Annotated in this window: 55 protein-coding genes, 1 tRNA gene and 1 riboswitch (1 of these 57 only partly in view); of the genes, 29 read left to right on the plus strand and 27 right to left on the minus strand. The window is 63.1% G+C overall.

All coding sequences use genetic code 11. From position 1 onward, the window contains the following. A partial coding sequence (locus ACELLULO517_RS24875; protein WP_227310151.1) for an FAD-dependent oxidoreductase occupies positions 1-532 on the minus strand: 532 nt, incomplete at its 3' end. A gap of 175 nt (positions 533-707) precedes the next feature. Beyond that, entirely contained in the window at positions 708-1,610 is a 903-nt protein-coding gene (locus ACELLULO517_RS24880; RefSeq protein ID WP_227310152.1) for a hypothetical protein, read from the minus strand. Positions 1,611-1,790: 180 nt separating this feature from the next. On the opposite strand from ACELLULO517_RS24880, the gene ACELLULO517_RS24885 reads away from it, so the two are divergent. Further along, a complete protein-coding gene (locus ACELLULO517_RS24885) occupies positions 1,791-3,416 on the plus strand; it encodes a glycosyltransferase family 39 protein (RefSeq protein ID WP_227310153.1) in 1,626 nt (541 codons plus the stop codon). A gap of 123 nt (positions 3,417-3,539) precedes the next feature. On the opposite strand, the gene ACELLULO517_RS24890 is transcribed toward ACELLULO517_RS24885, so the two are convergent. Continuing rightward, positions 3,540-3,613, minus strand: a tRNA-Gly gene (locus ACELLULO517_RS24890). A 111-nt stretch (positions 3,614-3,724) separates the two neighbouring features. Further along, positions 3,725-3,804, plus strand: a riboswitch (SAM riboswitch). Between the two features lie 47 nt (positions 3,805-3,851). Here ACELLULO517_RS24890 and metZ point away from each other — a divergent pair. After that, the gene (gene metZ, locus ACELLULO517_RS24895; protein WP_227310154.1) at positions 3,852-5,042 is read left to right on the plus strand and encodes an O-succinylhomoserine sulfhydrylase; all 1,191 of its coding nucleotides are present in this window, start codon (positions 3,852-3,854) and stop codon (positions 5,040-5,042) included. Further along, complete coding sequence (locus tag ACELLULO517_RS24900) at positions 5,042-5,536, plus strand: GNAT family N-acetyltransferase (protein WP_227310155.1); 495 nt, start codon at positions 5,042-5,044, stop codon at positions 5,534-5,536. Before metZ ends, ACELLULO517_RS24900 begins: the two co-directional genes overlap by 1 nt. Before the next feature lie 15 nt (positions 5,537-5,551). Here ACELLULO517_RS24900 and ACELLULO517_RS24905 read toward each other — a convergent pair whose 3' ends face one another. Continuing rightward, the gene (locus ACELLULO517_RS24905; RefSeq protein WP_227310156.1) at positions 5,552-6,187 is read right to left on the minus strand and encodes an HD domain-containing protein; all 636 of its coding nucleotides are present in this window, start codon (positions 6,185-6,187) and stop codon (positions 5,552-5,554) included. A gap of 142 nt (positions 6,188-6,329) precedes the next feature. Here ACELLULO517_RS24905 and ACELLULO517_RS24910 point away from each other — a divergent pair, with 142 nt between their 5' ends. Further along, positions 6,330-7,112: a Stf0 family sulfotransferase gene (locus ACELLULO517_RS24910; RefSeq protein WP_227310157.1), complete on the plus strand. Its 783-nt coding sequence runs from the start codon at positions 6,330-6,332 to the stop codon at positions 7,110-7,112. A gap of 9 nt (positions 7,113-7,121) precedes the next feature. Here ACELLULO517_RS24910 and rodA read toward each other — a convergent pair whose 3' ends face one another. The 5 genes from rodA to ACELLULO517_RS24935 form a co-directional block, all read right to left on the minus strand. Then, complete coding sequence (gene rodA, locus ACELLULO517_RS24915; RefSeq protein ID WP_227310158.1) at positions 7,122-8,261, minus strand: rod shape-determining protein RodA; 1,140 nt, start codon at positions 8,259-8,261, stop codon at positions 7,122-7,124. 24 nt (positions 8,262-8,285) lie between these two features. Further along, a complete protein-coding gene (mrdA, locus tag ACELLULO517_RS24920; protein ID WP_227310159.1) occupies positions 8,286-10,154 on the minus strand; it encodes a penicillin-binding protein 2 in 1,869 nt (622 codons plus the stop codon). Positions 10,155-10,209: 55 nt separating this feature from the next. After that, entirely contained in the window at positions 10,210-10,755 is a 546-nt protein-coding gene (mreD, locus tag ACELLULO517_RS24925) for a rod shape-determining protein MreD (RefSeq protein ID WP_227310160.1), read from the minus strand. Between the two features lie 3 nt (positions 10,756-10,758). Continuing rightward, positions 10,759-11,664: a rod shape-determining protein MreC gene (mreC, locus tag ACELLULO517_RS24930; RefSeq protein WP_227310161.1), complete on the minus strand. Its 906-nt coding sequence runs from the start codon at positions 11,662-11,664 to the stop codon at positions 10,759-10,761. A 153-nt stretch (positions 11,665-11,817) separates the two neighbouring features. After that, on the minus strand, positions 11,818-12,861 hold the full coding sequence (locus tag ACELLULO517_RS24935; protein ID WP_227310162.1) for a rod shape-determining protein: 1,044 nt from the start codon (positions 12,859-12,861) through the stop codon (positions 11,818-11,820). Positions 12,862-13,059: 198 nt separating this feature from the next. Between ACELLULO517_RS24935 and scpB the strand changes: the two genes are divergently transcribed. From scpB to serS, 4 genes are all read left to right on the plus strand, one after another. Then, a complete protein-coding gene (gene scpB / locus ACELLULO517_RS24940) occupies positions 13,060-13,752 on the plus strand; it encodes an SMC-Scp complex subunit ScpB (RefSeq protein WP_227310163.1) in 693 nt (230 codons plus the stop codon). A gap of 60 nt (positions 13,753-13,812) precedes the next feature. Further along, positions 13,813-14,322, plus strand: coding sequence for a Sec-independent protein translocase family protein (locus ACELLULO517_RS24945; RefSeq protein ID WP_227310164.1), 510 nt, complete (start codon positions 13,813-13,815; stop codon positions 14,320-14,322). A 71-nt stretch (positions 14,323-14,393) separates the two neighbouring features. Then, complete coding sequence (gene tatC, locus ACELLULO517_RS24950) at positions 14,394-15,143, plus strand: twin-arginine translocase subunit TatC (RefSeq protein WP_227310275.1); 750 nt, start codon at positions 14,394-14,396, stop codon at positions 15,141-15,143. Between the two features lie 47 nt (positions 15,144-15,190). Continuing rightward, positions 15,191-16,474, plus strand: coding sequence for a serine--tRNA ligase (gene serS, locus ACELLULO517_RS24955; protein WP_227310165.1), 1,284 nt, complete (start codon positions 15,191-15,193; stop codon positions 16,472-16,474). 209 nt (positions 16,475-16,683) lie between these two features. Here the strand turns inward: serS and ACELLULO517_RS24960 are convergent, their stop codons facing one another. Continuing rightward, positions 16,684-17,982, minus strand: coding sequence for an autotransporter strand-loop-strand O-heptosyltransferase (locus ACELLULO517_RS24960; RefSeq protein ID WP_227310166.1), 1,299 nt, complete (start codon positions 17,980-17,982; stop codon positions 16,684-16,686). A 73-nt stretch (positions 17,983-18,055) separates the two neighbouring features. Further along, positions 18,056-18,853 carry a sulfite exporter TauE/SafE family protein gene (locus tag ACELLULO517_RS24965; RefSeq protein ID WP_227310167.1) on the minus strand — a complete coding sequence of 266 codons (798 nt, stop codon included), beginning with the start codon at positions 18,851-18,853 and terminating at the stop codon, positions 18,056-18,058. A gap of 172 nt (positions 18,854-19,025) precedes the next feature. Between ACELLULO517_RS24965 and ACELLULO517_RS24970 the strand changes: the two genes are divergently transcribed. After that, positions 19,026-20,720: a SulP family inorganic anion transporter gene (locus tag ACELLULO517_RS24970; RefSeq protein WP_227310168.1), complete on the plus strand. Its 1,695-nt coding sequence runs from the start codon at positions 19,026-19,028 to the stop codon at positions 20,718-20,720. A 278-nt stretch (positions 20,721-20,998) separates the two neighbouring features. Next, positions 20,999-21,406 carry a hypothetical protein gene (locus tag ACELLULO517_RS24975; protein ID WP_227310169.1) on the plus strand — a complete coding sequence of 136 codons (408 nt, stop codon included), beginning with the start codon at positions 20,999-21,001 and terminating at the stop codon, positions 21,404-21,406. Between the two features lie 10 nt (positions 21,407-21,416). Here ACELLULO517_RS24975 and ACELLULO517_RS24980 read toward each other — a convergent pair whose 3' ends face one another. From ACELLULO517_RS24980 to ACELLULO517_RS25025, 10 genes are all read right to left on the minus strand, one after another. Continuing rightward, positions 21,417-22,289, minus strand: a complete 873-nt coding sequence (locus ACELLULO517_RS24980) for a ribokinase (protein WP_227310170.1) — start codon at positions 22,287-22,289, stop codon at positions 21,417-21,419. Beyond that, positions 22,286-23,131 (minus strand): BtpA/SgcQ family protein, encoded by an 846-nt coding sequence (locus ACELLULO517_RS24985; protein WP_227310171.1) that lies wholly within the window; start codon positions 23,129-23,131, stop codon positions 22,286-22,288. The genes ACELLULO517_RS24980 and ACELLULO517_RS24985 overlap by 4 nt, the downstream gene beginning before the upstream one ends. Further along, on the minus strand, positions 23,131-23,820 hold the full coding sequence (locus ACELLULO517_RS24990) for a TenA family protein (protein ID WP_227310172.1): 690 nt from the start codon (positions 23,818-23,820) through the stop codon (positions 23,131-23,133). Before ACELLULO517_RS24990 ends, ACELLULO517_RS24985 begins: the two co-directional genes overlap by 1 nt. After that, positions 23,817-24,587, minus strand: coding sequence for a glutamine amidotransferase (locus ACELLULO517_RS24995; protein WP_227310173.1), 771 nt, complete (start codon positions 24,585-24,587; stop codon positions 23,817-23,819). The genes ACELLULO517_RS24990 and ACELLULO517_RS24995 overlap by 4 nt, the downstream gene beginning before the upstream one ends. A 12-nt stretch (positions 24,588-24,599) precedes the next feature. After that, positions 24,600-25,670: a phosphotriesterase family protein gene (locus ACELLULO517_RS25000; protein WP_227310174.1), complete on the minus strand. Its 1,071-nt coding sequence runs from the start codon at positions 25,668-25,670 to the stop codon at positions 24,600-24,602. After that, positions 25,667-26,671 carry an ABC transporter permease gene (locus tag ACELLULO517_RS25005; RefSeq protein WP_227310175.1) on the minus strand — a complete coding sequence of 335 codons (1,005 nt, stop codon included), beginning with the start codon at positions 26,669-26,671 and terminating at the stop codon, positions 25,667-25,669. Before ACELLULO517_RS25005 ends, ACELLULO517_RS25000 begins: the two co-directional genes overlap by 4 nt. Continuing rightward, a complete protein-coding gene (locus tag ACELLULO517_RS25010; protein ID WP_227310176.1) occupies positions 26,668-27,447 on the minus strand; it encodes an ATP-binding cassette domain-containing protein in 780 nt (259 codons plus the stop codon). Before ACELLULO517_RS25010 ends, ACELLULO517_RS25005 begins: the two co-directional genes overlap by 4 nt. Then, entirely contained in the window at positions 27,444-28,397 is a 954-nt protein-coding gene (locus ACELLULO517_RS25015) for a substrate-binding domain-containing protein (protein WP_227310177.1), read from the minus strand. The genes ACELLULO517_RS25010 and ACELLULO517_RS25015 overlap by 4 nt, the downstream gene beginning before the upstream one ends. 199 nt (positions 28,398-28,596) lie before the next feature. Continuing rightward, positions 28,597-29,625, minus strand: coding sequence for a LacI family DNA-binding transcriptional regulator (locus ACELLULO517_RS25020; RefSeq protein WP_227310178.1), 1,029 nt, complete (start codon positions 29,623-29,625; stop codon positions 28,597-28,599). 59 nt (positions 29,626-29,684) lie between these two features. Beyond that, positions 29,685-30,617 carry a carbohydrate kinase family protein gene (locus ACELLULO517_RS25025; RefSeq protein WP_227310179.1) on the minus strand — a complete coding sequence of 311 codons (933 nt, stop codon included), beginning with the start codon at positions 30,615-30,617 and terminating at the stop codon, positions 29,685-29,687. A 235-nt stretch (positions 30,618-30,852) separates the two neighbouring features. Here ACELLULO517_RS25025 and ACELLULO517_RS25030 point away from each other — a divergent pair, with 235 nt between their 5' ends. The 3 genes from ACELLULO517_RS25030 to ACELLULO517_RS25040 are packed head-to-tail and all read left to right on the plus strand — an operon-like array spanning position 30,853 to position 32,731. Beyond that, positions 30,853-31,704 (plus strand): BtpA/SgcQ family protein, encoded by an 852-nt coding sequence (locus tag ACELLULO517_RS25030; protein ID WP_227310180.1) that lies wholly within the window; start codon positions 30,853-30,855, stop codon positions 31,702-31,704. Next, positions 31,701-32,432 (plus strand): hypothetical protein, encoded by a 732-nt coding sequence (locus ACELLULO517_RS25035; RefSeq protein ID WP_227310181.1) that lies wholly within the window; start codon positions 31,701-31,703, stop codon positions 32,430-32,432. Before ACELLULO517_RS25030 ends, ACELLULO517_RS25035 begins: the two co-directional genes overlap by 4 nt. Then, complete coding sequence (locus tag ACELLULO517_RS25040) at positions 32,429-32,731, plus strand: hypothetical protein (protein ID WP_227310182.1); 303 nt, start codon at positions 32,429-32,431, stop codon at positions 32,729-32,731. Before ACELLULO517_RS25035 ends, ACELLULO517_RS25040 begins: the two co-directional genes overlap by 4 nt. Positions 32,732-32,769: 38 nt before the next feature. Here the strand turns inward: ACELLULO517_RS25040 and ACELLULO517_RS25045 are convergent, their stop codons facing one another. From ACELLULO517_RS25045 to ACELLULO517_RS25055, 3 genes are read right to left on the minus strand one after another with little or no spacing between them, the layout of a single operon-like run. Beyond that, a complete protein-coding gene (locus ACELLULO517_RS25045) occupies positions 32,770-33,723 on the minus strand; it encodes an ABC transporter substrate-binding protein (RefSeq protein ID WP_227310183.1) in 954 nt (317 codons plus the stop codon). Between the two features lie 29 nt (positions 33,724-33,752). Further along, entirely contained in the window at positions 33,753-34,814 is a 1,062-nt protein-coding gene (locus ACELLULO517_RS25050) for an ABC transporter permease (protein WP_227310184.1), read from the minus strand. Then, a complete protein-coding gene (locus ACELLULO517_RS25055) occupies positions 34,807-35,580 on the minus strand; it encodes an ATP-binding cassette domain-containing protein (protein WP_227310185.1) in 774 nt (257 codons plus the stop codon). The genes ACELLULO517_RS25050 and ACELLULO517_RS25055 overlap by 8 nt, the downstream gene beginning before the upstream one ends. Before the next feature lie 133 nt (positions 35,581-35,713). Between ACELLULO517_RS25055 and ACELLULO517_RS25060 the strand changes: the two genes are divergently transcribed. Genes ACELLULO517_RS25060 through ACELLULO517_RS25080 form a run of 5 tightly spaced genes read left to right on the plus strand, consistent with a single transcriptional unit; the run spans position 35,714 to position 40,797 of the window. Next, a complete protein-coding gene (locus ACELLULO517_RS25060; protein ID WP_227310186.1) occupies positions 35,714-37,039 on the plus strand; it encodes a M20 family metallopeptidase in 1,326 nt (441 codons plus the stop codon). Between the two features lie 8 nt (positions 37,040-37,047). Next, a complete protein-coding gene (locus tag ACELLULO517_RS25065) occupies positions 37,048-37,824 on the plus strand; it encodes an ATP-binding cassette domain-containing protein (protein ID WP_227310187.1) in 777 nt (258 codons plus the stop codon). 36 nt (positions 37,825-37,860) lie between these two features. Further along, a complete protein-coding gene (locus tag ACELLULO517_RS25070) occupies positions 37,861-38,862 on the plus strand; it encodes an autoinducer 2 ABC transporter substrate-binding protein (RefSeq protein ID WP_227310188.1) in 1,002 nt (333 codons plus the stop codon). Between the two features lies 1 nt (position 38,863). Further along, positions 38,864-39,853: an ABC transporter permease gene (locus tag ACELLULO517_RS25075; protein WP_227310189.1), complete on the plus strand. Its 990-nt coding sequence runs from the start codon at positions 38,864-38,866 to the stop codon at positions 39,851-39,853. Further along, on the plus strand, positions 39,850-40,797 hold the full coding sequence (locus ACELLULO517_RS25080; protein WP_227310190.1) for an ABC transporter permease: 948 nt from the start codon (positions 39,850-39,852) through the stop codon (positions 40,795-40,797). The genes ACELLULO517_RS25075 and ACELLULO517_RS25080 overlap by 4 nt, the downstream gene beginning before the upstream one ends. A gap of 2 nt (positions 40,798-40,799) precedes the next feature. On the opposite strand, the gene ACELLULO517_RS25085 is transcribed toward ACELLULO517_RS25080, so the two are convergent. Both ACELLULO517_RS25085 and ACELLULO517_RS25090 read right to left on the minus strand, forming a co-directional pair. Beyond that, the gene (locus ACELLULO517_RS25085) at positions 40,800-41,120 is read right to left on the minus strand and encodes an ATP-binding cassette domain-containing protein (RefSeq protein ID WP_227310191.1); all 321 of its coding nucleotides are present in this window, start codon (positions 41,118-41,120) and stop codon (positions 40,800-40,802) included. A 61-nt stretch (positions 41,121-41,181) separates the two neighbouring features. Then, positions 41,182-41,697, minus strand: coding sequence for a MarR family winged helix-turn-helix transcriptional regulator (locus ACELLULO517_RS25090; RefSeq protein ID WP_227310192.1), 516 nt, complete (start codon positions 41,695-41,697; stop codon positions 41,182-41,184). 157 nt (positions 41,698-41,854) lie between these two features. Between ACELLULO517_RS25090 and ACELLULO517_RS25095 the strand changes: the two genes are divergently transcribed. Genes ACELLULO517_RS25095 through ACELLULO517_RS25130 form a run of 8 tightly spaced genes read left to right on the plus strand, consistent with a single transcriptional unit; the run spans position 41,855 to position 50,582 of the window. After that, the gene (locus ACELLULO517_RS25095) at positions 41,855-43,009 is read left to right on the plus strand and encodes an NAD(P)/FAD-dependent oxidoreductase (protein WP_227310193.1); all 1,155 of its coding nucleotides are present in this window, start codon (positions 41,855-41,857) and stop codon (positions 43,007-43,009) included. A gap of 7 nt (positions 43,010-43,016) precedes the next feature. Continuing rightward, entirely contained in the window at positions 43,017-43,967 is a 951-nt protein-coding gene (locus ACELLULO517_RS25100) for an ABC transporter permease (protein WP_227310194.1), read from the plus strand. Further along, positions 43,964-44,860, plus strand: coding sequence for an ABC transporter permease (locus tag ACELLULO517_RS25105; RefSeq protein WP_227310195.1), 897 nt, complete (start codon positions 43,964-43,966; stop codon positions 44,858-44,860). Before ACELLULO517_RS25100 ends, ACELLULO517_RS25105 begins: the two co-directional genes overlap by 4 nt. Then, entirely contained in the window at positions 44,857-45,858 is a 1,002-nt protein-coding gene (locus ACELLULO517_RS25110) for an ABC transporter ATP-binding protein (protein WP_227310196.1), read from the plus strand. The genes ACELLULO517_RS25105 and ACELLULO517_RS25110 overlap by 4 nt, the downstream gene beginning before the upstream one ends. Further along, complete coding sequence (locus tag ACELLULO517_RS25115) at positions 45,855-46,865, plus strand: ABC transporter ATP-binding protein (RefSeq protein WP_227310197.1); 1,011 nt, start codon at positions 45,855-45,857, stop codon at positions 46,863-46,865. Before ACELLULO517_RS25110 ends, ACELLULO517_RS25115 begins: the two co-directional genes overlap by 4 nt. Beyond that, a complete protein-coding gene (locus ACELLULO517_RS25120) occupies positions 46,862-47,563 on the plus strand; it encodes an SDR family NAD(P)-dependent oxidoreductase (RefSeq protein WP_227310198.1) in 702 nt (233 codons plus the stop codon). Before ACELLULO517_RS25115 ends, ACELLULO517_RS25120 begins: the two co-directional genes overlap by 4 nt. A 1-nt stretch (position 47,564) precedes the next feature. Continuing rightward, positions 47,565-48,893 (plus strand): NAD(P)/FAD-dependent oxidoreductase, encoded by a 1,329-nt coding sequence (locus tag ACELLULO517_RS25125; RefSeq protein ID WP_227310199.1) that lies wholly within the window; start codon positions 47,565-47,567, stop codon positions 48,891-48,893. Between the two features lie 45 nt (positions 48,894-48,938). Further along, positions 48,939-50,582, plus strand: coding sequence for a peptide ABC transporter substrate-binding protein (locus ACELLULO517_RS25130; RefSeq protein ID WP_227310200.1), 1,644 nt, complete (start codon positions 48,939-48,941; stop codon positions 50,580-50,582). Between the two features lie 67 nt (positions 50,583-50,649). On the opposite strand, the gene ACELLULO517_RS25135 is transcribed toward ACELLULO517_RS25130, so the two are convergent. Beyond that, a complete protein-coding gene (locus ACELLULO517_RS25135; protein WP_227310201.1) occupies positions 50,650-52,485 on the minus strand; it encodes a sigma-54-dependent Fis family transcriptional regulator in 1,836 nt (611 codons plus the stop codon). Between the two features lie 243 nt (positions 52,486-52,728). Here ACELLULO517_RS25135 and ACELLULO517_RS25140 point away from each other — a divergent pair, with 243 nt between their 5' ends. From ACELLULO517_RS25140 to ACELLULO517_RS25150, 3 genes are all read left to right on the plus strand, one after another. Further along, the gene (locus ACELLULO517_RS25140; protein WP_227310202.1) at positions 52,729-53,772 is read left to right on the plus strand and encodes an NAD(P)-dependent alcohol dehydrogenase; all 1,044 of its coding nucleotides are present in this window, start codon (positions 52,729-52,731) and stop codon (positions 53,770-53,772) included. A 20-nt stretch (positions 53,773-53,792) separates the two neighbouring features. Next, complete coding sequence (locus tag ACELLULO517_RS25145; RefSeq protein WP_227310203.1) at positions 53,793-53,969, plus strand: hypothetical protein; 177 nt, start codon at positions 53,793-53,795, stop codon at positions 53,967-53,969. 244 nt (positions 53,970-54,213) lie between these two features. Next, positions 54,214-55,404: the 5' portion of an aromatic/alkene/methane monooxygenase hydroxylase/oxygenase subunit alpha gene (locus tag ACELLULO517_RS25150; RefSeq protein WP_227310204.1), read on the plus strand. 480 nt of this gene lie beyond the right edge of the window; the window shows 1,191 of its 1,671 coding nt (coding positions 1-1,191); it begins with the start codon at positions 54,214-54,216; its stop codon lies beyond the right edge, outside the window.

Raw genomic sequence — 55,404 nt, forward strand, 5'->3', positions numbered from 1 at the left:
CCGCGCCGCGGGCCGCCGCGTCCATGGCGTTGAGCACGACGAGGCGGGAATCCTCGACCCAGCAATCGGAATATTCGAAAGCATGGACGAAGTCGGGTTTCAGTGGTTGGCCGGTGACGTCGCGCTTCAGATTGACGCTGCGTGTGGCGGGCAGTTTCTTCCGGCCGCCGATGTAATCATAGAGAAAAAGCCCGAGGCGCAGCAGCCAGCGCGGCCGCAGCTTCTTGTGATAGGGCAGCACGAAGCGCAGCGGCCAGACGATATGCGGCGCGATGCCCCACAGCACCTCACGCTCCATCAGCGCTTCGCGGACCAGCCGGAATTCGTAATATTCCAGATAGCGCAACCCGCCATGGATCAGCTTGGTCGAGGCCGAGGACGTGCCGGAGGCGAGGTCGCTCTTCTCGCACAGAAACACCCGCCAGCCGCGCCCGACCGCGTCGCGCGCGATGCCGCAGCCATTGATGCCACCGCCGATCACGGCAAGGTCGTAGATCTCGGCGGCGGGCTCAGCGGGTGGGTGAATATCCATGGCTCTGACCTTATGCGTGGCATGGGCCACCGACGCTCATAAAACCGAACCATACGAAAATGCAAGCGAGCAAAACGCGCGTCTCGTGATGATCACAATCCGGCATGACGGTCTGATCGGCCCTGCGTCAGGACCCAGGCTGTCTCCGGCAAGGTCAGACCCTGATTGCGCAATCTTAGGGCGCAATGACCCTGCGCAAAGCATGTTGCCGCAAGGCATGGCGGACGGCATCGGCCTGGATTTGGAACAAGGCGAGGAAGAATGGCCGCATCGTCTCAAGCAATTTCGGCTGGCCGAGATAAGGGCCATTCGGGCCATTCTGGGCGATAAGGCCGAAATCCATGCCCGCCCGCATGATGCTGAGCGCATGGGCGCGCGATATCGCGAAATGACGCGCGAAGTCGGAAATCCGATAGGCTCGACCTTCCGCCAATCCTGTCAGCAGCAAAAAGAGAATGGTGAAGGCGGCATCGCGCTCGATGAAAGCCTCCAGAGCCGGGTCGTTGCCCGTGGCGCGCTGCCCGGATCGCCAATAAGACAGATAGCTCCGCGCAATATCGCCCAGAATCTGGTTTTGGCCGAGCAGCGGCAGGACCGCGGCCAGATCAGGATTGATCAGGACATTCGCCGCGATCGCACCGGCCAGCCGCTCCCGGTGAAGGGTGAGCATGGCCTCGGTCGGCGCCAGCCTGCGCATCCGTGAATCCTTGGAGGGCACGGCTTTCAAAAAGCCGCCGACCTGCAACAATGCGGCCAGAGCCGTCATCCGATTCGGGCTGCAGATGTTGCGATGCCGGGCTTCTTCGCGCAGTTGAGCGACCGTGAAGCCCGTCATGCCATTGCTGAAATGCAAATCGAGCATGATGAAGCTGGTGATCACACGCCCGCGGTCATTGGCGATGCGGTTGAGCACCCAATTGCCCCGATAGAATCCGACGAAGGACCTTGCCGCGACGACCATGGCCTCATCGAAGCGCGGATGACCAAGCACCTGAGTGTCTGGAGTGTCGGCGCTGCTCCATTCGTTCGCCAAGCCGTAGCGATCGGCGGAAAGGGCGGGATCTATATCAGGCGGCATCGATCAGGTGGTTCGTTCCATGATGAGGGACTCCGTCTAAAGTTTTAAATATTTGCTCATAACTTTTCAATCGAATGGTTAGGCTCCTGTCCGGCATAATGCCGCTGCAAACCTGCCTTAGTCTCCGTCTATCCTGTTTCAGGACCGGGAATGGCGAAACGGTCGACGGAGAAAAACCTCTTGCCCTTATCGGATCATCGATCGGAAAGCCGGCCCAGGGCTGATCCCACGCAATGGGTCGGTCGCCTCGTTTCCCGTCACGGCCATAGTCTTCTTTTTCTGGCCATCCTGGCCTTAGGCTGCGTCACGCGGCTCTATCACATCGGGTCCATGCCCTATTGGCTTGATGAGGTGACGACCGTCCGTCGTTCAAGCCTGTCATTCGGCGCGATGGTTCAGGATTCCTTGATGGCCCATCATCTGCCGTCCTATTTCTGGATCGCCTCGCTCTCGGGCCATTACGGATTGGGCGAGGGCGTGTTGCGTGTGCCTTCGGCGATCTTCGGCGGCGCTTCGGCGGCGGTCCTTTATCTGGTCGGGGCGCGGGCCGGCGGCTGGAAAGCAGGGCTCGTCGCCGGCCTATTGCTCGCGCTCTCGCCGCTTCAGGTGCAATACGGCCAGGAAGCACGATCCTATACCTTCGTCATGTTGATGATGGCGGTCGGGTTGTGGGGGCTGGTCGAAATCGCCCGCGCGCCGCGTGCCACGACGCTGCCCTTCGGCAGTCCCGGCGCGCGTCTTGCCCCTTGGGTCATCTATACGCTGGGGACGCTCGGTGCCTTGCAGGTGCTCAGCACGGCCTTCTTTTGGCTGATATCGGCCAATTGCGCGGCCTTTGCCATCGCCCTTGACCCCTCGATCGACAAGCGCCGCTTCTGGCAGCGCTGGCTATTGTCGCAGGCGATCATCCTCGGCCTGACCTTGCCTTGGTTTCTGGCCATGACGATCGTGACCCGCGGCCAGATGGGCAGCGGCACGGATTGGGTGCCGGCGATGACGCTGCACAGCTTCACCTCCACGCTGGGTTCGCTCTATTTCATGCGGATCTCCCGGCTCATCAGTTTTCACCTCTTCCCTGTCGTGGTGCCCGGCTTCGGTGCCTTGCTGCTGCTGTTCGGTGTTTTGGGCGTCGCCCATCTCCGGCGTCGCGGTGCCAGCCGGCTTTTGGGGAGCGTCGCGCCCACCATGCTGCGCACTCTGCTGATCGTCGCGATCGTGCCGCCGCTGCTGATCCTGCTGATTTCGATCGGCAAGCCGCTCTGGATGCCGCGCTATCTGCTGTGGAGCGCGGTGCCTTTCTTTGTCTTCGTGGGGCTGGGTGTAGCGATCCTACCCGGCCAGCGCCTGCAATTGGCTGCGGTTTCAGTGATCGCGCTGCTCGCCGCGATCAATCTGGCACCTTACTATCAGTCCGAGACCAAGCCGCGCTGGGACCTCGCCGCCCATGACCTCGTCAATATCCTCCAGCCCGGGGACATGGTGCTGGTTCCGGATCGCGGTCCGATCGCCATCATGGACTTCTTTCTGGCCCGCGACGGTCAGGCGATTCCCGATAGTCTTTGGACCCGCGATATCTTCAAGGCTGCGGCCTATGTGCATGACGGCGGCCGCGTCTGGGTGGTGGAGGGCAAGGTCGGTCAGGCCGATCACACGCCGGCCAAAAGCTTCAACGCCATAACCGCGCCGCTCGGCTCGCCGATCGCGGTCCTGCCGGAAGGCGATCTCATCACCTTCAAGCTCTATGACGATTTGCCGGATAAAAGCCTGATCGCGCAAGGAACCGGCACACCGGGGCTTTATCCTTAGAGCAGATCACAGTCAGATGGAATCATCTGCCTGTGTGAAGATGCTCGCAAAAACAATAACCTAGAGCGGTATCTGTGAGCGTAAGCGAGCAGGAAATGCTCTAGAACTTCAGATAGAAGCAGGTGGAGCGGGTAGCGGGAATCGAACCCGCGCATTCAGCTTGGGAAGCTGACGAGCTACCATTACACCATACCCGCTCAGGTGCCCGATGACCTGCTTCTAGCGGTCCTTGCGTGGTTTGAAAAGCTCCCCCAAGCCGGGCGCCGTTGACGTGGCTGCGAAGCCGGTCCTATGCATGAGGCGGGCAGGGTTTGCCCCCTCGTGATTTGTCCGGCCGGATTGCGGCGAGGCTAAAGAAGCGCGCTAAAGAGGCCAGTGGGGGCTTGTGCCCTTGCTGCATCCACGGCCGGGTTTCTCGAAGAGAGGCCCATCGCCATGACTAAACTGCCCAAAACCCTCCGCCCCGCCAGCCTTCTGGTGCATGGCGGGACCATGCGCAGCAATTTCGGGGAGACGACCGAGGCTCTCTTTCTGACCTCCGGCTTCGTCTATGACAGCGCGGAACAGGCCGAGCAGACCTTCCTCGGTGAGGTCGAGCATTTCCAGTATTCCCGCTTCGGCAACCCGACCGTGCAGATGCTCGAAAGCCGCCTCTGCCTGCTGGAAGGCGCTGAAGCCTGCCGCGCCACCGCGACCGGCATGGCGGCGGTCAATGCCGCGCTGCTCAGCCATTTGAAGACCGGCGACCGCGTCGTCGCCTCCCGCGCGCTGTTCGGCTCCTGCTACTGGATCGTCTCCACCCTGCTGCCGCGCTACGGCATTGAGACCGTGTTCGTCGACGGCGCCGATCTGGACGCCTGGGCGGAAGCGCTGGCGACGCCGACCCAGCTCGTGCTGCTGGAAACGCCGTCCAACCCCATGCTCGAAATCGTCGACATGAACGCGGTCTGCGATCTCGCCCATGCCTCGGGCGCCATCGTCGTGGTCGATAATGTCTTCGCGACGCCTTTGCTGCAGAAGCCGCTGGAATACGGCGCCGATGTCGTCGTCTATTCCTGCACCAAGCATATCGACGGTCAGGGCCGCGTGCTGGGCGGCGCCGTGCTCGGTTCCAAGAAATGGATCGAGGAGGTGCTGCAGCCTTTCACCCGCAATACCGGGCCGGCCATCTCGCCCTTCAACGCCTGGCTGCTGCTCAAGGGGTTGGAGACGCTGACGCTCCGCGTCGATGCCTCCTGTCGCGCGGCCGAGCAGGTCGCACGCTTCCTGGAAGCGCATCCGAAGGTTGTCCGTACCTGCTACCCGACGCTGGAAAGCCATCCGCAGCGCGCACTGGCGATGGCGCAGATGAGCGCGGGCGGCACGCTCGTCACCTTCGATCTCGGCACGAAGGAAGCGGCCTTCGCCATGCTGAACCGACTGGGCCTGATTTCGATCTCCAATAATCTCGGCGATTCGAAATCCCTCATCACCCATCCGGCGACGACGACGCATATGCGCGTCGATGCGGCCGACCGGGCGAAGCTTGGCATCACCGCCGGCGTCGTACGGCTGTCGATCGGTCTGGAAGACCCGGCCGATCTTATCGATGACCTGACCCAGGCGCTGGACGAGGTCGCGGCGTAATGGCCGCAGGCTTGATCATCCGGCCCGCGATCGCATCCGACGATGATGCGGTCTGGGCCATCATCGGGCCGATCATCGCGGCGGGGGAGACTTACGCGCTCCCCCGCGACTGGTCGCGGGAGCAGGCTCTGGCCTATTGGCTGATGCCGGATCACGCGGTCTTCGTCGCCGAAACCGATGGCGAGGTGCTCGGCACCTTCTACCTTCAGGCGAATAAGCAAGGCGGCGGCGATCATGTTGCCAATGCCGGCTTCGCGACGGCGGCCCGCGCAACGGGTCGCGGTATCGCGCGCAGCATGGGCCGTTTCGCGCTCACCCATGCCAAGGTGCTGGGTTTCCGCGCCATGCAATTCAACTTCGTCGTCAGCAGCAATGCCGCGGCCGTCCATCTTTGGACGAGCCTCGGCTTTGAAACGCTGTGCCGCCAGCCGGAGGCTTTCGCGCATCCGACACTGGGCTATGTCGATGCGCTGTTGATGTTCCAGCGGCTTTAAGCCGCCGGGACAGGCTCACGCGGCGGGCGTCGGCGCCGGCTTCAGCCAGCCATTGGCGACGGCATCGGCGAAGATGGTCTCGGCCGCGGCCCAAAGCGTGGGTGACCCGAGCGCGATACGCTGGGTGAGCGATTTTTCCATCTCGATGTTGAAGTCCGGCCGCACGCTCCAGGTGCCGCCGCCCACGACATGATTGAGCAAAATCGGCTGCAACCGGTCGCAGGCCTTGGCGAAACGCGCATCCGCGCTCTCCGCCGTCTCGAATTCATCCCACAGGGCGCGAAACGCCAGACCCTGGTCGGGCGGCAGCATGCCGAACAGAATATCGGCCGCCGCCTGTTCCCGCTCGGCCTGCCCGGTATCGGTCAAGGTCAGGTGCAGCGGCGTGTCGCCGGCTTCGATTTCGACCAGATCATGCAGGATCAGCATCTGCACGACGCGCCAGATATCCACCGGATCGACGGCGTATTCGGACAGGACCATGGCAAACAGCGTCAGATGCCAGGAATGCTCGGCCGTATTCTCCCGCCTTGACCCATCGGCGATCAGGTTCAGGCGGATGATGCCTTTCAAGCGATCCGCTTCCAGCAGGAAGCTGAGCTGATCGGCCAAACGGCCAGCAATTTGATCCAACCAGGCCGATGATTTCAATCAATCATTCCTTTACGCATCATACCGAAATGCATTGCTATGTCAGACGCGGACCCTGCTTGCTGTGTGATAGCGGCCTTGACGACGACTGGCCATGCTTTGCGACGACGAGCAGCCTCACGACCATTCGGAGCCGTCAATTATGTCTGATCGCGCTGGCCTGATTATCCCTGACGATCTTCAGGGGCTGGAACGCTACCACCGTGCCGTGCTTCCCGATCTCTTCGGCGAGGACCCGCCGGTTGAGCAGGTCGATCCCTCGATCCGCTTTTTCTTCCTCTGTTTCACCAATCGGTGCGGCTCGAATTTTCTGGCTGAGCTTGTGGCGGCCAACGGGCGGCTGAACCGTGCCGAGGAAGTCTATAACGCCGACACCGTCACGCCCCATGTCCAGGAGAGAGGGTTCAAATCGTTTGCAGGGTATATGAACTTCCTCTGCGGTCGGCTGCAGCGCAGCAAATGGTTCTGCTCGAAAATCAGTCTTGAGCAATTGCTCATGCTTACCGAGACGGGCGTGCTGGACCAAATCATCGATCGCAGCCAGTTTTTAGTGCTGGAGAGGCAGGATCGGCTGGCTCAGGCCATATCGCTGCTGGTCGCGGTGCAGAACCAGCAATGGACTTCGGCGCATCAGGCGCGGATGCCGGATGAGGCGCTGGTCTATAGCCGCGCGGTCATCGATGAGCAGATGGCCGAGATCGGGGCGCAGAATGCCGGGTTCCAACGTTTTTTTGAGGCCAACGGTCTCACGCCGAAGACCCTGACCTACGAGGCTGTGGTGCAATCGCCGCTAACCCAGCTTCAGGACATCGGTGCCTGGTTGCGTGTCGGCGGGTTGGAGGCGTCGGTAGCATCCCTGCCCATCCATCGCCAGGACAGTCCGATCAAACAGACCTGGCGCACCTATTACGAGGCGGGTTTGTAGCGCGGGCTTTCAGCCGTCGGCCTCGGGAAACTCCACGTCCCGATGCACATGCACGGACATCAGGATGCCGAAAGCGATCATCGCCGTGATCAGCACGGAGCCGCCGTAGGAGATCAGCGGCAGCGGCACGCCGCCCACCGGGATCGCGCCCATGACCATGGCGATATTGACGAAGACATATAAAAACAGATCGACGCTGATGCCGAGTGCGACCAGCCGCCCGAATTGATGGCGACAGCGCAGCGCGATCAGCATGCTGCCAAGAACGATCAGCAACAGCAGTCCCAGAACGCTCAGGCTGCCGACAAGACCGAACTGCTCGGCGATCAGATCGAAGATGAAGTCGGTCTGTTTCTCGGGCAGGAAATCCAGATTGCCCTGGCTGCCGTTCAGAAAGCCCCGACCCCACATGCCGCCGGACCCCAGCGCGATCTTGGATTGCAGGATATTATATCCGGTTCCCAAGGGATCACGCTCGGGATGCAGGAAGGTCAGGATGCGCTGACGCTGATAGTCATGCAGATGGTGGTAGCCGACAGGCACCGCGGCCGCGAGGCCCGCGATAACGATCGCGAATTTCCACCACCGCACGCCGGCGGCCAGCAGAACGGCGCCCCCGATCGCGCCGGTAATGACGGCGGTGCCGAGGTTCGGCTCCTTCAGGATAAGCCCGACCGGCAATAGGATCGCCAGAACCGGAACGATCAGGAAGGTGATGCGTCCCACCTTCTCGTAGCTGGCCTTCTGGAACCAGCTGCCGAGCGCCAGGGCCAGAAAGATCTTCATCAACTCGCTCGGCTGCAACTGGAAGCCGCCGATCGCGATCCAGCGCTGCGCACCCTTGCCGACATGGCCGAATTTGGCCACCACCAGCAGCAGGATGATGCCCAGCGCATAAAGCCACCAGGAATAGCGGGCGATAATGCGGATATCCGTCATCGCGATCGCCACCATGATCACGAGGCCGATGCAAAAGCGCACGAGCTGTTTTTGGGCGTAAGGCTCGGGCGATCCGCCGGCCGCCGAATAAAGGGCGACATAGCCCACGGCGGCCAGGCAAAGGATCAGCAAGACGAAGAACCAGTTCGTCTGCCAGACCTTGCCGGCGACACCGAGGGAGCCTTCCCGCCACAGGCGCCGTTCCATCATGGGCTTTGTCTCAAGAGTGGGGCCTCACGAGCTTTGTAGCGGCGATGCGGGTGGCGGGTTCAGCGGCTTGTCCCGGCCTGCCGGGTCCAAGGTCAAAGCATCCGTCATGATGTCCCGGGCCACGGGGCCGGCGGCATCGGCGCCGGCATTGCCGTGTTCGACGACGACCGCCACCGCATAGCGCGGCGCGTCATACGGCGCGAAACCGATGAACAGCGCATGCGGGCGCAGGGCCCAGGGCAGGTCCATCGAGTTGAAGCCGCGTTCGCGCTGGGCGCGGCTGACCCGGATTACCTGGGCGCTGCCCGTCTTTCCCGCCATCTGCACGCCGGGCAAGGCAAGCTTGGCGATCTTGCCGGTGCCGTCCGGGGCGTTGATGACCTCGAACATGCCTTGGCGGACGAGATTGAAGTAATGGCTGGGCATGCTCATTTCCGGCCAGTCTTCCGCCGCCGAACCTGTCTGCAGAACCCCGTCGCGATGCCTTGCCACATGCGGTTGCACGGCGCGGCCGGTCGCGACGCGCGAGCAGAGGGTCGCGAGCGACAGGGGGGTCGCCAGGATATAGCCCTGGCCGATACCGCTCACGACGGTATCGCCCAGCGGCCAGGCTTTATGCTGCCGGGCGCGCCATGCCTTGGTCGGCATGAATCCGGGCGAGACATTGGTGATATCCATGCCGGTATCGGCGCCGATACCGAAGCGCTTGGCGTAGGCGGCCAGGGTATCGATGCCGGTGCGCAAAGCGACCTGATAGAAAAAGACGTCGCAGCTGTTTTTAAGGGCCGTCGTCACGGTCTGCATGCCGTGGCCCCATTTCCGCCAGCAATAGAAGCGGGCATTGCCGAGATCGAAATGGCCGGGACAGTTGAGCATCTCTTCCGGGCCGATGGCGCCGGAACTCAATCCCGCCATGGCCACCGCCGGCTTGAAGGTCGAGCCCGGCGGATAGACGCCGGCAGCCGCTTTGTTGATCAGCGGCTTGCGCGGATCGCTCATCCAGCTTTGCCACTGGGTATTGCTGACCCCGCTATCGAACAGGGTGGGATCGAAACTCGGCTGGCTGACCATGGCCAGCACTTCGCCGTTGCGCGGGTCCATGACGACGGCGCTGGCGGAAAGCCCCGCGAGATGATTGGTGGTCGCCTGCTGCAAAGCCGTGTCGATACTCAGCCCGATATCGGTGCCCGGCGTGCCTTCCTGGCGGTCAAGCTCCCGGATCACGCGGCCGACGGCATTGACCTCAAGCTGCTGGGCGCCGGCGTGGCCGCGCAAGGCGATGTCGTTGAAGCCTTCGACACCGGTGCGGCCGACGCGCATGCCCGGCATCGCCAGGGTTGGATCGGATTTCAGATCGGCATCATGCGGGGGCGCCACATAGCCCACGACATGGGACAGCAGTTCGGACTCCGGATAGATGCGGGTCGAGCCGACATCGATGAGCACACCGGGCAGATTAGGGGCATTCACTTCGATCAGCGCCATCTGCTCCCAGGTCAGGAAGTCCTGCAGCATCACGGGCACATAGCGCTGGTGGGTATGCAATTCGCGGGTAATGCGGGTCCGCTCGCTGTCCGACAGCGGCACCAGTTTGGAAAAAGCGTCGAGGACCGAGGCGCTATCGTCGGTCTGTTCGACCATCAGCAAAGCGCGCCAATTCTGGCGATTATTGGCGAGCGCCGCACCGAAACGGTCGAAAATACGGCCGCGCGACGCCGGTAGCAGGCGGACGCTGACGGAATTGCCACGCGCCATGGCGGTGTATTTCTCACCGTCCACCACCTGCATCTTGTACAGTTTGGCGCCGAGTATTCCGAAAACGGCAATCTGGCCGCCGGCGACGAGCAGCGCCCGGCGGGTGAAGATCCCGCTCCGCATGATTTCCTTCTTCATGACCGCCTCATATCAGGACGCGGCGGGATATGGCGTGTCTCTTTCGTAAGGCGCATCAGACCCGCTCCGGCGCAGCGATGGAACGATGCGCCTGGGTGAAGCCCATGGCGAGCAGCGGGTACAGGCCGGCGGTCAGCAAAAACTGGGCGAGGGCGGCGATCGGCGGATAGATGACCCAGCTCATCAGACAGGCGAAACCCCATTGCAGAAGGGCCGCGACGGCCGCGACCGCGACGAAAACCAGCCAGACGAACAGAAATCCTTTCTGCGGCAGATAGCGGCGGCTGCGCACGACCAGAAGCTGGGTCAGCAACAGGATCAGAACATTGGTCCCGAGCGGCATCTCGCCGAGCAGATCGGCCAGCAGTCCCAGCAGAAATGTCAAAGGCGGCGGCAGCGATGTCGGGCGGAACAGCGACCAGAAAAACACCGCCGCCAGCGTGAAGGCCGGCATCAGCTGCGCTTGTCCGGGCAGGCCGAAGGGGGCGGCCAGAAGGATCATGCCGGCAATGGTGATGGCCGCCGGAAATCCATGCCGGGCGGCGCGATCCAGGCGCTGGCCCCAGCTCCGCCGCGGCCGGATACCTGGCGTCTTATCCACGACTTAGTGCGCCTTTACGGAAACGCTCTTGGCGGCGGCCGGAGGTTGCTGCTGCTGCATGAGTTTGCGGCCCGGCGGCGCATCGGGGGCTTCGACCAGGGTATCGCCGTAGTCGAACAGACGCACGATCGAGAGATGGTCGAGATCGGCCACCGGATAGATCTGCGGCACGTGATCCGCGTTGTAATGCACGATGCCCAGCGGCAGGCCGGCCGGAAAAGCGCCGACGGCAGCACTGGTCATCACGCGTTCACCGTCGACCGGTGCCGATCCCTCGGGCCAGTAGCGCAGCACCGGCAAGGCACCGTTGGTGCCTTCCATGATGGCATGGGCGCCGCTGCTTTCCATGGTCACGGGCACGCGGCTGTTGATGTCGGTAATCAGCAGCACGCGGGCGCTGCGGTCGCCGACTTCGGTGACGCGCCCGACGACGCCGCGGTCGTCCATCGCAATCTCCCCGACCACGACCTTATGCGGCGGGGTCACCGCCAACAGGACGGAGCGCGCATAGACACCCCCCGTATCGGCGACCACGGGTGCGGTCGTGAAGGCGGGGGCCGCCGGTGGCATCCAATTGAGCTCTGATTTGAATTCCTGGTTCTGCGCTTCCAAAGCGAGCGCGGCCGCCTGCCAGCGGCGCAGCTTCTCGTTCTCGACGCGCAACCGGGCGTTTTCGGCGCGGATATCCCAAATGGTGACGATATCGGCGGTGGTGCTGCGCACCTCGGCCAGAGGGGCTGCCATGACCGCATAGATCGGAGACAGCAGGTCAGCGAGCGCGACCCTTACCTCCACCGCCAGCACGGCATCCGCCTTGCCGATCAGCATCAGGCCGAAGGCCGCCGCGATCAGAACCGGTAGAGACAGTTTCTCCAGCGCCTGGCGGACAGGAATAGACAGCCTTATCACCGCGTCTGGATCTCCGAGCCTGATGACTTGTGCAAGACCGCGCCTATACGCGCCGTGCGGCCGAGAATCGACTCAAACCTGCGAGACAGGACGGCGGATGTGTCCCGCCTTGCGATCGGGGCTCGCCGCCGAGCGGCCCAAGCCCCGATATCGTCAATACATAGAGGTCAGAACGTTCTGCAGGCGCTTCATCTCTTCGAGAGCGCGGCCGGTGCCCAGCGCCACGCATTGCAGCGGCTCTTCCGCGACCACAACCGGCAGGCCGGTCTCTTCCCGCAACACCTGGTCCAGGCGGTGCAGCAGCGCGCCGCCACCGGTCAGCACGATCCCCTTGTCGACGATATCGGCCGCCAATTCGGGCGGCGTATTCTCAAGCGCGACCTTCACGGCTTCGACGATGGCGCTGACCGGCTCGGCCAGGCTTTCGGCGACCTGGCGCTGGCTGACCATCACTTCGCGCGGCACGCCGTGCATCAGGTCGCGGCCCTTCACTTCGCGCCAGGGACCGTCGATGCCGGGTGCGTCCGTCATGGCGGCGCCGACATCCATCTTGATGCGCTCGGCCGTGCTCTCGCCGATCAGCAGGTTATGATGGCGGCGGATATAGCTGATGATCGCCTCATCCATCTTGTCGCCGCCGGTGCGCACGCTGCGAGCATAGACGATGCCGCCGAGCGAGATGACGGCCACTTCCGTCGTGCCGCCGCCGATATCGACGACCATGCTGCCGGACGGTTCGGTGACGGGCAGCCCGGCGCCGATGGCCGCGGCCATCGGCTCTTCGATCAGCAGAACCTTGCGGGCGCCGGCACTTTCGGCGCTTTCCTGAATGGCGCGGCGCTCGACGGCGGTGGAACCGGAGGGCACGCAGACGATGATCAGCGGGCTCGCGAAGCCGCGGCGATGATGCACCTTGCGGATGAAGTGCTTGATCATCTCTTCGGCGACTTCGAAATCGGCGATCACCCCGTCCCGCATCGGGCGGATGGCAGAGATGTTACCCGGGGTGCGGCCCAGCATGCTCTTGGCTTCCTCGCCGACCGCCAGAACCTGCTTCTTGCCGCGCACATCGGCGATGGCGACCACCGAGGGCTCGTTCAGCACGATGCCGCGGCCTTTGACATAAACCAGGGTATTGGCCGTGCCGAGGTCGATCGCCATGTCGGCCGACATCATTCCGAGGATGCGAGAAAACATAAAGAGAGAACCTTCCACGCGGCAACAACGCCGGGGGGCTTACCTGCGTGCCCAGGCCTTCACAAGGGGTAGAAAAGCATCCCTTGCCCCTGCGGTGGATTTTCGGGTGCAGTAAGGCTGGTGTGAGAGGAGGCGCATCGGCTAGTTACCCGCCCCCTGGCACCCCTTCGCCGGCCCCGCGACCAAGTTCGGATCAAGATGACGGTATCTGACGACTCCCTCCGCCTGGCGGAAGCTCTGATTTTCGCTGCGGCGACGCCGATCGGCCCCCAGGCCCTGAGGGCGCTTCTGCCTGAGGACGAGGCCGTGACGGATGTCCTGGCCGCGCTGAAGGCGCGCTATGCCGGGCGCGGGGTGGAACTGGTCGAGGTCGCGGGCGGTCTGCAATTCCGCACCGCGCCTGATCTGGCACCGCGTCTCACGCGGGTCATCGAAGTGCCGCGCCGCCTGCCGCGTGTCGCGATGGAGACGCTCGCCATCATCGCCTATCGTCAGCCGGTGACGCGCGGCGAGATCGAGGAGGTGCGCGGCACCGCGCTGTCCCAGAACACGCTCGATGCTTTGCTGGAAGCCGAGCTCATCGCCCCGCGCGGGCGCAAGGACAGCCCCGGCCGCCCGACGCTTTGGGGAACGACTCCGGTTTTCCTGACGAAATTCGGCCTGAAGGCATTGTCTGACCTGCCGCGCCGCGAAGACCTCATCAATGATTCCGCGATCTTCGGTGGCTCACCCACCTTGCCCTCCGCCGGCATCCCGGCGGCTGAGGAGGAGGCTGAGACGGAGCAAGCTGAGCCGGAGGCGCCTGCGGCCGAGGCGATGGAGGCGGATGAAGATGAGAATCCCGAGGCGATCTTGCCCGCAACCGAGGGGGACTTGCCGCCGCAAGGCTGAGGCGGAGTTTCCCATTAGGAAACTTCCTGCTAGCAGTCGCGCGGGGGGCATTCGCTAGCCATGTTCGATTTTCTGTCCTGGGCCCATATCGCCGTCATCGCCGCTGCCGCGCTGATTTTCATTGGCCCGAAAGACATGCCGGTCGCGATCCGCTCGATCACGGGCATGATCAAGAAGGCCCGTAAGATGGCGGGCGAATTCCAAGGCCAGATGGATGATCTGGTGAAGGAAGCGAACCTGCATGAGGTTCGCGACAGCATCGCGGAACTGCGCGGCGGGCTGGATGTCCGCAAGCAGATCGGCAAGATGATCGACCCCGATCGCACCATACGCTCGGCTTTCGAAGACCCGATGACCTCTGCCACGACGGGTAGCGTCATGACCGGCCTGGACCGCACCGGGGTCGAGGCGGTCGCGGTCGGCGAATTCCCCGAATATCAGATCGAACGGCCCGAGGATCTGGAGCCGGCAGTGGCTGAAGCCGGGCCGATGCGGCCGTCCTTCGTTCCGCCGACGATCGGTCTTACGGGCCAGCGGCCGGCCTTTATCCCGCCTGGCATCCGCCGTTAGCGGCAATCAACCTGTAGAGATTGAGGCAGCCTGACGTGGCGCTTGAAAACGATGTGATCGACGACAAGCCGATGCCGCTGCTGGAGCATCTGGCGGAACTCCGCCGCCGCCTGCTGTGGTCGGCGGCCGGCCTGCTGATCGCTTTCCTGGTCTGCTACCACTTCTCCTTCCAGATCTACTCCTTCATCGCCCATCCGCTGGTGCAGGTCATGAAAAGCCGGGGGGAAGAGCCCACGCTCATCTATACCCAGCTCTACGAAGCCTTTTTTACCTATATCAAGGTCTCGCTTTACGCGGCCGTGTTCGTGGCCTTTCCCCTGATCTCTACCCAGGTCTGGCTGTTCATCGCGCCCGGTCTTTATCGCAGCGAGAAGCGCGCCCTGTTGCCCTTCATCGTCGCGACCCCGGTGCTGTTCCTGGCGGGCGCCGCGCTGGCCTATTACGTCATCTTTCCGACCGCCTTCCGCTTCTTCCTGAGCTTCCAGACGCCCACCGCCCATCCGGCCTCCGACGGCATGCAGATCCAGCTGATGGCCCGCGTTTCGGATTATCTCGGACTTGTCATGAAGCTGGTCTTTGCCTTCGGCGTCGCTTTCGAGCTGCCGGTGGCGCTGACGCTGATGGGCAAGGTCGGCATCCTTCGCTCCAAAACGCTCAAGAAGTTCCGGCGCTACGCCTATGTCGGCTGTTTCGTCATTGCCGCCGTGCTGACGCCGCCGGACGTGCTGACGCAGACCGGTCTCGCGGTGCCGCTGATCGTCCTCTACGAAATCTCCATCCTCTGCGTCCGCCTGGTCGAGCCCAAGCTCGACGAGGAATAAGCGCGGGATCTCCCGCGCACCGACCTGCAAGACTGAGAGCCTGAGCCATGCATGACATTCGCGCCATTCGCGCCGAACCCGAGGCCTTTGACGCTGCCATGGCGCGCCGGGGCCTGCCGCCCATCGCTCAGGAGTTGCTGGCCTATAACGATAGGCGTCGGGATGCAGAACAGCGTTATCAGGAGATACAAACTCGCCGAAAGCTTGTCGGCCAGAAAGTCGGCAGTCTCAAGCAGGCAAAGTCGTCTGACGACAGAGAAATTCTCGATCTACAAGCTGAAGCTCTTTCCTTACGCGAGATGTCGAATTCGGTCGAACGTGACGCTCTCGGTGCTAGCTACGAATTGAACTCTCGACTCGAGACCCTGCCCAATATCCTGGACGCGGACGTGCCGGATGGTCGGGATGAGAGCGCCAATGTCACGCTGAAAACCTGGGGACAGGCGCCGGAATTCGATTTCACGCCCCGCCAGCATTTCGAACTCGGCGAGGCGCTGGGTCTGATGGATTTCGCGGGCGCCGCCAAGATCGCTGGCGCGCGCTTTACCGTGCTACGCGGCAAGCTGGCGCGGTTGGAGCGGGCGCTCGGCCAGTTCATGATCGATCTGCATACGAACGAGCACGGCTATGAGGAGATGGCCGTGCCCTCGCTCGTCAATGACGCGGCGGTCTACGGCACCTCGCAACTGCCCAAATTCTCCGAGGATCTGTTTCGCACCACGGACGGCCGCTGGCTGATCCCGACCGCGGAAGTGCCGCTGACCAATATGGCGGCGGCGGAGATCACGCCGCAGGCGAGTCTGCCCTGGCGCATGACCGCGCTGACCGATTGCTTCCGCAGCGAGGCGGGGTCGGCTGGTCGCGATACGCGCGGCATGCTGCGCCAGCACCAGTTCCGCAAGGTCGAGATGGTCTCCATCACCCATCCCGAGCAGAGCGACGCCGAGCATGAGCGCATGACCCGCTGTGCCGAGACGGTGCTGGAGCGTCTGGGCCTGTCCTACCGCCGCCTGCTGCTTTGCACCGGCGATACCGGTTTCGGTTCGGCCCGCACCTTCGATCTGGAAGTCTGGCTGCCGGGCCAGCAGGCCTGGCGGGAGATCAGCTCCTGCTCGAATATGCGGGACTTCCAGGCGCGTCGCATGAATGCCCGGTTCCGTGCCGCGGACGGCAAGACGCTGGGCTTCGCCCATACGCTGAACGGGTCGGGTCTGGCCGTCGGCCGCGCGCTGATCGCGGTGATGGAAACCTACCAGCAGGCGGATGGCACGATCCGCGTGCCGGAGGCGCTGCGCCCCTATCTGGGTGGTCTGGAAACCATTTCGGCCTAAAACCTGTCGGACCCTAGAGTCTGTCAGGTTTTAATAGATAATTTGTCATCCGCGCATTTGTTGCGCGGGCTACGCGCCCCGGACCTACCCGCCGCGGCGCCCAGCCGGCCGATTGCTTGCTGCGTCGGGTAGATGCGCGGGTCGGGGTGCGGCCGGCCAGGCCCGCGCACGACAGATTTTTTGGCGTTTCCAACTAAACCTGACGGACTCTAAGCCGCTGTCGCCAGCCCGGGCACCGATTTCAGCGCCTTGATGACATGCGTGCCGGTGATTAGCTTTGTGCATTCGAACTGCCGGTCCGTGCCTTTGTGGCGCGGACAAAACAGGTAGTCCTGGTGATCGAAGCGAAGGCGCACATCGTTCCAGCAGCTGTTGCAGGCATGCCAGTTGATGATGCGATAAGGCGTGTCGAACTCATTATTCGGATGGGTGAAGCCGCTGATCATCACGACAGGGCAGCCGGCCGCCCAGGCCAGCCAGGCCAGGCCGGAGGACAGGCCGATAAAGGCCGTGGCATGGCGCAGCCAACGGGCGCGCTCGGTCAGCGGGCGATCGCCGGTCTCATCCTCGGCGCCATGCGGAATATGATTCCACATGATCCCGGAACCCGCGACGGCCTTCTGATCGATGCAGATGACGCGATAGCCTTGGCTCTTCAGGAAGGTGATGACCTCCCGCCAGCCATGCGGATTGTTCCACTGCTTGCATTGGGTGGACGCCTGGACGGCGATGCAGACATAGGGCTCGGGGATCGGGCGGCTTTCGTCCGGCAGTGTGATGCGCGGCGCTTCCTCGGTCGGATCGACGCCCAGAATATAGCCGGCGGTGCGGTGCAGACCGACATGACGGAAATCGGTCGGCTGCCATTCAAAGGCTGCGTCGTCGAAGAAGAGGCCGAGGCAATAGGTCGCATAGGCCTGTTCGGAAAGCTTCTGCTCGACCACCTCCTCATGCGTCACGAAGCGCAGGTCGGGATAGGCGTCCTTGAACAGCGGGATGATCAGCTTCGACATCGCACAGGTGACGCGCGCGCCGGTGACGGCGGCGAAACGGGCGGCATAGGGAAACCAGCCCATGGTGTCGCCCAGCGTGCCGATCGGAAAATGGATGATCACGTCCCGTCCGCGTGCATCGTAAACGTGCGACAGGACGGAGGTTGTCTTGCCATCCTTGTCGATGTCCCAGACATCGATGCCGAAGCGGACGAAGAAACGCTTGGAGGAGCGGACGGACGCGCCCTGATTGTCGCTCTGGAACAGGATATTGTCGGTATCGAGATCCCGCAGGCGAACGCGCCAGCTGCCCTCGGTACGCGGCGGCAGAACCACGCGGGCACCATGGTTGATATCGAAATGGATACCGTGGGGCCCGATCTGGGTCGGCACATCGGCCGGGGGCGGAAAACTCGCTTTCGGGGACTCCGCCTTGGCGGCAGCGGCGCTCTGCGGTTGTTCCTCCGAAAGCGGCTTTTCAACCGGTTCTTCGGTCCTGTGGAGATCCCCGTCCATCGCGGTACCCTGAGCTTGATATCGACAGTCTTGGTATAGGGGTTGGGTGGTCTCATCAAGGGTTCGTGAAGTGTCAGCCTGCTAACATTTTGATGCCGACGAGCACGAGCACGATGCTGAGCGCCGGCTTGAGATAGGCTTCCGGCGCGTGGCGGGCGCAGAGGCTGCCGATGATGATGCCGGGAATGGAGCCGATCAGCAGCGAGCCGAGCAACGGAAAGTTCACGGCGCCCAGATACCAATGGCCGATGCCCGCGATCAGGGTCAGCGGCACGGCATGCGCGATGTCGGAGCCGACGACGCGGACGACGGGCAGGCGCGGGTACAGGAACAGCAGCGCGATCGTGCCCAGGGCGCCGGCGCCCACCGAGGAGATTGAGACGACAACGCCGACGACAAAACCGACCATGATCGTCAGACCGATCGATCTCTGCAGTCCGAAATCCGGATTGCGCTTCATCGCAACGCGCAGGATCCAGTCCTTGGCGATGAGGGAGATGGCGCTCAACAGCAAAGCCACACCAAGAACGAGGGAAATCGCTGAGGTCACGACATGGCTGGTGGTGCCGAAATGGGCAATTACCAGCAGCGTCAGAACGGTCGCGGGCATCGACCCCATCGCGAGCAGACCGACAATACCCCAATCGACCGATCGACCGGCGTTGTGAACCGAGGTGCCGACGGTTTTGGTGGCGGCCGCGAAAAGCAGATCGGTGCCGACGGCGGTCGAGGGATGGAAGCCGAACAACAGCACCAGCAGCGGCGTCATCAAGGACCCGCCGCCCACCCCGGTCAGGCCGACGAGCACGCCGACCAGCAGGCCGGAGACGATATAGGCGGGTGAGAATATCCCTGCATGCGCAATCGTCATAAAGCGAAACCCTCTACCGTTAAGCTTTCGGGACTAGATCTGGCGTTAGCTGAAGACGGCGCCCTGGGGAATAGAGCAAGCGACCCAGCCTTGGCCTTGTCGTCCACCGGCCGCTAACATCCTCGTACCGGCTGTGAAATGCCAGAGTGTGATCCTGGGGATGGGAGAGCGTGTGACCATACCGACCGCGAAGGCGCGCAAATCGGCCGGCTATCCCTGGATTTTCTCGGGTCTGCGCGGTTTTAGCCCGTCCTGGCTGCCCCATGACCTGGCGGCCGGCTTGCTATTGACGGCGATCGCCGTGCCGGAACAGATCGCAACCGCCCGTCTGGCCGGCATGCCGCCCGAGGCCGGGCTGGTCGCCTTCGTCGCTGCCACCATCGCCTTCGTGATGGTCGGGGCCAATCGTTTTCTGTCGGTCGGGGCCGATTCCACCATCGCGCCGATCATCGCCGGCAGTCTGGTGGCGCTGGCGGCCGTGGGTTCCACGCAATACCAGGCGCTGGCCGCTATACTGGCGATCATGGTCGGCGTCATCCTGTCGCTCGCGGCGCTGTTTCGCGCGGGCTGGATTGCCGATCTGCTGTCCATCCCCGTCACCACCGGCTTCCTGGCCGGCATCGCCATTCATATCGGGCTGCGGGAATTGCCGCCGCTTCTGGGGCTGACTGGCGACGATGCGTCTCTGACCGCGCTGCTGCATCAGGCGAATGCCATCAACCCCTATGCGCTGGCGCTCGGCCTCGGCGCCTGCGCGACGACGGTCCTGACCGAACGTCTGGCGCCGCGTCTGCCCGGCGCCCTTTTTGCCGTTCTGCTTGGTGGCGCGGCGGTTCGCCTGTTCCATCTGCAAGCGGCCGGCGTGACGATGCTGGCGGCTTTACCGGGCGTTGCCCTGCATGCCCCGGCATGGCGCGGTCTCGCTTTGATCGACCTCGCCCGCCTGGTTCCTCTGGCGCTGATCATCGCCCTCATCTGCATGATGCAGACGGCAACGGTCGTGCGGAGTTTCTCGCAAAGCGAGGGGCCGCTCGCCGCCGTCATGCCGAATGTCCTGGGCGTCGGTCTGGGGTCGATCCTCTCGGGATGCGCAGGCGCCTTTCCCGTCAATGCCAGTCCGCCACGGACGGCAGCCATCGTGGAAGGCGGCGGCCGGTCGCAACTGGCCTCGCTGGTGGCGGCGGGGCTTGTCGTGCTGCTGCTCGTCGCGGGCGGCGATTTCCTTCGTTACGTACCGCTGCCGGCCCTGGCCGGCATTCTGACGGCGATCGCCATCCGCCTGTTCCGACTGCGGGAGATGATGCGTATCGCGCGGCAGGGTGGGGCAGAGATCTATCTCGTTGGTTTCAGCGCTATCCTCGTTATCCTTCTCCCGATCGAAATCGGCATGCTGGCCAGCATCGCGCTGTCGCTGATCCAGAGCATCTATGGCGTCGCCCGCCCGCGCGCGGTGGAACTCGCGCATCTGCCGGGGACGACGGTCTGGTGGCCGCCAAGCCCCGGCGAACAGGGCGAGAGCATTCCCGGTATTTTGGTCTTTGCCATCGGTGCGCCGGTGAATTTCACCAATGCGCTCTACATCTGTCGGCAGCTTGATGCTTTGATTGCCCAAGCGCCGTCGCCTTTGCACCTTGTGGTGCTTGAGGCGAGCGGGGTGACGGAGATCGATTATACGGGCGCGACCATTCTGATGGCGGAACTCGCCAGCCTGCGGCAGCGTGGGACCAAGGTGGCGCTCGCCCGGCTTGCTGCGGCCAAGGCGCAGGACGCCGCGCGACGGACGGGATTGATCGCCAGCATCGGGGCGGACCGGGTGTTTCACACGGTGGAAGACGCCGTGCGTCATGCGTCGAAGATCACGCGTTAGAGTCCATCGGGTTTTGTTGGAAACGCCCCAAATCTGTCGCCCGCGGACTTGTTCCGCGGGTCTACCCTTGCGTGCGGGCAAGCGGCCGTCTGGGCGCCGCGGCGGGCAGGTGCGGCCGGCTAGGTCCGGGGCGCGCAGCTCGCGCAACAAGTGCGCGGATGACGAATTATCTATTAAAACCTGACAGACTCTAACGGGAACGGGAGCCGAGTATGGTGGCAGGACAATCAAAACTATTGAGGGCAACACTATGGGCAAGCTGCCTGGCTCTGGCCGGCATGGCCAGTATTGCACCGCCGGCGAGCGCCGCTGCGACGCGGACGGAGGTCTGGCGCGGCGCCTATAGCTGCGCGCAAGGGCTGACCGGCCTGACCCTGACGCTACTCATCCAGCCGGGTGGCGAAACCGCGGGACTTTTCGAATTCTACGCGGTCGGCGCCAATCCTCGCGTGCCCAAAGGGTGTTTCGACATGATGGGGATGATGGACCGGAACCATCATCTGACGCTCGCCCCCGGAGCTTGGCGGCGTCACCCGACCGGCTATGTGACCGTCGGTCTGACGGGGGATGAGGTCGATGCCAAGCGGCTGGTCGGCACGATCGCGGGCCCCGGCTGTTCGACCTTCGCCCTTGTCCGTCAGACGATGCCGGGCCAGCCCTCGGCCTGCGCCAGCGTCTCGGTCTGACGGCCCGTCGTCACGGTCGGCTGAGTTCCGCGCGGGACGGCAGTGCCGCATAGGCGCCGGGGCGCGTGACGGTGACGGCGGCGGCGTCCTGGCCGCGTTGCAGCGCTTGCCGCACTGTGTCGCCACGCGCCAAAGCGGCGGCCAGGACACCGCATAGCGTGTCGCCCGCGCCGGTCGTATCCACGGCCGTCACGGCTGGTGCCGGCATCAGGATCAGCGTCCCGTCACTGGCCAGAATGGCACCCTCACGACCTAGCGTGATGATGACGGAACGGGCGCCGAGGGCCAGCAGCCGCTGGGCCGCGTCTGCGCCTTGGGCGCCGGTAATGTCGGCCGCCTCGACGCCATTGGCGATGACGAGGTCACAGAGCGGCAGAAGATCATCCACGGGCCAACGCAACGGTGCGGTGTTGAAGATGACGCGCGCCTGTGTCGCCAGCATCGCGGCTCGGGTCGCCGCGAGCGACAGATTGCCTTGCAGTAGCAGCCAGTCATCGGGTCCGGCACGACCGGCGAAGCGCTCAGCCGCTGCGACATCAAGACCGTCCGCGGCCAGCCCGACGGTCGCGATACTATTCTCGCCTCCGGGCGTGACCATGATCACCGAAAGATCGGTCGGATAGGCAAGGCTGATCGGCTCGAAGATCAGCGGCTCGGTCGCAAGCACGGCCCTCAGCTGTTCTGCTTCGCGGTCGTCCCCGACAGGGGCGGTGAAAATGACATCGGCGCCGGCCCGGCCAGCCGTCACGGCCTGATTAAGACCCTTGCCACCGGGGCCGCGTGTCGCGGTATGCGCGACCAGCGTCTCCCCCGGCGCCGGCAGCCGGGCCATGCCGAGCGAGAGATCCAAGCCGGCATTGCCCAAAACATAGACGACGCTCATGCGCGGACGCGATCGGCCTCGGCCATGAAGACGCGCACGCGATCCGGGTCGACTTCGTTCCACCAGACGCCGTCGCGCTTCAGATAGCTTGCGATGATGACGCCGTCGGCGATATCGAGGATCGAGCCGACATTCTCCGGCGTCACGCCTGAGCCGATGACGACAGGCAGGCTGCAGCCTTCGCCGATGGCGCGGATCTCGTCCGTTGTCGCCGCATCGCCCGTGCGCTGACCGGTCGCGATGGCGACATCGGCATCGAAAAACTCTGCGTCGCGGGCCAATTCCGGAATTGTCCGATCACCGGTAATCGCATGCGCGCCGTGTTTCACATGAACATCCGCGAAGACCTTGACGGACCGCGCATGCAGCCAGGCGCGGTAGCGCATCGCCTGTCCGGCGGGGCCATCCATCAGGCCTTCATTCGCGACATAGGCATTGGTCCATTGATTGACGCGCACGAAGGCCGCATTGGCGGCTTTCGCAATCGCCAAGGCCTGTATCGCACCATTGGCCAGTACATTGACGCCGACCGGCATACCGGTTGCGCGGCGCACGGCATCCGTCATCACCGCCATGCAGGCCGCCGTCTCTGGTCCCAGTTGGTCCGGCTTGGCGAAGGGAATATCGCCGTGATTCTCGACGATTAGCCCGTCAAGCCTGCCCGCCTGATAGCGGCGTGCTTCCTCAACCGCATAGGCGATGATGCTGTCGATACTTTCCCCTTCGTAGCCGGGGGAACCGGGCAATGCGCGGGAATGGATGACGCCGATCACCACCTTGCGGCGCCCGAACAGCGATTCCAGCGCATGGGGCTTGGGTTTAAAGACGGGTTTTGCAGACATCAGGCGTTTCCTTCGGCCTTCGGAACGGGCCATGTGCTGTCATAGGCAGCTTCGTGGAAGTCGATTTCAAGCTGAAGGGCGCGACCGAACAAGGTGGCAAGCCGCGCGCGCTGCGCGTCATTCAGGCGCGCCGCTTCGCGGTTCACCTCGGCGCGCAGCCAATCGGCGCCGTCCAGAAATTCGGGTTCGGCGTGCAACTGCACCCAGGAGCGCAGCATCGGCTCAGCACTCGGGCGTCGATGCGCGCGGACGCACCAGGTGCCATACATCCATTCGGCAGCCAGCATGATGGCGACGATATCGGCATAGTCGCCGTCACGGGCGATCGCCAGCATGCCCTCCGCGAATGCCGTCACGGCGGGCGGCAGCGCCTCACCTGTCTGGCCGATGCCGAGGGACGCAAAACAATCCTGAAACCAGACGAGCTGCGCTTCGGACAGTGCCGAGAGTGTTGCGATCAGCCGCCGGCGCTGGGCAAAGCCAGGGGCTTTCAGCAGCGCATAGGCGAAGATCTGCACTGCCGTTTCTACGAAGGCGTGCTCGAAGAAGAAATACCGGCACAGAACCTCGCGCGGCAGCTGCTCTTTTTCGATATCGGTGACGAAGCGATGCGTCTGCATCGCTTCCCATATCGCCTTGTTCTCGGTCCTTATCCAGGTTGAGAGGTCGGTATCGTCCAGGCCGGTCACTGGGCGGCGTCCGTCAGCCAGGTCAGCAGGTTGCGCCAAAGCTTGCCGTAGCCTTCCCAGGCAACGAACTCGTTCGGCACCCAATGCGGCCCGATGTCGGAGGTCCAGGCCGCGGTGCGGCCCTTGCCGTGGCTGCCCGTCACCAGCAGAGGGTGACCGCCTTCCTCGGCCGGCAGCTTGGCCACGACATGCGCGCCCGGCTTCAGCTCAACCTCATTGGCACCCAGCAGCAGCGGCCAAGGCCCGTCGATATCCTTCACGATCGGATGGCCAGGGTCGGTGATCTCGGCCGTGAAACCGTCGGGTATCTCAACGCGATCGTCATAGGGCAGGCAGGACACCGGCAACGCGTCTTCGACCGGCGTCTTCCGCCAGCGCGCGCGGCCGTCGATCCCCTGGAAGCTGAAATAACCGCCGATCATGGCAAGGCCACCGCCAGAGGCAGTCCAATCGCGGATCAGCTTCAGGCGATTCGGCACCGGCTTACCGCTCAGCCAGACGGCGGGCGGCAGCAGCAGCGTATTGGCGCCGATATCCGAGAGCAGAATAACCTTGTATTCGGCGAGGCCGGCGGCATCGAAGGGAAAGCCTTCGGCGGCGACATGCGCGGGCATATAGGTCAGCTCGAATTCGCTATCCTTCAAGGCGGCGACAAGCGGTTCCGCACCGAGATGAAAGGTCACACTGCCGAACTGGTCAAAACCCTTGAAATGGGTCGCCGAGGTGACCCAGCTTTCCCCGACCAGCAGCACCTTTGTCTTAGTCACGATGTTTTTGTCCTATTCTTCGTCGCGGGCCTGAAAGACGTCGCGGGGATTATTGATCATCAAGTCCAAAATGGTCTGTTGATCAACACCATGGCGACGCAGGCGTGGAATGAAATGTTTTTGCAGATAGGCGTAGCCGAAGCCGCCGTAGCGCGTGAGCATCATCTTCAGAAACACGTCCTGAGACATCAGGATACGCTGTCCATAGCCGCGATCGATCAGGGACGCGATGGCGGTTGCGTTATCCTCATCGGACGGGCATTGCGCCTGCTGATCGGCATAGAAAAAATCCATGCCGATCATGTCATATTCCAGAAAGGCGCCGCGCTCGGCCAGTGCGCTTTGATAGTCGAGATCGCGCCCCGACGGATTCATATGGCACAGCACCGTATGGCGCAGATCGCCGCCCTCGGCCGCGATGATGTCGAGCACACGATGCCCGTAGCGATACCAGGCAGGAAGGTGGATCATCAAAGGAAGGCCGCAGCGCGCCTGCGCCTGCGCGGCACCGCGCAGGGACTTCTCCTCGATCGCCGTGAAGCCGGGGGAAACGCCGATTTCCCCGATGATGCCGATCTTGACGCCGCTGTCGCCGATACCGTGCAGCGCCTCGCTGACGATCTCATCGGCAATCGCTTCCACGCTCATCTCCGCCAGACGCGGCGGGGTGGAGCCCTCCAGATAGAAGCCGCCGCCGGTGATGACGTTCAGCCCGGTTTCCCGCGCGATGCGCTGATGGGCCAGCGGGTCGCGCCCGATGCCCGAACATGTCGGGTCAACGACGGTACGACCGCCAAGATCGGCCACCGGCAGCAGTTCCGCGATGGCAAGACGCTCGTCATCCAGACGGCAATTGTCGAGATTGACGAAAGGGTCCATCCGCAATTCGCCAATGATGCCGATATTCACCGGCTCGCAGGCGAGGCGCCTGCGCTCGGGCTCCTTCGGCTTATGCCACCAGCAGCTGCAATCATTCAGCAGATGCTCATGCATCAGCGTCACGCCCATTGCCTCGGCCTGGATGGGTCCGAGGACGGTCATCACCCGGCCCGAACGGATATGGGCTTCGGAAAGTTCGCTCATCCTTTTCGGCCCGCAGACAGGCGACCGAAAATCCGCGTGTTCAGCCAGATGGCGAGCAGGATGATGGCACCCGTCACGATCTGCACCAGGAAGGGTGAGGTATGGACCAGGATAAGCCCATTGCCGATGACGCCGATTGTCAGCGCACCGAGTACAGTGCCCAGGATCGTGCCGGTACCGCCGAGCAGCGAAGTGCCGCCCAGAACCACGGCGGCGATGACGTCTAGCTCGAAACCCTCGGCAGTGTTGGAGGAGCCGGAGCCGAGGCGTCCCGCGATCAGCAACCCGGCCAGGGCCGAGGTGACGCCGGTCAGAACGAAGACCGAGGTCAGAATGCGGGCGGAGGGAATGCCGACGCGGCGGGCAGCCTCGGCATTGGCGCCGACCGCCGTGACATAGCGGCCGTAACGCGTCTCGCGCAGCACGAAGGCGCCGGCAGCCAGAATAACGATTGCCAGAAGCGCCGGTATCGGGAAACCCAAAATCCAGCCACGGCCGAGCGTCAGCAGCGGTGCGGCGCTCGGCTCGTCGATCGGGATGGAATAACCGCGCGTCAGCAACAGCGCGATGCCGCGCAGGATGGAGAGACCCGCGAGCGTCACGATGAAGGACGGAATCTTCTGGTAGGAGACGAACCAACCTTGCGCCAGACCGACAATGCCGCCGAGCAACAGCACGAGCAGCGTCGCGATCGGCCAAGGCAAGCCCGCCTGCAAGGCGAGGGCGCAAACGGCATTCGTCAGCGCGACGATGGAACCGACGGACAGGTCGATGCCGCCGGTCGTGATCACGAAGGTCATGCCCACGGCCGTGACCAGCAGTGGCGCCATCTGTCGCAATACGTTGAGCAGATTATCCGGCATCAGAAAGAAGGGCGACAGGATCGAAAACAGGACGCAGCAGAGAATGAAGAACAGCGTGATCGACAGAACCTGCGCGTGTTCGATCAGAAAATCATGCCAGCTGCGGGATGGCGCGGCGGGGGGAGCGTGATGGCTCATGACCGGGCTCCCGCCTGGTCCAGAGCCGTTGCTTCGTCGCGATTGCCGCCGACGATCAGTCTCACGATTTCGTCCAGATTGGTGTCTTCCATGCGTCGCTCGGCGACCTTGTTGCCTTCGTACATGAAGGCGATGCGGTCGCAGACGCGGAACAGATCCTGCAGGCGGTGGGTCACCAGAACGACAGCCACGCCTTGTGCCTTCACGCGGTTGATGAGTGCCAGAACAGCCTCCACCTCGGCAACCGCGAGCGCCGATGTTGGCTCATCAAGCAGCAGAACGCGGGGGGCGAAGGATGCCGCGCGGGCGATGGCGATCGACTGTCGCTGACCGCCCGACAGCATCGCGACCTTGGCGCGCATATCCGGGATACGGATATCCAGCGCGTCCAACATCTCCCGACCCTTCCGTAGCATCTCGGCCTTGTTGAGAACGCCGCTGCGGGACAGTTCGCGGCCCAGGAACAGATTGCCGGCGACATCGATCGTGTCGCAGAGGCTGAGATCCTGATAGACCATTTCGATGCGGTGACGACGAGCTTCACTCGGCCCCGCGATATGCACGACCTCGCCCCCGAGGCGGATCTCTCCGCCGTCGGGGATATAGGCGCCGGACATGACCTTGCTCAGCGTGGATTTGCCGGCGGCGTTATCGCCGACAAGTCCCAGGCACTCGCCGCCATAAAGATCGAGATCGACGCCTTTCAGCACCGTATTCGATCCAAAGACCTTGCGGATGCCGCTGAGCGACATCAGCGGTTCGGCGGAGCGGCTCATGCCTTGTAGACAGACCGGAACGGACCGACATTGGCCTTGGTCACGATCGTGACCGGGACAGGGATGTTCGCGGGGACGGCGCTGCCCTTCAGCTTCGCGGCCAGCGCCTGCACGGCGGCACGGCCCATGCCTTCCGGGTCCTGCTGCACGACCGCGATGACATAGCCGGCATCGATCGCGGCAATCGCCTGGGCAGTCAGATCCCAGCCGAAGATGCGGATCTTGTCCTGCAGACCCTGGCTTTGCACGGCGGCGATGGCGCCCAGCAGCGCGGGCTCGCCGGTCGCGTAGATCGTGTTGATATCGGGGTTTCCGGTCAGCAGCGATTCGGCGACATTCAGGGCCGTATCCTGGATGTTGCGGCCATCGACGACACCTGCGACAGAAATTCCATCGGTTCCTTTGACGGCATCAAGAAATGCGGATTGCCGTTGATTCTGAATGAAGGAATTGAGCGCGCCGATCACGCCGATACGGGCATGGCCCTTCATCTCGCTTTTGACATAGGGCAGAAACACATCCGCAAGCATCTTGCCGGCGGTCTGATTGTCGACGCCAACCTGCGCAAGCTGCGGGCCCTTGGGAAGAACGGCATCGACGGCGACGACCGGAATATGCGCGGCCGCCGCTTCCTGAATGGCCGGCATCAAGCCGTTCACGTCGATGGCGTCGACGACGATGCCCTGAACCTTCTGCTGGATATAGGCCTCGATCGCATTGTTCTGCGCCGTCGGCTCGTCATTGGCATTGAAGACGACCAGATTGGCGCCGGCGGCTTTCGCCGCCTCGGTCGCGCCCGCCTGCATCTGATTGAAGAACAAGGCCTGTTCGTTGATCTGGATCAGCGCGAATGTCGGCTTCTGGGCCGCCAAAGCCGGTGCGGCGACGAGGCCGGTCACAGCCAGGCCCAGCGTGCCGCCCAGCGCGGCGCGGCGAGTGATGTCGGTCATTCCTAAAGGTCCCCCAAATATCTTGCCGTCGCGCTGTCACGAAGACGCGCGGTCGGCAGCAGCGCATGTGAAGCTGGCCCGAAGCCGCATCTTCGGTTTCAGGTCGGATAAGTAAACCGGTTTACTAATGAAGCGCTGCAATGCAGCACGTCAAGAGGAAAATGCGAAACCGTCAGTCTGGATAGGAAACGAAGGGAGACTAGCGCAGCCGGGCGCGGCGGCGGGGGGCGCGCACGGACTCGCGCTTAACAAGCTCCATCGGCACAAGAATCTGTCGCTCGGGCACCGGCGTCCGCGCGATGGTGGAGATCAGAAGATCCAGCGCCTTCCGGCCCATCTGCGGCAAGTCCTGACGCAAGGCGGTGATGGCAGGCTCGAACAAGGCCAGCGGCTCCACGTCATCGCAGGTGATGACCGAGATATCGTCGCCGATCCGCACGCCCTTGCGGCGGAATGTCTTGAGCATGCCAAGAAAAAGCTCGTCGCTGCCGGTGAAGACGGCGGTGGTTTCAGGGTGTCGCTGCAACAGGTCCTCTGCCGCCGCCTCGCCGGCCTCCACCGTATAGGCGCAATCCAAGACCGCCACGGCGTCATGCCCGGGCCCGGCTTCCCTGATCGCGTCCAGAAAGCCCAGCCTGCGTTCCTCAGCGCTCAGCAGCTTCTTAGGGCCGGACAGCATGGCGATCTTGCGATGGCCGGCGTCGATAATATGTCGCGTCGCTTCCAGTGCGCCGCCGCGATTTTCGGCAAAGACGCCCGGAACATCCGCGCCGGTGATATCCTCGTCAACCAGCACGAAACAGGGCACGTCTCGCAAAGCGGTCAGCAGGCGACCGTCATCCGGATGGTTGGTGGAAAAAAGAACGCCGTCGACATGCTTGCTCTCGATCCGGCGGATATAGTCGATCTCGCGATCGATATTGTTCAGCGTCACGCAGAGCAACACGCCGTAACCGCGTTCGGCCGCCGTCGCCTCAACCGCCGCGGCCAGGCGCGCAAAGAAGGGATTGGCGATTTCCGGAATGACCAGGCCGATCGTTTCGGATTTGCCGCGGCTGAGCGAGCGGGCCAGCGGATTGGGCGTGTAGCGAAGATCCTTCACGGCATCGTCGATGCGGCGGATGGTCTCGGCCGGCAGGCGTATCGAACCGTTCAGATAGCGGGAGACAGTGGTGACGGAAACATCCGCCGCGACGGAAACATCTCGGATCGTCGCCTTTCGCGCCATAGTCGTTCTCCTGTCCCTTTCGCAACCGACAGAGCGTTTCGGCCGCGGGGCAAGGCCCCTTAAAGCAGCGGCTTGCCGTGTCGCGCAAGCAGGGCCTCCACCGCGTCCAGGCTTGGCAGCGCGGTTTGCGCGCCGAGGCCTTGCACCGACAGCGCAGCGGCGGCATTGGCGAAGCGCAAAGCGTCCGGCCAATCCCGCTGTTGCGCGATACGCGCATGCAGCAATGCGCCCGCAAAACAATCGCCCGCGCCGGTCGTATCGCTGACCGGCACCTGAAATCCCGGCGCATGATGCTGGCCGTCAGGACAGGTGGCGGCAGCGCCGTCCAAACCCATCGTGGTGATGATCACGGGGGCGAGGGTTGGCAGGTTGGTTCCAAGCAAGGTCGCGGCCGCTTTGCGCGAGGCGCGATTGAACAACAGAATATCGAAACCCTGCAAAGCCGCCAGGGCATCCGCCGCGATGCGCGGCAGGTCTGCCGATTCCACGTCCAGCGAGCAGCTGGCACCTGCCGCCTTTGCAAGCGCAACGACGCGCCGACACAAATCGGGGTCGCGGGCGGAGGTCAGATGCGCATGGGTGACGCCAAGAAAAATGTCGGGCGTCAGATCCTCCGCTGTCGGGCAATAAGCGTCGGTCATCAGTTTGATGAGGGATTTCTCGCCATCAGCGGCGATAAGGCTGATGCAGCTGAAGGTATTGGCGCCGGGCAGCGGCTTGACATGCCGCGTATCGACACCGCGCGCCTTCAACTGGTCGAGCACGAAACTGGCCTCCGCGTCTTCGCCGACCCGGCCGGCAATGGCGACGATGCCGCCGAGCTGCGCGATGGCGACTGCGACATTGGCGGCCATGCCGCCCGGTACGCGCTGGATCAGCCTGCCATTGACCTTGCCGTCCTGCGTCGGCAGTTGATCGACCGCGATCAGCACATCGACGTCCAGATCGCCGACCGTCAGAAACTGTGCGACAGACATCGATGCAGTGGGCATGTGGACGGCGGCTCCTGAAACAAGGACGCCATGTCAGGGCCAAGGCCACAGCTTGTCAATGAACAGGGACGTCACAACGTCACGGAAAGCGCCGCATATAAGCCCGTCCTGTGATTGACCTGCGATTATGCGCCTGCCAGATTATAGCGAAGAAAATTGCAAAGATCCTGACCTTCGGTCCGGATCGCGGCGACGGACCCGCGTTTGCATCCAGACGCCATCAGAGAGAGTGTTAATGGCCAAGCCAAAAGTGTTACCGGAGAAGCCGAATGCGCTTCTGCAACTCTTCAATATCGACAAGCCGATCATCGGGGTCATTCATCTGGCGGCATTGCCCGGCGCGCCGCGCTATAACGGGCAGCCCCTGCGGGAGATCTACGCCGCCGCCGTGCGTGATGCGCGCACACTGGCCGCAGGTGGCGTCGACGGTATCATCGTTGAAAACGCCAGCGACATGCCGTTTTCCCGCCCCGAGGATATCGGACCTTCGACCGTCGCGGCGCTCACCGCGGCCTGTCTGGAAGTAAGGGGCGCGGTCGATACGCCGATCGGCATTACCTGCGTCGCCAATGCCGTCATCCCGGCGCTGGGAATCGCGAAGGCCGTCGGTGCCGGCTGGGTTCGCGCCAATCAATGGGCCAATGCCTATATCGCGAATGAGGGTTTCCTCAACGGGCCGGCGCCGGCCGCCATGCGCTATCGGTCGGCGATTCGCGCCGAGGAGATTCACATCTTCGCTGATGTGCATGTGAAGTTCGGCGCCCATGCCATCACGGCCGATCGCAGCATCACGGAACAGGCGACGGACGCCGAATGGTTCGATGCCGATGTGCTGATCGCGACCGGCACGCGCACAGGCTCGCCGACACAGCCGGCGGAAGTGGATGAGGTGCGGGCCGGCACCAATCTGCCGGTCATCGTCGGCTCGGGTCTTTCGCCCGAACAGGTGCCGGATCTTTTCGCCGTGGCTGACGGTGCCATCATCGGCCAATGGCTGAAGACTGACGGTGTCTGGTGGAATGCGGTCGATCCGAGGCGCGTGGAAGCGCTGATGTCGGCCGTGGCGAAGGTGAGGAAGCCTTTATGACCCTTCTCACCGGGGAGACCGATGTTTTCAGCTCGGCTGCAACCTCCGGGCGCTGCGCGGTTATATTTCTGTCCAAGGATCAAGACCCTGGCTTGGCAAAACCGTATCTGTCGCCGCCGATCGCCGATGCATTGCATGCTCTCGAAGCCGAAGGCTGGATTCTCTCGCCGCGTGCGATGATCGATCCGGGGGAGACACCGCCGGCGACCGGTTTCGCGACCGGCTTTGCGCATGACGTCGATCTTGCCGGCGTGTTTGAAGCGCCGTCGATCAATGCGGCCTTCGCCGGTATTCGCCGCCTGGAACGCGCCGGCTGGGCGGAGCGGTTCGCGACGCAATGGCTGATCGGCCCGCGCGAATTCGCAGCTGTCAAAGGCCAGCCGGTGGCAGGCGAGCGGAACTGGGGTTTTCTCGCTCTATGGGAATGGAATGATGCCTGGAGCGCCGCATCCCAGGACACGCGCGATGCCTATGACCGGCATTGCGATATCGCTTTCGCGGGGGATCTGGCGCTTGGCGCCAATATCGCCGGCCGCCATCGGCTGGATTGGGCGAGTTCTTGGCACCATCTCGGCTTTTGGGAAATCGACAATCCGAAGACCGTGGATCTTGCCATGCGCGAGCATGAACGGGTGGCGGATTTCATGTTCACGACATCACGCCACTATATCGGACGCCGCTGCACCATCGCGGCCTATCTTGCAGGAATGACGGAGCAGCTTTCATGAACGGCACGATCTGGATCAGCTATGCGCGCCCGCGTCCGCATTGGTATGGGCTGGACGAAGCGGTCAAGGCCGAGCATCTGGCGAAATGGGCAAGCGTTGCGGCGGCAAGTCTTGCCAAGGGCGCGGAGTCACTGGGTCGCTACCATATTCGCGGACAGCAGGATTTCGAAACGACAGAGATCTGGCGTTTCGCCAGTCCGGAACAGGCGTTCGATCATTGGTCCCGCCTGACGGCGGCAGGCTATAATCAGTGGTTCGCGTTCATGAACAATGTCGGCGAAGCCGTCGACGCCGGGTGATCGAAGGGGCGCGCAATCGTAGCGCGCCCCGTTCCGGCTCAGAAAGTACAATCGGCTTTATATTCGTATTCATCGGCAGTTTTCGTATCGCCGGCCATGATCGGGACAAGCTGGGAATCGGTCAGCTTCGGCAAAGTCTCACCCTTCAAAACCTTGTCGGCGAGCGAGATTGCCAAAGCACCCTCCTGTTTCGGGTTTTGTGCGATAAGGGCTGAGATCGATCCGTTCTTCAGCGCATTCACTTCGGCAATCGCAGCGTCATAGGCGACCAGCTTGATATGCCCGACGGCCCCCGCCTGCCGCAGCCCGGTCACCGCGCCGATCGCACCTTGGTCGTTATTCGCAAAGATCCCGGCCAGATCGGGATGCGCGGAAATCGCCGAGGTTACGATCTCGGCCGCCTTCTGCGGGTCATCATTGACATAGTCGTGACCCACGACCGTCATGCCAGGATATTTCTTGACCGCCGCGATGAAGCCGCTGACGCGATCATCCTGCGCCTGTAGTCCGGGCGGGGTAGCGACGATATAGACTTTGCCCTTGCCGCCGAGCAGTTTGGCCATGGCCTCCCCCGCCATCCTGCCGCCCGCATAATTGTCAGTGACGATCTGCGTCTGCACGAAGGAAGGATTGGCCAGGGTCTGGTCGATGGTCAAAATCTTGATGCCGCGATCGGCGAGAGATTTGATCGGTCGCATCAGCGCCTGCGCATCGGTCGGCACAATCGCGGCGGCGGCCGGCATGGCCGCACCCACGGCGTCGATCACCGGTGTCTGCGCATCGGCCTGAAACTGATCGGGCGCGGAGATCGTCAGCGTATAGCCGAGCTTGGCTGCCTCATCCTTGGCACCGCAGGCCAGAGCTTCGTAGAAGGGACTGCCTTTGACGCCGAGCACGACAGCGATGGTCTTCTTCGTTTGCGCATGGGCGGCCGTCCCGCCCAAAGCCAGCGTGGCAGCGGCAAGTCCGGCAAGCATGATGGTAGGACGCATATGCGGATTCCGTTATGATGAGGTTGCAATCAGCCGCGGTCACGCGCGCGGCGCTTCAGCTGGTCTATCCAAACCGCCAGGATCAGCACGGCGCCCATGGTCACCGTCTGCCAGAAGGGCGGAATGCCGAGAATGACGAAACCGTTGAGCAGCACGATCGGGATCAGAACGCCGACGACCGTGCCGGCAATGCTGCCGATGCCGCCGAACAGGCTGGTTCCGCCCAGAACCACGGCGGAAATGACGGTGAGATTGTCCATGGCGTGACCGCCGATGGTCGTGGTCGAGAACCGTGCGGTCGACATGATGGCGCCGAGCCCCGCGGACAGGCCGGACAGCGCATAGACTTTGATGATCTGTCCGCGCACCGGAATGCCGGCGCGGCGCGAGGCTTCGGTATTCGAGCCGACGGCGAAGGTGCGCAGGCCGAAGCGGGTGAGATGGAGCAGGATCGCGGCCAGCACGGCGGCGATGACGGCAATCAGCACCAGCACGGGAATATGCGCGATACTGCCGCCGCCGATGACATTGACCAGCAGATCGGGCAGGGCGCGCACATCCAGCCCATTGGTGAGGATCTGCGCGGCGCCGAGGGCCATGCCCAAAGTGCCCAGCGTCACGATCAAAGGCGGAATGCGGGCGAAGGTCACCAGCAACCCATTGACGGCACCCCAGGCGGCGCCCGAGGCGAGTGCGGTGACGGCACCGATCAGAATGACGCCCCAACCGGCATTGGTGGTGCCGTAGGTATCGGCCGGTGCGCCGGACAGCGCCAGCATGACCTGGGCCGATAGGATTGAGCTGAAGACCAGCACGGATCCCACGGACAGGTCGATGCCGCCCGCGACGATGACGAAGGTCTGGCCGAGCGAGAGTACCAGGAAGATCGCGGCATTGATCGCCAGCATGCTGAGATTATAGGGCGAGGCGAATTGCGCCGGCCGCAGCAGGCTGAAGACCAGTACGAGCAGGATGAGGAGCGCGAAAATCCAGCCGCCGCCGATCCAGCCCGACCAGCGCTCCCGCAGGCTTGTGCGCTCGTCCGGCGGCGCCAAGGCGTCCGGGACAGGGCGGGATGTCAGGTCATCCATGGGCTGGCTCCGGCTGGCTGACGCCGCCTGTCATGGCCGCGACCAGGCGTTCCACCGTGGCGTCACGCGCGCTCATCTGCGCCACGCGACGGCCGAGCCTCAGAACCTCGACGCGGTCTGCGACCTCCAGCACATGCGACATATTATGGCTGATCAAGACAACGCCCAGGCCCTGGTCGCGCACCTGACGGATAAGGTCCAGCACGCGCTGTGTCTGCACAACGCCAAGCGCGGCCGTGGGCTCATCCAGAAACACGACCTTGCTGGCCCAGCGCGCGGCGCGGGCGATGGCGACGGATTGCTTCTGTCCGCCGGATAGCGCGGCGACGGGGATTTTGGCGGACCGCAGGCGCACGCCGAGGCGCGCAAACTGAAGGGCGGCTTCCCGGCGCATGGCAGCGCGATCCACGAAGCCCAGGCGGCCGAGCAGGCCGGGGCGCAGAATCTCGCGGCCCAGAAACAGGTTTTCCGAAGGCGGTAGCTCCGGCGCCAACGCCAGGTCCTGATAGACGGTTGCGATGCCTTGCGCCTGCGCGGCGGTGGGGGAACTGAAGGTGACGCGCTGGCCGTCCAGCAAAATCTCGCCCTCGTTCGGCTGGTCGGAGCCGGAGAGGATCTTAACCAGCGTCGATTTGCCGGCGCCGTTATCGCCGATCAGCGCGCAGATTTCGCCGGCATGCACCGTGAAATCGGCGCCGTCCAGCGCCTGGACATGGCCGAAGCGACGGCGAATTCCTTTTGCCTGCAAAAGAGGCGAATTGCTCAATTCATAGACCTTAAATCTGAAACTTGATGACAAACGCGCAAAAAATCATCTAGTAAACCGCTTTACTATTGAGCGTCTGTGTCGCTACCCTGTCAAGCGCTGAAAACATTTGCCCCGAAAGAACCTGCGTCCGATGGGTAATGCTGCCTCCGATGCCACCCTGATTGCCGATGCGGTCGAAGCAGCGGCCGACAGGATCGTGGCGAGCTTGACCGATCTGATCGCCTTCCAATCCGTCTCCCGGCCTGATCCGGCGCCGGCGGGACCGGGGGAGGAGCCGTGCCAGCGCTACCTGCAAGCACGTCTGGATGCGCTCGGGTTCGAGACGGAGCTGTGGGAGCCTGATCCCGCGCCGCTGTTGGAGAAATATCGCGGCCGGCCCGGCGCCATTGAAGGGCGACGCTTCGAACGGCGGCCCAATCTCGGCGGTCGCAAGCGCGGCTTGGGCGGCGGTCGGTCGCTGTTGCTCACCGGGCATATCGATGTCGTGCCGACAGGGCCGATCGAGCATTGGCGCAGCGGGCCTTTTGAGCCATTGGTGAAAGACGGCGCGGTTTACGGACGCGGCGCGGTGGACATGAAGGGCGGTGTCGCCGCCATGCTCATGGCTTGCGAAATCCTCCATGAACTCGGCATCCCGCTCAAAGGCGATATCGTGTTTTCCACCGTCTGCGACGAGGAAATTTGCAGCATGGGTGCGCTGGCCCATGCCGATCGCGGCTATACGGCGGATGCCGGCATCATGACGGAGCCGACGGCCAACCGCATCGCGCCGATCTGTTTCGGCATTCTATGGGGCAGGATTATCATCGACGGTATCGGCGGCCATGCCGAACTGACGCCGCGCAATTGGAATGCGGGCGGGCCGGTGGATGCGATCGAGCTTTGCCGGCAGGTTCTGAACGGGATCGACCTCATCAACCGGCGCTGGATGTATGATCCCCGCAAGCGCCATCCCTTGATGGAGGCTCCCGCCAATATCATGGCGACGCAGATCCGCGCGGGCGAACATCCGTCATCCACCGCCGGGCGCGCGGAAATCGTGATCGATGTAAAATACCTGCCGGTGGAGCGCGATGCGCTCGGCCGTGGCAGCCATGTCGCGGCGGAGGTCGACGCGTTCCTGGCGCAAATCTGCCAGGCGGATCCTTATTTGCGCGCGCATCCCGCACGCATCGAATGGTTTCTGGATGCCGATTGCACCGAGGTGCCGTCTGACCATGCCTTCGTCACCTGCCTGCAGGCGGCGGTGACGGAAAGCGGGTTGTCGCCGCTGCTGACGGGCTTTTCCTCGCATAGCGATATCGGCATCCCGACGGATATCGGCGGCACGCCGACCGTCAATTTCGGGCCGGGCGAGCCAAGCCAGGCGCATCAGCCGAATGAGCATGTCATGGTCAAGGATCTTGTCGCCTGCACCCGCGCCCTGGCGCTGGCGATCGCGGATTGGTGTGGTTGAGCGCTGGGATGGACAAGGCAGACCCCTTCATTCGCGCGCGCGGCATCGGCAAGCATTTCGGTGGTGTCACCGCACTCGCCGATGTCGACATGGATATTCGTGAAGGCGAAGTGCTGGCGCTGCTGGGCGACAATGGTGCCGGCAAATCGACCTTCGTCAAAGTGCTGGCCGGCGCACATCAACAGAATGAAGGCGTGTTGGAAGTCGCCGGCAGGTCAGTCGTTTTTGCTTCGCCGCAGGATGCGGCGGGCAGCGGCATTGCCACGATCTTTCAGGAACTTGCGTTGTCGGACAATCTGACGGTGACGGAGAACATTTTTCTTGGCCGGGAATTGACGACGAAAGTCGCGGGCTTTCCGATTCTGCGCCGGGCAGAGATGCGCCGCCGCGCCATAGCACTTCTGCAGGAGTTGGAAGCGCATATTCCGGACCCGGACCGCCCGGTCGCAGGACTCTCCGGCGGGCAGCGACAGGCCGTCGCCATCTGCCGCGCGCTGAATATCAATGCCCGTCTTGTCATCATGGATGAGCCGACGGCGGCCCTGGCGGTTGCCGAGACGCGCAAAGTGCTGACGCTGGTGCGCCGCCTGGCGGAACGCGGCTGCGCGGTCGTGCTGATCAGCCACAATATCGCCGATGTCATGGCGGTCGCGGACCGCATGATCGTCTTCCGCCGTGGTCGCAAGATTGCTGAGACAACAAGGCCGGACACCCATGCGGAGGAGCTGGTCTCCTTCATCACCGGTGCCCATCCCAGCCTGCGGGTTCTGGAACAGGCCCACTGACGGCCTTTTTTACTCACCATCAGCATGAGGAACGATATGCGTAAGCTCCGTACTGCCTGGCTTAAAAGCGCTGCTTTCGGCGCGGCCCTTGCTTTGTCGCCTCTCGCCGCTGGCGCGCAGGCGGCGGATCTGCCGAGCGTCGCCTTCGTGCCGCAACTGACCGGCATTCCCTATTTCAATGCCATGCAGGCAGGCGGTGAGAAGGCGGCTAAAGAATTCGGTGTGCATTTCATCTATACCGGACCAGTCGACGCCAATCCGGTCGATCAGCTGCAGATCGTGCAGAATCTTGTCAACCAGGGCGTGCAGGCGATCAGCGTCAGCATTCTGGACGCCTCCTCTCTCGCGCCCGTCGTGGCGCAAGCCAAGGCGAAGGGGCTGAAGCTTTTCACGAGTGACAGTGACGCACCCAAAAGCGGCCGCGCCGTCTATGTCGCGCAAGCAACGGACGAAGGCTTGGCCGATACGCTGATCGATGAACTGGTCAAGCGCACCGGATCCAAGGCCAGCATCGGCATCGTCTCGGGCGATTCCACCAGTTCCAACCTCAATACCTGGATCAGTCTGATGCAGGCGCGGGTGAAGGCGAAATATCCGGGCATCCGCCTGCTCGCGCCGCAATTCGCGGGTGGTTCGGCCGATCGTGCGGATCAGCTGGCCAGCGATCTGATGACCGCGCATCCGGACCTCAAGGGGCTCATCGCGGTCGCGTCCAGCACTTGCCCCGGCGTCGGTCAGGCCATCGAGACGGCGGGCAAGATCGGTGCGGTGATCGGCACCGGCTATTGCAGCCCCAATACCGTGCGTTCCTACATCAAAAGCGGGTCCTTCGGTTTCTCGGTCCTGTGGGATCCGGCGGCACTCGGCTATCTCACCGTCTGGGCCGGCAAACAACTGATCGACAACAAGCCCTTCGCGGCCAGCAATAGCGTGCCGGGCATGGCTCAGCCCATTATCTATGACGCCGGGACGGGCATTCTGCTTCTGGGCGCGCCCACTGTCTTCACGAAAGACAATGTCGACAAATTCAACTTCTAAGATGGCCGCTTCGCCGGCAAGTCTGAGATTGGTCCGCGCGGCGGGTGGGCGCGAACTGACGCTGCTCGCCGGCTGTCTGCTGACGGTGCTCGTGTTTTCGCTGGCCTCGCCGTATTTTCTGCTGGCGGCCAATCTCGCCACGATCATGCGCAATAGCGTGGAGCTGTTGATCATCGGTCTGGGCATGACCTTTGTGCTGGCAATCGGTGGTATCGATGTCTCGGTCGGGCTTGTCATGGGCCTGGGCGCCATCGGCGTGGGGCAGGCGCTCCTCGCCGGTCTGCCGCTCTGGCTGGTGGTGCTGATCGGGCCGCTGTGTGGCACGCTGATCGGCGCCATCACCGGCAGCGTCATCGTCTTCGGGCGTATCCCGGCGATTGTCGCGACCATCGGGCTGCTTGGCATCTATCGCACGGCGATCTACGCGCTGCTCGGTGGCAGCTGGCTGTCAGGCCTGCCGACGGGTCTGACGACGCTCGTGCGCATGACGCCGGCCGGTGTGCCTTTGCCGGTGATTGTCATTCTGCTGCTTTACCTGCTCGCCTATCTGCTGCTGCGCTGGACGCCCTTCGGGCTGCATATCCTCGCAGTCGGGCAGGATGAGGCGCGCGCGCGCCTTGCCGGTGTTGCCGTCCGGCGCGTGCGCTTTCTGGCCTATCTCGCCAGCGGCTGCCTTTGCGGTATCGCCGCCGTCTCCTATGTCGGCACCTACCGCAATGTGGAAATGACGACGGGTGCCAGCATGTCGCTGGATGCCATCGCCGCTGTGGTGCTGGGCGGCACCAGCATCCTGGGCGGTCGCGCGTCCTTGCTGGGCACCCTGCTGGGCGTGGTGCTGCTGCGCATGCTGGTGAACGGCTTCACGCTGATCGGCGTGCCGTCGCTATGGCAGAGCGTCGTCACGGGCGTGCTGCTGCTGGCCGCCCTCATCGCGGAAAATCTGGTGAGCGGACAAATTCCCTGGCACCGCCTGCGGCGGGGGGCGGCATGAAAAACCCGCATCATCGCAGCCTGCTTCTGCTGGCGACACTTTGGCTTGTCATGCTGCTGATCTTCGTCCTGATCAGGCCGGCTATTCTGCAGCTGTCGATGGCGGAAAGCGTGCTGCACTTCAGCTCCATGCTCGCCCTTGTCGGGCTGGGTCAGGCGCTGCTCATTCTCAGCGGCGCGGGCATGGATATTTCCGTAGGCGGCATGGTGTCGCTGACCGCGATCCTGACCATGATGGCGGTGCAGGCGGGTGTTCCGGCGGCGCTGATCCCGCTCCTGGCACTGGTGATCGGTCTGTGTCTGGGCCTCGTCAACGGCGTTCTCGTTATCTCCTGCCGGTTGCTGTCCTTGATCGCGACACTCGGCACCATGTTCGCCTATGGCGGTCTGGCGCTTGCGCTGACGGGTGGCGCCACCGTCAGTGGCGTGCCCGGCTGGCTGCTGCCCTGGGGGCGTGGCACGCTGCTGGGCATCCCCGCGCATTTTCTGACGACCGTTATGCCGGCTTATCTGATCGCGGCCGCCGTGCTTGCGCTGACACCGCTCGGGCGCTGGATTCTCGCCATGGGCAATAACGAGCGCTCGGCGCGGCTGGTCGGCATTCCGGTCGGGCGTATCCGCTTCATCCTCTACGGCGTCAGCGGGTTACTGTCGGGCTTGGCGGCCTTGATCTCGCTCGCCTGGTTCGGCAGCGGTCGGCCGGATATCGGCACGAATATGGAGCTGGAATCGCTCGCCGCCGTTCTGCTCGGTGGTGTTGCCATCGCGGGCGGGCGCGGTGGCGTCGGCGGTGTCTTGGCCGCGGTGCTGCTGGTCGTCGGCCTGCAGGCGGGGCTGCAATATCTCAATATCAGCAGCAGCTGGCAGTTGGGCGTCGTCGGCCTATTGTTGATCCTAGCATTGCTGTCCGATCGCCTGCCCTGGCGCTTCGCCAAACGGGTCTAAGGTCAGCGGCTCCGCAGCCGGTCCAGCCGCAGCCGGTCGCGACTATCCGTCAGTCGATGGATGACCAGGAAGACAGCGGTAAAGGCCCCGCAGCAATTGCCGCCGAATTGCGGGCCAGACATCCTTTCCCTTGATTTGCCGTTCGGGAAAACGCTGCCGCCCGTCTCATCAAGGTCGGCCAACATACGCAGCAACAGGCTTTTGCCGATTCCGGAGGGGCCGGAGATGACCAGGCATTCGCCCGCGCCGAGCACGAACGAAAAAGGGCCACCCGGCGAGGGGCTGGCCTGCTTGCCATATAGGTTCCGCACGTCCAGCAGCATCGTCCCACCTCGTCGGGCTTTATAGACGGGGGCGGGCAGTTCGGAAAGGAACCGGCGCGGCCTATCCCCCCATGCCCAGCGTATCGCTTTGATAGGCAAGACGCAGTTTCCGTAAAATCCGGCTCAGATTGGTTTTTTCGCGATCGGAGAGCGGGGCGAAGAAGGTCTCGTCATAGGTTTGGGCAATCGCCATGAAGCGTTTGACGCTGGCACGGCCTTGCGCCGTCAGCACCAACTCATAGCGCCGCCGCTCCTCCGGGTGGCGCTTGCGCAGGACCAGCTTTTCCGCTTCCAGGTGGTCGATGATCCGCACCATGGCCGGGCGGTCCTTGCTCAGCACGCGACCGATGTCGGACTGGCTCATGCCGGGATTGGCGGCGATCAGCATCAGCGTCGTCAGCTTGCCGGTGCCCCCGGCCAGCGGCGTCGGCGCGAAGGCCTCGTCATAGGCGCGGTTCACCGCCAGAACCAGCATGCGCATATGAAAGCTGAGCAGATCGGTCAGTGGGGAAATATCCAGCAAAGCAGGCTTGGCCTCGGCCCTGCTGCCCCTGGCCTTTGGTTGGTGTGCGCTCAAAGAATAATCATCCTGCTGCCTCTCGGTCGGAATGACGCTTCAATTTTCAGCGCTTTCCCATTTTTTCGACCCTAGCATGAATATTAATGTTGCATGCGACAACAATTTTGTTAGCGTGAGGCAGGCGTAAACCCTTTTACTCCCGGGTGAGGTCGAGATGTTCGATGTGGTCATCATCGGGGCCGGCATCAGCGGTGCCGCGACGGCTTATGAATTGTCCAAGGCGGGTCATAAGGTCGCGGTGATCGACCGTTACGGTCCGGCGGCTATGGCCTCGGGCTGGACGCTGGCGGGTGTGCGCCAATCGGGGCGTGACCCGGCGGAACTGCCGCTGGCCCGCGCGGCCGTCGATATCTGGGGCAATCTTCACGAAGTTCTGGATGCGCCGACGCATTATCGTCGTGGCGGCAATCTGCGGCTTGGCCGCACGGAGGAGGAACTCGCCTCTCTTTGCGCCATCGTCGATGAGCAATCGGCCAAGGGATTGCCGATCAGGTTTCTGGATGGGCTCGACGCGGTGCGGGATGTCGCGCCCGCCGTTGCCCCGCATATCACCGGCGCGTCCTATTGTACGACGGACGGCCATGCGGACCCGACCGCGACGGTGAACGCTTTCCTTGCCGCCGCCGAACGTCTTGGCGCCACCATGCGCTTCGGCGAGGCGGTGGTCGCGATCGAGGTGGAGGAAGGTCAGGTCACCGGTGTTCGCACCACGCGGGATCGCATCGCGGCCGGTCAGGTCGTGCTGGCCGGCGGCATATTCGGCAATGATTTGCTCAATCCGCTGGGGCTGAACGTGCCGTTGAAAGTGCGGCTTGTTTCTGTCGTCAGAACAAGGCCGGTGGCGCCGATCTTGGAACAGGTCATCGGTGTCGCCAATGCGGAATGTGCCGGCCGGCAGGAAGTGACAGGCCGTTTCCGCTTTACCAGCGGCATCGACGATTGGAATGGCAATATCGAAGACGGAGACAGGCCGCGCGTGCGGCCGACGACGCGCGATATCGCGGCAACCATTCAGCTTTTCGGCAGCCTGATCCCGCCGGCTTTCGATGCCGAGGTCGAGGATATCTGGGGTGGTCTGATTGACCAGACACCGGATGCGCTGCCCGTCATTCAGCGTGCCGGCAGCCCGGACGGGCTGGTCATCGCCATGGGCTTTTCCGGACATGGATTCTGCCTCGGGCCCGTCACCGGCAAGATCTGCGCGGCCTTGGTGGAAGGGCGCGATACGGGTTTCGATCTGGCACCTTTCATGATCGAACGCTTCGCGCGCCGGAACGATAAGACCGCATCACTCTCTCTGCACGGCTGAGCGCGGCATGGCGCGCTATCTTCTAAGCCGCATAGGACAAAGCCTTTTTCTGCTTTTGATTGTTTCGATCATCGGCTTTGCCCTGCTGCATCTCACGCCCGGCGGCCCGCTGTCGCAATTCGCGCTGACGCCGGGCATGACGGCGGCCGATCTGCACCGTATCGCGCATGAGATGGGGCTCGATCAGCCTCTGCCGATCCAATATCTCGTCTGGCTCTGGCATCTGTTGCAAGGCGATTGGGGACGGTCCTATCGCGATCAGGAACCGGTGCTGGCCATTATCGGGGAGCATCTGCCCGCAACCTTGGAACTGATGGCGAGTTCGACCATTCTGGCGGTCATCATCGGCACCTGGGTCGGCGTGCTCAGCGCCATGCGGCGCTATTCGGTGGCGGATTACCTGGCGACCATCGGTGCCATGGTTGCCTTGTCGATTCCGACCTTCTGGTTCGGCCTTGTCGTCATCTATATCTTTTCCGTGTCGCTGGAATGGCTGCCCTCGGGCGGGATAGCGACGATCGGCAATGGCTCCGTTCTGGATCTTGCGCGTCATCTCATTTTGCCTTGTGTCGTGCTCGCATTGGTCACGGTCGCGACCTGGAGCCGCTATATGCGCTCGGCAACTTTGGACGTCGCCGCACAGGATTACGTGCGTACCGCGCGCGCCAAGGGCCTGCGGCCTGGCCAGATCTTGCGGCAGCATATTCTGCGCAATGCCATGCTGCCCATGATCACCCTTGCGGGGTTGCAATTGCCGACGCTGCTGGGCGGTGCGCTGGTCGCGGAAACCGTCTTCACCTGGCCCGGCATGGGACGGCTGTTTCTCGATTCCCTCGGCTATCGCGATTATCCGGTCGTCATGGGGTTGCTGATGGTCTCTGCCATTCTCACGCTGATCGGTAATCTGGCCGCGGACATCCTCTATGTCGTCTTCGACCCGCGGGTAAGGCTGGCATGAGCGGCGTCGGGACATCACAGATGGAGATGGCCGCAGGGAAACCAGTGCGTCAGGGCAATCGGGCGGTGCGTCGTTTCCTGCGCCATCGCCTGGCGATCATCGGCCTTTTGATTATACTGTTCCTCGTGCTGGCCTGTGCCATCGGGCCTTCTCTCTTGCCCTATAATCAATTGCATATCGATCTGCGGCATCGCTTTCAGGCGCCCTTCATGGGGCCGCATATCCTGGGCAGCGATCAACTCGGCCGCGATCTTCTGGCGCGGTTGTTGATGGCGGGGCGCATTTCCCTCACCGTCGGTTTCGTCGCCATGGTCCTCAGCACCGCCGTCGGCGTCATCATCGGTCTCGCCTCGGGCTTTTATGGCGGACGCATCGGTGGCGCGCTCATGCGCCTGGTCGATGCCGTGCTCTGTTTCCCCAGCATCTTCCTGCTGCTGACCTTGGCCGCGCTGACAACGCCCAGCCTGCTGACGATCACCGTCATCATCGCGCTCACGGCCTGGATGCAGGTCGCACGCATTGTCGACGGTCAGGTCCGTGCCTTGCGCGAGCGGGACTATATGATCGCGGCGGAGGCGCTCGGCGCCTCCGATTCCCGTCTGATGTTCCGCGAGCTTTTGCCGAATATCGTGGCGCCCATCGTCGTTTCCGCAACGCTCAACGTTGCCAATGCCATTCTGATGGAGGCCTATGTCAGCTATCTCGGCTATGGCATTCAGCCGCCCACGCCAAGCTGGGGCAATATGCTGAATAACGCGCAGGAATATCTGACGACAGCGCCTTGGCTGGCGCTGTTGCCCGGTGCCGTCATCACCCTTGCCGTCTCCAGCTTCAATTTCGTGGGCGACGGGCTGCGCGATGCGTTGGACCCGCATATGGATCTGCCGGGTTGAGCGCGTTGCTGGACGTGGAAGACCTCGCTGTCCGTTTCCGCTCGGATAGTGGTGAGGTCACGGCGCTGGAAGGCGTCTCCTTCTCGGTCGCGGCCGGTGAGACCTTGGCGATCGTGGGGGAAAGCAGTTCCGGAAAAAGCGTGTCAGCGCTCGCCATCATGCGTCTGCTGCCGCCCGCCCCCGCTTGCCGCGTCACCGGCCGCATTCGCTTCCAGGGCAGGGACGGGCCGATCAGTCTGCTCGATCTGCCGGAGCGGGCGATGGTGGCAGTGCGCGGCGGTGAGATTGCGATGATCTTTCAGGAGCCGATGACCTCTCTCAATCCCGTCCATATGATCGGGCGGCAGATCGCGGAGGCTGTGCTGGCGCATGAGGGTGGCGGCAAGACCGCCGCTTTGCGGCGTGCGATTGAGCTTCTGGACCTCGTCGGCATTCCGGACGCAGCCCGCCGCGCGGAAAGCTACCCGCACCAACTCTCGGGCGGCATGCGCCAGCGCGCCATGATCGCGATGGCGCTGGCAAGCCGGCCGAAGCTGCTGATCGCGGATGAGCCGACAACGGCACTGGATGTCACCGTACAGGCGCAGATTCTGGATCTTCTGCGGCGCTTGCAGGCGGAAACCGGCCTCGCGATCATCTTCATCACCCATAACCTGGGCGTGGTCGCGGAAATCGCGGATCGCACGCTCGTCATGTATTCGGGCCAGGTGGTGGAGGAAGCGCCGACCGCCAGTCTTCTGGCCGCGCCGCTTATGCCCTATACGCGCGGATTGCTGAATTCCGTGCCGCGCCTGGAAGCGGCCCTTCGTCCCGGTCAGCGCCTGCCGGCCATTGCGGGCAATGTGCCGGACCCGCGCCATCGCCCTGCGGCCTGCACTTTCCAGCCGCGCTGCGACTGGGCGCAGCCCGATATTTGCGGCGTCACCCGGCCAGGGATGGAACGCGTGGCGGAGGCGCATCTGGTCCGTTGCGCTCGCTGGCGGGAGATTGCGGTATGACCGTCACCGTGACAGCGCCCTTGCTCGATGTGCAGGACCTCGCCAAGCATTTCCCCGTCGGCAGTCCGCTGTCGGGCAAGCGCGGCATCGTGCGCGGGGTGGATGGCGTCTCTTTCACCATCGGGCGGGGGGAGGTGCTGGGTCTGGTCGGGGAATCGGGTTCGGGCAAAACCACCGTCGGGCGCACGGTGCTGCGTCTGCAGGACCCGACGGCCGGCGCCATCCGGTTTCGCGGGCAGGACATCACGCATCTGTCGCGCCGTGCCTTGCGACCTGTCCGCCAGCATATGCAGCTGGTCTTTCAGGACCCCTATGCCTCGCTCAATCCGCGCATGAGCGTGGAGAGCATTCTGTCTGCACCGCTCATCATCCACGGTGAAAAGATGGCGCGGGGGGAGCGTCGTGCGCGGGTGGAGGAAGCGCTCCAACTCGTCGGCCTGTTTCCGGCCGCTGCCGATCGCTATCCGCATGAATTCTCCGGCGGTCAGCGGCAACGCATCGGTATCGCACGCGCGCTGATGCTGCGGCCGGAATTGCTGGTCGCCGACGAAGCCGTCTCCGCGCTCGATGTTTCCGTGCAGGCGCAGGTCATCAACCTGCTGATGGATTTGCGGGAACAATTGCAGCTCTCGATGCTGTTTATCGCGCATGATCTGGCGGTTGTCGGTGCCATATCGGATCGCGTCGCCGTCATGTATCTCGGCCGTATCGTGGAAGTGGCGCCGACGGCCGCCTTGTTCACCGGGCCGCGCCATCCCTATACCGAAGCGCTGTTCTCGGCCGCACCGGATACGGACCCTGCGCGCCGCCCGCAGCGCATCGTGCTGAAGGGTGATCTGCCAAGTCCGCTCTCGCCGCCCTCGGGCTGCGCCTTCCGCATGCGCTGCCCCTATGCCGTCTCGGCCTGTGCTGACGATCAGCCGGCCCTGCGCGTCGCCGGACCGGGCCATTTCAAGGCCTGCATCCGCGATGATCTGACCTTGTCTGCCCCGTTGAAAGTGCGATGACCATGCAGCCCAATTCTTCCCGCGTCGCGATGATGTCCGGCGCCAGTCGCGGCATCGGTGCCGCCATCTGCGATCGTCTCGCCGCGTCCGGTTGGCAGTTGTCGCTCGGCATGCGCCAGCCGGTCGCGACCGGTGACGCGCTGGTCCATCCCTATGATATGGCGGCGGAAGGGGCGGAGATCGGCTGGGTTGACGCGACGGTCGCGCGGTTCGGCCGGATCGACGCTATCATTTGCAGTGCCGGTGTGCTGGTCGCGAAATCGGTTGTTGAGGCAACCGATGCCGAGATGGAGGAGATGCTGGCTGTCAATCTGCGCGCGCCGCAGCGCCTGGCGCGGGCCGCCTGGCCGCATTTGGCCGCAAGCGGGCAAGGGCGCGTCGTCATCATCTCCTCCCTCTCCGGCATCAGGGTCGCCTCCGCCGGTTCTGGTGCTTATGCGGTCACCAAGCATGCGGTGACGGCGCTCGCCCATGGGCTGCGTCATGCCGGCTGGGATCAGGGCATTCGCGCGACCGCCATCTGCCCCGGCTATGTCGCGACCGATATGGGCAAGGCGGCGGCGACGGATCGTGTGGATGCGGCGCAGATGACACAGCCAGCCGATATCGCGCATTTGGTGGAAGTGGCACTCGATCTTCCCAATACCGCGAGTGTCGCAGAAGTCGCGGTCAATTGGCAGCCTGAGGGGAGGCTGTAACATGGGGCCGGTTGTCGAACCCGTCGATCCCGAGGCGCATTTCCCCACACAGGCGGATGTCGTCGTTATCGGCGGCGGCATCATCGGTGTTAGCGCCGCCCATGCGCTGGCCGAGCGCGGCATCAGCGTCGCCCTTTGCGAAAAGGGCCAAATCGCCGGTGAGCAATCCAGCCGCAACTGGGGTTGGGTGCGCAAGACCGGACGTGACCAGCGGGAAATGCCGCTGATCATGGAAAGTCTGCGCATATGGGAAGGGCTGGACAAGCGCATCGGCGCGGATACCGGCTTCAAGGCCGCCGGCATTCTCTATGTCGCGGAGACCGAGGCGGTCGAGAACCATCACAGCGCATGGTTGCAGCGCGCCGAGCCCTATCAGATGGGCGTGCGGCAGATCACCCCGGATGAGATCGCCAAGCTGCTGCCCAATACCACCAAGCGCTTCCGTAGCGCGCTCTATTGCCCGACGGATGGCCGGGCGGAGCCGCAGAAGGCCGCACCGGCCATCGCCCGCGCCGCGCGCGTCATGGGCGCGTCGATCCTCACGAATTGCGCCGTGCGCGGCATCGAACGGACGGCCGGTCGTGTCTCGGCTGTGGTGACCGAGCAAGGGCGGATCGCCTGCAATGCCGTCATTCTGGCCGGTGGCGCCTGGACGCGTCTGTTCTGCGGCAGTCTTGGCCTGACGCTGCCGCAGCTGAAAGTGCTGTCCAGCGTCATGCGCACCGCACCCCTGGACGGCGCGCCCGAACCCGCCGCCTGGACCAATGATTTCGCTTTTCGCCGTCGCCAGGATGGCGGCTATACCATTGCGGACGGCCATGGCACGCTGGTACCGATCGTGCCGGATACCTTCCGTTTCGCGACCAAATTCCTGCCGGCGCTGAAGGCGGAATGGAAAGGGCTGCGTCTGCGCCTGGATGATCGCTTCATGACGGAAGCGCGAACGCCCAAAACCTGGGCCCTGGATGCGATATCACCCTTCGAGACAACCCGCGTGCTGGACCCGACGCCGGATGTCGCCAATCTCATGAAGGTCAAAGACCGCCTCATCCGCGCCTTTCCCGCCTTCGCCGGCATGAAGATCGAGCAGCATTGGGCCGGATTGATCGACGCGATGCCCGATGCGGTGCCGGTGATCAGCACGGTCGATACAATGCCGGGCCTGGTCATCGCGACCGGCTTTTCCGGCCATGGCTTCGGCATCGGTCCGGCCGCCGGCCGTCTCGCGGCCGATCTTGCGACCGGCAGCCCGCCGATCGTGGATCCCACAGCTTTCCGCTTCTCCCGCTTCAGCGATGGGTCACCCATCATCGTCGAAGCCGGGCTCTGACAGGACGCTTTCACAACACACCGACTAGCAGCCGAGGAACTTCGCATGACCGACTTCTTCCTCTCACGCCGCAAGCTGATGGGGCTGGCCTTGGCGGCCGGCGCGGCCCCGCTTCTGCCCGCCAGCGCGTTTGCGGCGTCATCGCCGCCCGACAAGCGCAGTGGTCAGATCATCGCCGGCATCTCGCAGGAGCCGACGGTGTTCAACCCCATTCTGCTCCATATCGAAGTGGATGAGGGGGTCTATATGAATCTCTTCAGCCCGCTTTGGTCGGTGGACCCCAAGGGCAGCTTCGTGCCGGAACTGGCGGCGGAAGTGCCGACGACCGAGAATGGCGGCGTTTCGGCCGATGGCTTGCATTGGCATCTGAAACTGCGCCCGGGCGTCACCTGGCATGACGGCACGCCCTTCACCGCCGATGACGTCAAGTTCACACTGGATCTGATCAACACGCCGGGCTTCCCGGCCTTCAGCAAGGCCGGGCATGAATTGGTGCGCAATATCACCATCCTCAGCCCGACCGAAATCAAGTGGGATATGGTGAAGGCCTTCTCACCCTATATGTCGATTTTGTCTTGGACCTTTCTGGTGCCGAAGCACAAGCTGGAAGGCATCGCGGACTATCGCACGGCACCCTTCAACAACGCGCCCATCGGCACTGGCCCGTTCAAGTGGGAGAGCCGCGTGCCCGGTGACCACATCACGCTCGCTGCCTATGACAAGTTCTACGGCAAAGGTCCTTACGTCGATAAGCTGGTCTTCAAATACGTGCCGGATCTGACCGTGCTCTATACGCAGTTCCGCACCGGCGATATCGACTATATCGGCCTTCAGGGCATTTCGGATGATCACTATGCCGAGGCGGTGAAGCTGCCCGGTCGCATCGTCTCCTCCGCGCCGGAGGCCTTTATCGAAACCTTCGATTTCGACCTCTCCCACCCGATCTTTGCCGAGCTTCCCGTGCGTCAGGCGATCTATGCCGCCATCGACAAGGACAGCATCATCACTGATCTATACTATGGTTTGCCGAAACCAACGGAATCCTATCTGCCGACCGAATCCTGGGCCTTCAATCCGGATTTGCCGAAACATAGCTATGATGAGGCAGCGGCGAAGAAGCTGTTGGATGATGCCGGCTGGAAGCCGGGCGCGGGGGGCATTCGCGAAAAGAACGGTCTGCGTCTCAGCTTCACCAATTCCACCACCGCCGGCAATCATCTGCGCGAGCAGGTGCAGCAGCTGATTCAACAGACGCTGCAGGATATCGGCGTCGAGATGAAAATCAACAATCTGCCGCCGGCCGTCATGTGGGGCGATTTCTGGATGCAGTCGAAATTCGAAACCGCTATTGCCGGGCTCGATTTCATGACCGGCCCTGATCCTTCGGCGCCCGATTATTTCGACAGCCATTCCTCCCCGGCCAAGGGTGGCTCGGGTCAGAATACTTTCGAATACAGCAACCCGGCGGTTGATAAGCTTCTGGATGAAGGGGCGGCGATCCAGGATCAGGACAAGCGCAAGCCCATCTATCAGCAGATCCAGGCAATCCTGCGCAACGATCTGCCGTTTCTGCCGATCTTCCAGTATTCCATGCTGGAAGGCACCAAATCCAATCTCGTCGGCTATGCGCCGAATGTGAATGTCCGGTCCAACTGCTGGAACATTCGCGATTGGTACTGGGCGAGCTGAACCCGGCGCGGCTGGGGCGCAGTGCCGCGCCCCGGCCGCGTGATCCTGTCAGCTTTGACCAGACGCGTCAGCCGTCGCCGCGCCGCAGGGCGCGGTAGATAGTATTGCGCGACACGCCCAGGCGCCGCGCCGTGGCGCTCAGATTACCGCCCACTTCCCGATGCACGGCCGCGATACGCGCAGCCGTCTGGCCGCGCAGATTGCTGGCAGCACTCGTCGACGGGCCAAGCGCATGCGCGATCAGCGCGTCGTCGATCTGGTCGGGGGGATCGATCAAGGTCAATCGGGTCAGCAGGTTGCGGAGTTCGCGGATATTGCCGGGCCAGGCGTGACGCGCCAACCGCGTGAGGGCGCTCGGCTCGATCTCGGTCGTCCGGCCGAGCGACGCCAGAATATGGCGCGCAATCTCCGCGAAATCCGTCCGCGACCGCAGCGGCGGCAGATGGGCCTCGATCGTATCCAGCCGATAATACAGGTCGGCGCGGAAGCGCCCCTGGGCCACCTGCTCGGTCAGATCGACATGGGTGGCGGCGACGAGCAGGACATCCACCTGGCGGCCGCCATGGCCGCCGACAGGGCGCACCGTCCAGTCGTCCAGCAGCCGCAGCAGCACGGCCTGCAGACCCACCGGCATGTCTCCGATCTCATCCAGGAACAAGGTGCCGCCATGGGCTTGCGTCACCAGCCCCGCAGCGCCACCGCGCCGGGCACCGGTGAAGGCGCCTTCGGCATGGCCGAACAGTTCGGCCTCCACCAGAGTTTCGGGCAGGGCCGCGCAATTGACGGGGACGAAGGCACCGCGCCGTCCGCTCGCCGCATGGGCGTGGCGGGCCAGCTGCTCCTTCCCCGTGCCGGTCTCGCCACTGATCAGAATGGGCAGGCCGCGGATGGCGGCCGCCTCGACCTGATGCATGGCGGTGATCACGGCAGGGTCGGCGGCGATGAAGCCCGGCTTGGTGGCGGGCGCGGCCTTGTGGGAGAGGGTCTTCGGCTGCGGCGAGAGATGTTCCAGATGGGCCAGAAAAACGCTGCCGACGCGGTCCTGCAGCCGGCTTTGCGGCGTCAGCCGTCCGGCATCGATGAAGGCGCCGAAGGGCAGGCGAAACACCTCGTCGAAGCGTCGACCGGCGCTGGCCGGCAGGCCCTGCAGAAACAGCCGCGCGCGCGGCGTGACGCTCAGAATGGTGCCGGAGGGATCGAAAGCCATAAGACCGGCGCTGAGCGTATGGAGATATTCCGCGCGATTGTGGAAGGCCATGACGATGGCGTCCCGATATTTGTCGCGGAACAATCCGTTCTCGATCTGGGTTGCGGCCATGGAGACCAAAGCGCGGGTATGCTGCTGCCGCGACCGGCAATCCGAGGACGCGTCCAGCACGCCGGCGAGAGCGCCGTCGGGCGCGAAGACGGGCGCGGCCGTGCAGGTCAATTGATCGTAGCGGTTAAAAAAGTGCTCGCCGCCATGGATCGTCAAAGCCCGCCTGGTGGCAGCGACACTGCCGAGCGCATTGGTGCCGCAGTCTTCCTCGGACCAAAGGCAGCCCGGCTGAATGCGGGTGGCATGGGCGGTCGCGCCGAAACTGCTATCGGCAATGGTGTCGAGCAGCAAACCATCACCGCGCGCGAAGGCGATCATGAAATTGCTGCCGGCAATTTGATGATACAGGTTTTCCATTTCGGCCAGCACCAAGGGCCGCATGGCACCGGTCTCGTCCCTTGCATGTCGCAGCGCATCAACCGCCACATGCGTGAGCGGTGGCGGCTTTTCAGGATCTAATCCGTAGTCCAGGCAGCGAGACCAGCTCGCGGAAATGTCCGGCGCCAGCAAATCCGTGGGGATGGCGTGACGCCGTTCCAGCACCGCGCGGGCACGGATCAGACGATCTTCCGTTGAGATCAGCATCGCTTCCTATCCGCCTGCTTTGCGAGGCATTATGCGAAGACTACCAAAGCCCCGGCGCAAACGGCAACTGTTCCAAAACGGAACGCTTTCTTGTGTGATCTGTTCCGCCCGGAACAATGTTTTTTGAAACAAGACGCCGCCAAGTCCTTGTTATGATGACATAGCCGAGAATGGCACGGCCTATGCACTAAAGACTCCTCCTAAGACCCGTCATCACGAAACGGGCGAGAGGAGAAAACCGCCATGAAGGCAGCCGTTCTGCATCGCTATGATGAGACGCTCTCATCGGATACATTTGTGCAATACGAGGATGTTCCTGATCCCAAGATCGAAAAACCGACCGACGTCATCCTGCGTGTCGGCGGTGCCGGCGTTTGCCGCACGGATCTGCATATTGTCGAGGGCATCTGGCGCAGTAAGGTGGATGTCCAGCTGCCCTATATTATGGGCCATGAGAATGCCGGCTGGATCGAGGAAATGGGGCCTGCCGTCGAGGGTTTTGCGGTCGGCGATGCCGTGATCTGCCATCCGCTGGTCACCAGCGGCCATTGCCTCGCTTGCCGCCGGGGCGATGACATGCACGCGACGGACAGCCAGTTTCCCGGCGTCAATACCAATGGCGGCTATGCCGATTATCTGCGCACCGGACAGCGCTCACTCATCAAACTTCCGAAAGGTTTAGCGCCGAAGGATGTCGCGCCCTATACGGATGCCGGGCTGACGGCCTATCGCGCCGCCAAGAAAGCCTCGCGTCATCTACTCCCCGGCCAGTTCGTCGTCGTCATCGGTGCCGGCGGTCTTGGCCATATCGGCATTCAGGTTCTGGCCGCCCTTTGCGCGGCCGAGATCATCGCGGTTGACCGGTCCGATACCGGCCTCGCCCTCGCGAAGGATTGCGGTGCGCATCATCAGATCCGCGCGGACGGCGAGGAGGTCGAGAATATCCTGGCGTTGACGGGCGGCCGCGGCGCGGAAGCGGTGATCGATTTCGTGGGTGAAGGCGATGCCGTCGCCAAGGGTCTCGCCATGACAGCCAATGCCGGCTTCTATTATATCGTCGGTTACGGCGGGCGCATCGAAATGCCGACGCTCGACATGATCACCTCCGAAAAGACGATCGTCGGCAATCTCGTCGGCACCTACCCGGAACTCGTGGAATTGATGGCGCTGGCCGATCGCGGGCTCGTGCATCTCTCGACGCGGGAATATCGGCTGAAGGACGCCAATCAGGCGCTGCAGGATCTGCATCACGGCCGCATTCGTGGCCGCGCGGTGCTCATTCCGTGACGCAAGCGGGAGGCACAGCGATGACCGAGGAAGAACGGTCCAAGGACGAGTTTTTCAAACGCCTCGGCCTATTGGCGCAGGAGATGATCGACGCGCATGGCCAGGATTTCACGATGGGCACCTTGATTCTGGCCGCGCGGTTCATCGCCGACGGTAAGCCGATCGGGCGGCCCGGCGGCCCAGATCAAACGACCTGATTGTCCCAAATTGATACAGTAAAAATACGACCTGTTTCAGAATAAGACATGCTGCGGCGCAGTAAATATTATCAATCATCAAATACTTGCGTAAATCCTGGCGAAGCGCGATAGTCCTTATCTGGCATAACACTTGCTATCTTATAAAGGTGGTGTCGGCTGTAGCGATGATCTCGCACTCGCATCGGCCGCGTTGCCGCAAAAACGGATCAGACGATCAAACAAGATCCAAGGAGATGTTCAGATGCCTGATAGCCTGTCTTTAACCAAGATCACCGCACAAAAGGGGATCAGCATCGGCGAGGCCGCGAAACGCGTCGCCGATCTGGGCTGGACGCCGAGCTATGTCCAGGAAGCGATGACCTTCCCGACCGACTACAAGATCAAGAAAGCACCGCGCGACCCGATGAAGCAGGTGCTGCGCTCCTACTTCCCCATGCAGGAAGAAAAGGACAATCGCGTCTATGGCGCGCTGGATGCGGCGCTGCGCGGCGATATGTTCCGCAATGTCGAGCCGCGCTGGGTCGAATGGATGAAGCTGTTCCTGGCGATCATTCCCTTCCCGGAAATTTCGGCGGCAAGGTCCATGGCCATGGTCGCGCGGCTGGCGCCGGGCGAGGAGCTGCGCACCGGCTTTACGATGCAGATGGTCGATGAGTTCCGGCATTCGACCATTCAGATGAATCTTAAGAAATGGTATATGGAAAACTATATCGACCCGGCCGGGTTCGATATTACCGAAGCCGCTTTCGGGCGCTGCTATGCGACCACCATCGGCCGCCAATTCGCCGAGGGCTTTGTCACCGGTGACGCCATCACCTCCGCCAATATCTATCTGACGGTCGTGGCGGAAACCGCCTTCACCAATACGCTTTTCGTCGCCATGCCGTCGGAAGCCGCGCGCAACGGCGATTATGCGCTGCCGACGGTCTTTCTGTCGGTGCAATCCGACGAAAGCCGGCATATCGGCAACGGCCATTCCATGCTGATGTCGATCATCAACGACCCGGACAATCATCAGCTGATCGAACGCGATCTGCGCTATGCCTTCTGGCAGAATCACGCGATCGTCGATGCCGCCATCGGCACTTTGATCGAGTATGCGACGACCGATCGCGACAAGAACAAGGAAAGCTATGCTGAGCTTTGGCATCGCTGGATCTACGAGGATTACTACCGCACCTATATGCTGCCGCTGGAGAAATACGGCATCAAGATCCATCACGATGATGTCGGCGCGGCCTGGGAGCGTATGGTCAAGAAGCATTATGTGCATAAGACCGCGCAATTCTTCTCGGTCGGTTGGCCGCTCAATTTCTGGCGCATCGAAGCCCAGACGGAGAAGGATTTTGAGTGGTTCGAGCATAAATATCCGGGCTGGTACGCCGAATTCGGCGATTACTGGAAATGGTATGGCAAGCTGAGCAAGCCCGGC

Source organism: Acidisoma cellulosilyticum (genome assembly GCF_020621385.1).
Classification (GTDB): domain Bacteria; phylum Pseudomonadota; class Alphaproteobacteria; order Acetobacterales; family Acetobacteraceae; genus Acidisoma; species Acidisoma cellulosilyticum.

Excerpts from the sequence above, each read along its gene's own strand:
- ACELLULO517_RS25040 (WP_227310182.1), top strand. The coding sequence starts at position 32,429 with ATGAACGGCACGATCTGGATCAGCTATGCGCGCCCGCGTCCGCATTGG.
- ACELLULO517_RS24960 (WP_227310166.1), bottom strand. The coding sequence starts at position 17,982 with ATGGACGGGGATCTCCACAGGACCGAAGAACCGGTTGAAAAGCCGCTT.
- ACELLULO517_RS25025 (WP_227310179.1), bottom strand. The coding sequence starts at position 30,617 with ATGCCCACTGCATCGATGTCTGTCGCACAGTTTCTGACGGTCGGCGAT.
- ACELLULO517_RS25100 (WP_227310194.1), top strand. The coding sequence starts at position 43,017 with ATGGCGCGCTATCTTCTAAGCCGCATAGGACAAAGCCTTTTTCTGCTT.
- ACELLULO517_RS25105 (WP_227310195.1), top strand. The coding sequence starts at position 43,964 with ATGAGCGGCGTCGGGACATCACAGATGGAGATGGCCGCAGGGAAACCA.
- ACELLULO517_RS24985 (WP_227310171.1), bottom strand. The coding sequence starts at position 23,131 with ATGTCTGCAAAACCCGTCTTTAAACCCAAGCCCCATGCGCTGGAATCG.
- ACELLULO517_RS25015 (WP_227310177.1), bottom strand. The coding sequence starts at position 28,397 with ATGACCGACATCACTCGCCGCGCCGCGCTGGGCGGCACGCTGGGCCTG.
- tatC (WP_227310275.1), top strand. The coding sequence starts at position 14,394 with ATGCCGCTGCTGGAGCATCTGGCGGAACTCCGCCGCCGCCTGCTGTGG.
- ACELLULO517_RS25070 (WP_227310188.1), top strand. The coding sequence starts at position 37,861 with ATGCGTAAGCTCCGTACTGCCTGGCTTAAAAGCGCTGCTTTCGGCGCG.
- ACELLULO517_RS25060 (WP_227310186.1), top strand. The coding sequence starts at position 35,714 with ATGGGTAATGCTGCCTCCGATGCCACCCTGATTGCCGATGCGGTCGAA.
- serS (WP_227310165.1), top strand. The coding sequence starts at position 15,191 with ATGCATGACATTCGCGCCATTCGCGCCGAACCCGAGGCCTTTGACGCT.
- ACELLULO517_RS25065 (WP_227310187.1), top strand. The coding sequence starts at position 37,048 with ATGGACAAGGCAGACCCCTTCATTCGCGCGCGCGGCATCGGCAAGCAT.
- ACELLULO517_RS25125 (WP_227310199.1), top strand. The coding sequence starts at position 47,565 with ATGGGGCCGGTTGTCGAACCCGTCGATCCCGAGGCGCATTTCCCCACA.
- ACELLULO517_RS24910 (WP_227310157.1), top strand. The coding sequence starts at position 6,330 with ATGTCTGATCGCGCTGGCCTGATTATCCCTGACGATCTTCAGGGGCTG.
- ACELLULO517_RS24935 (WP_227310162.1), bottom strand. The coding sequence starts at position 12,861 with ATGTTTTCTCGCATCCTCGGAATGATGTCGGCCGACATGGCGATCGAC.
- ACELLULO517_RS25020 (WP_227310178.1), bottom strand. The coding sequence starts at position 29,625 with ATGGCGCGAAAGGCGACGATCCGAGATGTTTCCGTCGCGGCGGATGTT.
- ACELLULO517_RS25085 (WP_227310191.1), bottom strand. The coding sequence starts at position 41,120 with ATGCTGCTGGACGTGCGGAACCTATATGGCAAGCAGGCCAGCCCCTCG.
- ACELLULO517_RS25135 (WP_227310201.1), bottom strand. The coding sequence starts at position 52,485 with ATGCTGATCTCAACGGAAGATCGTCTGATCCGTGCCCGCGCGGTGCTG.
- ACELLULO517_RS24975 (WP_227310169.1), top strand. The coding sequence starts at position 20,999 with ATGGCCAGTATTGCACCGCCGGCGAGCGCCGCTGCGACGCGGACGGAG.
- metZ (WP_227310154.1), top strand. The coding sequence starts at position 3,852 with ATGACTAAACTGCCCAAAACCCTCCGCCCCGCCAGCCTTCTGGTGCAT.
- ACELLULO517_RS25075 (WP_227310189.1), top strand. The coding sequence starts at position 38,864 with ATGGCCGCTTCGCCGGCAAGTCTGAGATTGGTCCGCGCGGCGGGTGGG.
- mrdA (WP_227310159.1), bottom strand. The coding sequence starts at position 10,154 with ATGAAGAAGGAAATCATGCGGAGCGGGATCTTCACCCGCCGGGCGCTG.
- ACELLULO517_RS25115 (WP_227310197.1), top strand. The coding sequence starts at position 45,855 with ATGACCGTCACCGTGACAGCGCCCTTGCTCGATGTGCAGGACCTCGCC.
- ACELLULO517_RS25145 (WP_227310203.1), top strand. The coding sequence starts at position 53,793 with ATGACCGAGGAAGAACGGTCCAAGGACGAGTTTTTCAAACGCCTCGGC.
- ACELLULO517_RS25095 (WP_227310193.1), top strand. The coding sequence starts at position 41,855 with ATGTTCGATGTGGTCATCATCGGGGCCGGCATCAGCGGTGCCGCGACG.
- ACELLULO517_RS25010 (WP_227310176.1), bottom strand. The coding sequence starts at position 27,447 with ATGAGCCGCTCCGCCGAACCGCTGATGTCGCTCAGCGGCATCCGCAAG.
- ACELLULO517_RS25130 (WP_227310200.1), top strand. The coding sequence starts at position 48,939 with ATGACCGACTTCTTCCTCTCACGCCGCAAGCTGATGGGGCTGGCCTTG.
- ACELLULO517_RS25030 (WP_227310180.1), top strand. The coding sequence starts at position 30,853 with ATGGCCAAGCCAAAAGTGTTACCGGAGAAGCCGAATGCGCTTCTGCAA.
- scpB (WP_227310163.1), top strand. The coding sequence starts at position 13,060 with ATGACGGTATCTGACGACTCCCTCCGCCTGGCGGAAGCTCTGATTTTC.
- ACELLULO517_RS25005 (WP_227310175.1), bottom strand. The coding sequence starts at position 26,671 with ATGAGCCATCACGCTCCCCCCGCCGCGCCATCCCGCAGCTGGCATGAT.
- ACELLULO517_RS24980 (WP_227310170.1), bottom strand. The coding sequence starts at position 22,289 with ATGAGCGTCGTCTATGTTTTGGGCAATGCCGGCTTGGATCTCTCGCTC.
- ACELLULO517_RS25045 (WP_227310183.1), bottom strand. The coding sequence starts at position 33,723 with ATGCGTCCTACCATCATGCTTGCCGGACTTGCCGCTGCCACGCTGGCT.
- ACELLULO517_RS25035 (WP_227310181.1), top strand. The coding sequence starts at position 31,701 with ATGACCCTTCTCACCGGGGAGACCGATGTTTTCAGCTCGGCTGCAACC.
- ACELLULO517_RS25050 (WP_227310184.1), bottom strand. The coding sequence starts at position 34,814 with ATGGATGACCTGACATCCCGCCCTGTCCCGGACGCCTTGGCGCCGCCG.
- ACELLULO517_RS24880 (WP_227310152.1), bottom strand. The coding sequence starts at position 1,610 with ATGCCGCCTGATATAGATCCCGCCCTTTCCGCCGATCGCTACGGCTTG.
- ACELLULO517_RS24945 (WP_227310164.1), top strand. The coding sequence starts at position 13,813 with ATGTTCGATTTTCTGTCCTGGGCCCATATCGCCGTCATCGCCGCTGCC.
- ACELLULO517_RS25140 (WP_227310202.1), top strand. The coding sequence starts at position 52,729 with ATGAAGGCAGCCGTTCTGCATCGCTATGATGAGACGCTCTCATCGGAT.
- rodA (WP_227310158.1), bottom strand. The coding sequence starts at position 8,261 with ATGATGGAACGGCGCCTGTGGCGGGAAGGCTCCCTCGGTGTCGCCGGC.
- ACELLULO517_RS25000 (WP_227310174.1), bottom strand. The coding sequence starts at position 25,670 with ATGAGCGAACTTTCCGAAGCCCATATCCGTTCGGGCCGGGTGATGACC.
- ACELLULO517_RS24900 (WP_227310155.1), top strand. The coding sequence starts at position 5,042 with ATGGCCGCAGGCTTGATCATCCGGCCCGCGATCGCATCCGACGATGAT.
- ACELLULO517_RS25120 (WP_227310198.1), top strand. The coding sequence starts at position 46,862 with ATGACCATGCAGCCCAATTCTTCCCGCGTCGCGATGATGTCCGGCGCC.
- ACELLULO517_RS25080 (WP_227310190.1), top strand. The coding sequence starts at position 39,850 with ATGAAAAACCCGCATCATCGCAGCCTGCTTCTGCTGGCGACACTTTGG.
- ACELLULO517_RS24965 (WP_227310167.1), bottom strand. The coding sequence starts at position 18,853 with ATGACGATTGCGCATGCAGGGATATTCTCACCCGCCTATATCGTCTCC.